The sequence below is a fragment of the Faecalibacterium sp. DFI.5.82 genome (assembly GCF_029076575.1).
GTDB lineage: Bacteria > Bacillota > Clostridia > Oscillospirales > Ruminococcaceae > Faecalibacterium > Faecalibacterium duncaniae.
This window is the reverse complement of sequence record NZ_JARFIS010000001.1, coordinates 337,744-394,143: the sequence shown is the minus strand read 5'-3', so window position 1 is coordinate 394,143 and position 56,400 is coordinate 337,744. Positions and strand designations below refer to the sequence as shown.

General features: G+C 57.5%; 55 protein-coding genes, 1 tRNA gene and 5 pseudogenes (2 of these 61 cut by a window edge). 20 read left to right on the top strand and 41 right to left on the bottom strand.

All coding sequences use genetic code 11. The annotated features are described in order from the left end of the window. The 9 genes from pyrH to P0G09_RS02075 all read right to left on the bottom strand — a co-directional run. Positions 1-395, bottom strand: the 5' portion of a protein-coding gene (pyrH, locus tag P0G09_RS02115; protein ID WP_005933880.1) for a UMP kinase. Its footprint begins 316 nt before the window's first position; 395 of the gene's 711 nt are visible here — the first part of the coding sequence; the start codon lies at positions 393-395; the stop codon falls past the left edge of the window. A 164-nt stretch (positions 396-559) separates the two neighbouring features. Beyond that, positions 560-841: a helix-turn-helix transcriptional regulator gene (locus tag P0G09_RS02110; protein WP_156064842.1), complete on the bottom strand. Its 282-nt coding sequence runs from the start codon at positions 839-841 to the stop codon at positions 560-562. Then, positions 838-1,197, bottom strand: coding sequence for a type II toxin-antitoxin system RelE/ParE family toxin (locus P0G09_RS02105; protein WP_275251794.1), 360 nt, complete (start codon positions 1,195-1,197; stop codon positions 838-840). The genes P0G09_RS02110 and P0G09_RS02105 overlap by 4 nt, the downstream gene beginning before the upstream one ends. 126 nt (positions 1,198-1,323) lie before the next feature. Further along, positions 1,324-1,398 (bottom strand) — tRNA-Gly (locus tag P0G09_RS02100). Positions 1,399-1,450: 52 nt separating this feature from the next. Further along, positions 1,451-1,792 (bottom strand): hypothetical protein, encoded by a 342-nt coding sequence (locus P0G09_RS02095; RefSeq protein ID WP_005933882.1) that lies wholly within the window; start codon positions 1,790-1,792, stop codon positions 1,451-1,453. Positions 1,793-1,938: 146 nt separating this feature from the next. After that, entirely contained in the window at positions 1,939-2,337 is a 399-nt protein-coding gene (locus tag P0G09_RS02090; protein ID WP_117503866.1) for a hypothetical protein, read from the bottom strand. Between the two features lie 29 nt (positions 2,338-2,366). Next, positions 2,367-3,662: a diaminopimelate decarboxylase gene (locus P0G09_RS02085; RefSeq protein WP_035394396.1), complete on the bottom strand. Its 1,296-nt coding sequence runs from the start codon at positions 3,660-3,662 to the stop codon at positions 2,367-2,369. A 174-nt stretch (positions 3,663-3,836) separates the two neighbouring features. After that, positions 3,837-5,735, bottom strand: a complete 1,899-nt coding sequence (locus P0G09_RS02080; protein WP_005933885.1) for a nucleoside-diphosphate sugar epimerase/dehydratase — start codon at positions 5,733-5,735, stop codon at positions 3,837-3,839. Positions 5,736-5,852: 117 nt separating this feature from the next. Beyond that, positions 5,853-7,463 (bottom strand): polysaccharide biosynthesis C-terminal domain-containing protein, encoded by a 1,611-nt coding sequence (locus P0G09_RS02075; protein ID WP_275251793.1) that lies wholly within the window; start codon positions 7,461-7,463, stop codon positions 5,853-5,855. 177 nt (positions 7,464-7,640) lie between these two features. Between P0G09_RS02075 and P0G09_RS02070 the strand changes: the two genes are divergently transcribed. The 8 genes from P0G09_RS02070 to P0G09_RS02035 all read left to right on the top strand — a co-directional run bounded on the left by P0G09_RS02070 (position 7,641) and on the right by P0G09_RS02035 (position 19,062). Further along, complete coding sequence (locus tag P0G09_RS02070) at positions 7,641-8,474, top strand: Mrp/NBP35 family ATP-binding protein (protein WP_154276326.1); 834 nt, start codon at positions 7,641-7,643, stop codon at positions 8,472-8,474. Positions 8,475-8,585: 111 nt separating this feature from the next. Next, on the top strand, positions 8,586-8,882 hold the full coding sequence (locus tag P0G09_RS02065; protein ID WP_275251792.1) for a nucleotidyltransferase domain-containing protein: 297 nt from the start codon (positions 8,586-8,588) through the stop codon (positions 8,880-8,882). Next, on the top strand, positions 8,879-9,223 hold the full coding sequence (locus P0G09_RS02060; RefSeq protein ID WP_098922632.1) for a HepT-like ribonuclease domain-containing protein: 345 nt from the start codon (positions 8,879-8,881) through the stop codon (positions 9,221-9,223). Before P0G09_RS02065 ends, P0G09_RS02060 begins: the two co-directional genes overlap by 4 nt. A gap of 12 nt (positions 9,224-9,235) precedes the next feature. After that, a complete protein-coding gene (locus P0G09_RS02055; RefSeq protein WP_275251791.1) occupies positions 9,236-9,487 on the top strand; it encodes a DUF1653 domain-containing protein in 252 nt (83 codons plus the stop codon). Positions 9,488-9,639: 152 nt separating this feature from the next. Then, positions 9,640-10,992 (top strand): NADP-specific glutamate dehydrogenase, encoded by a 1,353-nt coding sequence (gene gdhA / locus P0G09_RS02050; RefSeq protein WP_005933898.1) that lies wholly within the window; start codon positions 9,640-9,642, stop codon positions 10,990-10,992. 233 nt (positions 10,993-11,225) lie between these two features. Further along, complete coding sequence (hcp, locus tag P0G09_RS02045; protein ID WP_275251790.1) at positions 11,226-12,797, top strand: hydroxylamine reductase; 1,572 nt, start codon at positions 11,226-11,228, stop codon at positions 12,795-12,797. A gap of 237 nt (positions 12,798-13,034) precedes the next feature. Then, the gene (gene gltB / locus P0G09_RS02040) at positions 13,035-17,570 is read left to right on the top strand and encodes a glutamate synthase large subunit (protein ID WP_275251789.1); all 4,536 of its coding nucleotides are present in this window, start codon (positions 13,035-13,037) and stop codon (positions 17,568-17,570) included. Positions 17,571-17,583: 13 nt separating this feature from the next. Beyond that, complete coding sequence (locus tag P0G09_RS02035; protein ID WP_275251788.1) at positions 17,584-19,062, top strand: glutamate synthase subunit beta; 1,479 nt, start codon at positions 17,584-17,586, stop codon at positions 19,060-19,062. Positions 19,063-19,216: 154 nt separating this feature from the next. Here P0G09_RS02035 and P0G09_RS02030 read toward each other — a convergent pair whose 3' ends face one another. The 3 genes from P0G09_RS02030 to P0G09_RS02020 all read right to left on the bottom strand — a co-directional run bounded on the left by P0G09_RS02030 (position 19,217) and on the right by P0G09_RS02020 (position 23,560). Beyond that, a complete protein-coding gene (locus tag P0G09_RS02030) occupies positions 19,217-20,941 on the bottom strand; it encodes a PASTA domain-containing protein (protein WP_275251787.1) in 1,725 nt (574 codons plus the stop codon). Between the two features lie 158 nt (positions 20,942-21,099). Then, positions 21,100-21,837, bottom strand: a complete 738-nt coding sequence (locus tag P0G09_RS02025; RefSeq protein WP_005933929.1) for a YebC/PmpR family DNA-binding transcriptional regulator — start codon at positions 21,835-21,837, stop codon at positions 21,100-21,102. A 178-nt stretch (positions 21,838-22,015) separates the two neighbouring features. After that, on the bottom strand, positions 22,016-23,560 hold the full coding sequence (locus P0G09_RS02020; protein WP_275251786.1) for an RsmB/NOP family class I SAM-dependent RNA methyltransferase: 1,545 nt from the start codon (positions 23,558-23,560) through the stop codon (positions 22,016-22,018). A gap of 89 nt (positions 23,561-23,649) precedes the next feature. Here P0G09_RS02020 and P0G09_RS02015 point away from each other — a divergent pair, with 89 nt between their 5' ends. Beyond that, complete coding sequence (locus P0G09_RS02015) at positions 23,650-23,805, top strand: hypothetical protein (RefSeq protein WP_005933941.1); 156 nt, start codon at positions 23,650-23,652, stop codon at positions 23,803-23,805. 70 nt (positions 23,806-23,875) lie between these two features. Here the strand turns inward: P0G09_RS02015 and P0G09_RS02010 are convergent, their stop codons facing one another. From P0G09_RS02010 to P0G09_RS01960, 11 genes are all read right to left on the bottom strand, one after another. After that, positions 23,876-24,277, bottom strand: a complete 402-nt coding sequence (locus tag P0G09_RS02010) for a ribonuclease III domain-containing protein (protein ID WP_156057710.1) — start codon at positions 24,275-24,277, stop codon at positions 23,876-23,878. A 180-nt stretch (positions 24,278-24,457) separates the two neighbouring features. Next, positions 24,458-25,741 carry a GTPase ObgE gene (gene obgE, locus P0G09_RS02005; RefSeq protein WP_156074946.1) on the bottom strand — a complete coding sequence of 428 codons (1,284 nt, stop codon included), beginning with the start codon at positions 25,739-25,741 and terminating at the stop codon, positions 24,458-24,460. Positions 25,742-25,922: 181 nt separating this feature from the next. Then, positions 25,923-26,174 carry a 50S ribosomal protein L27 gene (gene rpmA, locus P0G09_RS02000; protein WP_005923362.1) on the bottom strand — a complete coding sequence of 84 codons (252 nt, stop codon included), beginning with the start codon at positions 26,172-26,174 and terminating at the stop codon, positions 25,923-25,925. A 14-nt stretch (positions 26,175-26,188) separates the two neighbouring features. Further along, positions 26,189-26,500, bottom strand: coding sequence for a 50S ribosomal protein L21 (gene rplU / locus P0G09_RS01995; RefSeq protein WP_035394408.1), 312 nt, complete (start codon positions 26,498-26,500; stop codon positions 26,189-26,191). A 131-nt stretch (positions 26,501-26,631) separates the two neighbouring features. Beyond that, complete coding sequence (gene lgt / locus P0G09_RS01990) at positions 26,632-27,690, bottom strand: prolipoprotein diacylglyceryl transferase (protein WP_275251785.1); 1,059 nt, start codon at positions 27,688-27,690, stop codon at positions 26,632-26,634. Then, positions 27,687-29,006, bottom strand: a complete 1,320-nt coding sequence (locus P0G09_RS01985; RefSeq protein ID WP_005933954.1) for a pitrilysin family protein — start codon at positions 29,004-29,006, stop codon at positions 27,687-27,689. The genes lgt and P0G09_RS01985 overlap by 4 nt, the downstream gene beginning before the upstream one ends. Further along, entirely contained in the window at positions 28,999-30,282 is a 1,284-nt protein-coding gene (locus P0G09_RS01980; RefSeq protein ID WP_005933958.1) for an insulinase family protein, read from the bottom strand. Before P0G09_RS01980 ends, P0G09_RS01985 begins: the two co-directional genes overlap by 8 nt. A gap of 19 nt (positions 30,283-30,301) precedes the next feature. Continuing rightward, positions 30,302-31,114, bottom strand: a complete 813-nt coding sequence (locus P0G09_RS01975) for a M15 family metallopeptidase (RefSeq protein WP_275251784.1) — start codon at positions 31,112-31,114, stop codon at positions 30,302-30,304. Positions 31,115-31,376: 262 nt separating this feature from the next. Then, complete coding sequence (locus P0G09_RS01970) at positions 31,377-31,586, bottom strand: pentapeptide repeat-containing protein (protein WP_238077813.1); 210 nt, start codon at positions 31,584-31,586, stop codon at positions 31,377-31,379. Positions 31,587-31,627: 41 nt separating this feature from the next. Next, on the bottom strand, positions 31,628-31,822 hold the full coding sequence (locus tag P0G09_RS01965; protein WP_342760511.1) for a DUF6019 family protein: 195 nt from the start codon (positions 31,820-31,822) through the stop codon (positions 31,628-31,630). A 167-nt stretch (positions 31,823-31,989) separates the two neighbouring features. Further along, the gene (locus P0G09_RS01960; protein WP_117476875.1) at positions 31,990-32,454 is read right to left on the bottom strand and encodes an Hsp20/alpha crystallin family protein; all 465 of its coding nucleotides are present in this window, start codon (positions 32,452-32,454) and stop codon (positions 31,990-31,992) included. Positions 32,455-32,773: 319 nt separating this feature from the next. Here P0G09_RS01960 and P0G09_RS01955 point away from each other — a divergent pair, with 319 nt between their 5' ends. After that, on the top strand, positions 32,774-33,739 hold the full coding sequence (locus P0G09_RS01955) for a pyruvate kinase (protein ID WP_342760510.1): 966 nt from the start codon (positions 32,774-32,776) through the stop codon (positions 33,737-33,739). A gap of 40 nt (positions 33,740-33,779) precedes the next feature. Here the strand turns inward: P0G09_RS01955 and P0G09_RS01950 are convergent, their stop codons facing one another. Further along, on the bottom strand, positions 33,780-34,499 hold the full coding sequence (locus P0G09_RS01950) for a 4Fe-4S binding protein (RefSeq protein ID WP_275251783.1): 720 nt from the start codon (positions 34,497-34,499) through the stop codon (positions 33,780-33,782). A gap of 99 nt (positions 34,500-34,598) precedes the next feature. Between P0G09_RS01950 and P0G09_RS01945 the strand changes: the two genes are divergently transcribed. Continuing rightward, positions 34,599-35,264 carry a Crp/Fnr family transcriptional regulator gene (locus P0G09_RS01945; RefSeq protein ID WP_156066187.1) on the top strand — a complete coding sequence of 222 codons (666 nt, stop codon included), beginning with the start codon at positions 34,599-34,601 and terminating at the stop codon, positions 35,262-35,264. Between the two features lie 140 nt (positions 35,265-35,404). Here P0G09_RS01945 and P0G09_RS01940 read toward each other — a convergent pair whose 3' ends face one another. Both P0G09_RS01940 and P0G09_RS01935 read right to left on the bottom strand, forming a co-directional pair. Beyond that, the gene (locus P0G09_RS01940) at positions 35,405-35,917 is read right to left on the bottom strand and encodes a GrpB family protein (protein WP_156061408.1); all 513 of its coding nucleotides are present in this window, start codon (positions 35,915-35,917) and stop codon (positions 35,405-35,407) included. Positions 35,918-36,016: 99 nt separating this feature from the next. Further along, a complete protein-coding gene (locus P0G09_RS01935) occupies positions 36,017-36,127 on the bottom strand; it encodes a hypothetical protein (RefSeq protein WP_275251952.1) in 111 nt (36 codons plus the stop codon). A gap of 103 nt (positions 36,128-36,230) precedes the next feature. On the opposite strand from P0G09_RS01935, the pseudogene P0G09_RS20880 reads away from it, so the two are divergent. Beyond that, a pseudogene (locus P0G09_RS20880) lies at positions 36,231-36,389 on the top strand (transcriptional regulator); the annotation flags it as partial. Positions 36,390-36,488: 99 nt separating this feature from the next. Here P0G09_RS20880 and P0G09_RS01930 read toward each other — a convergent pair. The 4 genes and pseudogenes from P0G09_RS01930 to P0G09_RS01915 all read right to left on the bottom strand — a co-directional run bounded on the left by P0G09_RS01930 (position 36,489) and on the right by P0G09_RS01915 (position 37,776). Further along, positions 36,489-37,055, bottom strand: coding sequence for a CPBP family intramembrane glutamic endopeptidase (locus P0G09_RS01930; protein WP_117535174.1), 567 nt, complete (start codon positions 37,053-37,055; stop codon positions 36,489-36,491). A gap of 47 nt (positions 37,056-37,102) precedes the next feature. Further along, a pseudogene (locus P0G09_RS01925) lies at positions 37,103-37,372 on the bottom strand (TnpV protein); the annotation flags it as partial. Continuing rightward, positions 37,363-37,500: pseudogene (locus tag P0G09_RS01920) on the bottom strand (XRE family transcriptional regulator); the annotation flags it as partial. The pseudogenes P0G09_RS01920 and P0G09_RS01925, both read right to left, overlap by 10 nt. 153 nt (positions 37,501-37,653) lie before the next feature. Continuing rightward, entirely contained in the window at positions 37,654-37,776 is a 123-nt protein-coding gene (locus P0G09_RS01915) for a LysR family transcriptional regulator (protein ID WP_342760509.1), read from the bottom strand. A gap of 116 nt (positions 37,777-37,892) precedes the next feature. Between P0G09_RS01915 and P0G09_RS01910 the strand changes: the two genes are divergently transcribed. Further along, positions 37,893-39,284 (top strand): sodium-dependent transporter, encoded by a 1,392-nt coding sequence (locus P0G09_RS01910; protein ID WP_275251782.1) that lies wholly within the window; start codon positions 37,893-37,895, stop codon positions 39,282-39,284. Positions 39,285-39,853: 569 nt separating this feature from the next. Here P0G09_RS01910 and P0G09_RS01905 read toward each other — a convergent pair. Further along, the gene (locus tag P0G09_RS01905; RefSeq protein ID WP_275251781.1) at positions 39,854-40,186 is read right to left on the bottom strand and encodes a hypothetical protein; all 333 of its coding nucleotides are present in this window, start codon (positions 40,184-40,186) and stop codon (positions 39,854-39,856) included. Between the two features lie 21 nt (positions 40,187-40,207). On the opposite strand from P0G09_RS01905, the gene P0G09_RS01900 reads away from it, so the two are divergent. From P0G09_RS01900 to P0G09_RS01890, 3 genes are all read left to right on the top strand, one after another. After that, positions 40,208-41,818 carry a diguanylate cyclase gene (locus P0G09_RS01900; RefSeq protein ID WP_342760508.1) on the top strand — a complete coding sequence of 537 codons (1,611 nt, stop codon included), beginning with the start codon at positions 40,208-40,210 and terminating at the stop codon, positions 41,816-41,818. Positions 41,819-41,858: 40 nt separating this feature from the next. Further along, complete coding sequence (locus P0G09_RS01895) at positions 41,859-42,686, top strand: transporter substrate-binding domain-containing protein (protein WP_275251780.1); 828 nt, start codon at positions 41,859-41,861, stop codon at positions 42,684-42,686. A 61-nt stretch (positions 42,687-42,747) separates the two neighbouring features. After that, complete coding sequence (locus P0G09_RS01890; protein ID WP_275251779.1) at positions 42,748-45,252, top strand: response regulator; 2,505 nt, start codon at positions 42,748-42,750, stop codon at positions 45,250-45,252. Positions 45,253-45,394: 142 nt separating this feature from the next. Here P0G09_RS01890 and P0G09_RS01885 read toward each other — a convergent pair whose 3' ends face one another. Continuing rightward, positions 45,395-45,742: an Hpt domain-containing protein gene (locus P0G09_RS01885; protein ID WP_275251778.1), complete on the bottom strand. Its 348-nt coding sequence runs from the start codon at positions 45,740-45,742 to the stop codon at positions 45,395-45,397. 243 nt (positions 45,743-45,985) lie between these two features. Then, positions 45,986-46,087 (bottom strand): annotated as a pseudogene (locus P0G09_RS01880) (transposase); the annotation flags it as partial. A 226-nt stretch (positions 46,088-46,313) separates the two neighbouring features. Between P0G09_RS01880 and P0G09_RS01875 the strand changes: the two are divergent. Next, positions 46,314-46,841: a UTRA domain-containing protein gene (locus P0G09_RS01875; protein WP_275251777.1), complete on the top strand. Its 528-nt coding sequence runs from the start codon at positions 46,314-46,316 to the stop codon at positions 46,839-46,841. 295 nt (positions 46,842-47,136) lie between these two features. Then, complete coding sequence (locus P0G09_RS01870; RefSeq protein WP_275251776.1) at positions 47,137-48,471, top strand: threonine/serine exporter family protein; 1,335 nt, start codon at positions 47,137-47,139, stop codon at positions 48,469-48,471. Positions 48,472-48,584: 113 nt separating this feature from the next. On the opposite strand, the gene P0G09_RS01865 is transcribed toward P0G09_RS01870, so the two are convergent. Beyond that, positions 48,585-49,337, bottom strand: a complete 753-nt coding sequence (locus P0G09_RS01865; RefSeq protein ID WP_154259461.1) for a DUF4866 domain-containing protein — start codon at positions 49,335-49,337, stop codon at positions 48,585-48,587. Positions 49,338-49,732: 395 nt separating this feature from the next. Here P0G09_RS01865 and P0G09_RS01860 point away from each other — a divergent pair, with 395 nt between their 5' ends. Next, on the top strand, positions 49,733-50,665 hold the full coding sequence (locus tag P0G09_RS01860) for an AEC family transporter (RefSeq protein WP_275251775.1): 933 nt from the start codon (positions 49,733-49,735) through the stop codon (positions 50,663-50,665). A 65-nt stretch (positions 50,666-50,730) separates the two neighbouring features. Continuing rightward, a complete protein-coding gene (locus tag P0G09_RS01855; protein WP_275251774.1) occupies positions 50,731-51,864 on the top strand; it encodes an SLC13 family permease in 1,134 nt (377 codons plus the stop codon). Positions 51,865-51,878: 14 nt separating this feature from the next. Here the strand turns inward: P0G09_RS01855 and P0G09_RS01850 are convergent. From P0G09_RS01850 to P0G09_RS01815, 7 genes and pseudogenes are all read right to left on the bottom strand, one after another. Then, positions 51,879-52,519: pseudogene (locus P0G09_RS01850) on the bottom strand (L-2-amino-thiazoline-4-carboxylic acid hydrolase). After that, positions 52,516-53,358 (bottom strand): class I SAM-dependent methyltransferase, encoded by an 843-nt coding sequence (locus tag P0G09_RS01840; RefSeq protein WP_275251771.1) that lies wholly within the window; start codon positions 53,356-53,358, stop codon positions 52,516-52,518. Before P0G09_RS01840 ends, P0G09_RS01850 begins: the two are co-directional and overlap by 4 nt. An 11-nt stretch (positions 53,359-53,369) precedes the next feature. Then, the gene (locus P0G09_RS01835; protein WP_275251770.1) at positions 53,370-54,143 is read right to left on the bottom strand and encodes a hypothetical protein; all 774 of its coding nucleotides are present in this window, start codon (positions 54,141-54,143) and stop codon (positions 53,370-53,372) included. Positions 54,144-54,157: 14 nt separating this feature from the next. After that, positions 54,158-54,649 carry a hypothetical protein gene (locus P0G09_RS01830; protein ID WP_275251769.1) on the bottom strand — a complete coding sequence of 164 codons (492 nt, stop codon included), beginning with the start codon at positions 54,647-54,649 and terminating at the stop codon, positions 54,158-54,160. Then, on the bottom strand, positions 54,649-55,350 hold the full coding sequence (locus tag P0G09_RS01825) for an L-2-amino-thiazoline-4-carboxylic acid hydrolase (RefSeq protein ID WP_275251768.1): 702 nt from the start codon (positions 55,348-55,350) through the stop codon (positions 54,649-54,651). Before P0G09_RS01825 ends, P0G09_RS01830 begins: the two co-directional genes overlap by 1 nt. Next, the gene (locus P0G09_RS01820) at positions 55,347-56,210 is read right to left on the bottom strand and encodes an MBL fold metallo-hydrolase (protein ID WP_275251767.1); all 864 of its coding nucleotides are present in this window, start codon (positions 56,208-56,210) and stop codon (positions 55,347-55,349) included. The genes P0G09_RS01825 and P0G09_RS01820 overlap by 4 nt, the downstream gene beginning before the upstream one ends. Positions 56,211-56,219: 9 nt before the next feature. Beyond that, positions 56,220-56,400, bottom strand: partial view of a class I SAM-dependent methyltransferase gene (locus P0G09_RS01815; protein ID WP_275251766.1) — the end only. The gene runs 428 nt beyond the window's last position; 181 of the gene's 609 nt are visible here — the last part of the coding sequence; the start codon falls outside the window, past its right edge; the stop codon is at positions 56,220-56,222.

The following is a 56,400-nucleotide window of genomic DNA, read 5'->3' as shown; positions in this document are numbered from 1 at the left end:
GTGCCGCCGCCGAAGATAGCGATCTTGCCGTCTGCCATGGCCTTCAGGGCATCCTTGCGGGTAAAGGCGGGAGCCACCTGCGGCATGGTGATGGAGGTGAACACCTCGGTCTCCACCCCCAGCTGCTCCAGCTTGTCGGAGACGGCCAGCGCGTTCATCACGGTCGCCAGCATTCCGATCTTGTCGGCCAGGGTGCGCTCCATTTTTCCGCTGGAACGGCCGCGCCAGAAGTTGCCGCCGCCCACCACGATGCCGATCTGCACGCCCAGATCGTGGGCCTTTTTCACGCCGCCGCAGATCGCGTCCATGGTCGGCTCGTCAAAGCCGGTGCCCTTTTCGCCGCCCAGGGCCTCGCCGCTGATCTTCAGAAGGATCCGCTGATATTTCAATGCCATATCAATACACCACCTAAATCATTTCTCTCATCAGGCCGGAGTTTCCCCTGCCCCTGATTTATTCATCTTATTTTACTATAAAATCGCTTCAAAGTAAACAGGTAAAGTGAACAAGCTCTCCCCATCAAAAAAGCAGACAGCCCGCAGGCCATCTGCTTTGAGATTCACTTTGCCGGAACAAATTCGATCTTGATCCGCATTCCCATACCGGCAGCCAGCCGCTGCAGGGTGCGAAGCGAAGGATTTCCGTTGCCGCGCTCCAGCTTGCTGATGTCTGTCTGGGCAATGCCGGTGCGCTCGGAAAGTTGCTGCTGGGTCAGTCCGCTTTCCTTCCGGGCGGCAAGGATCGCCTCGATCACAGCAAATTCTGGGTCAAGGGCATCCCACTCTGCCTTAAACTCAGGGTCTTTCATCTGTTCATTGAGAAAATCATTGAAATTGGTCATTTGGAGCACTCCCTTCGGCTGAGATAATCGGCACGGTACTGCTTTGCAAGTGCGATCTCGGAAGCAGGTGTCTTCTGCGCCTTTTTGACAAAACCGTTCGTAAGGATGATCCTTCTGCCGATCACAAAAAAGTACAGCACACGGGTAATGTCGGAGCCGAACTTGGTGCGGATCTCAAAAATGCCATCCTCCAGATGCTTGGAGTACGGCTCCCGCAGTGAAGGCCCTTCCTCCCGGAGAAGCCCGACCGTGCGCACGACCTTAGCCCGCATTTTCGCATCCAGAGCCAGAATAAACTCTTTCGCCGGTTCGGAGCCATCGGCTTTGTCATAAAATTCGATCTCGTATTCCTGCACGCCGCCGCCTCCATTAAATAGTGGTTTTATCCTATATTCAGTATAGCGGATCAGGCTGCCATTGTCAAGTGGGTTACAGGCAAAACAAAAAGCGCCGATTCTGAACGAATCAGCGCCTTTTCTGCATGGAGCGGGCAATGGGAATCGAACCCACCTCCTCAGCTTGGAAGGCTGATATACTAGCCGATGTACGATGCCCGCGAATGCAGGATGAATTATACCACGTTTTGGCTCAAATGTCCAGTGCTAATTTTTAAGAACCGGACTTCATGCCCAGGTAGACGGTGCCCACGCCCGCAGCGATGTTCAGCAGGCCCATGCCGATGCCGGCCACGCTGGAGAAATAGGTCAGGGTGGAATCGATGATGAGGTTGCCGTTGATGGTGCCTTCCGGCTCAGGGTACTTCTCGGGGTCCTTCTTCTGCAGCTGGACCGCCACACCGGCAATGTTGGAGACATTCAGGTAGGCCAGCATACTGGTGGCCAGGCCCATAACGGTGGAGCCCAGTGCCATCCAGTTGATGGACAGGCCGCCGCTGGTGTACTCCATTTCCTCTTCAGCCAGAGGAGCATAATTCTTGGGATAGTTGATCATGGTTTTGTACCTCCAAATGTGTTTCAAGAGGGGTCATCGTGGTTTCATTATAGGTTCTGCAGCTCCGGCTGTCAAGGGTCGAAACTTCAGCAGACAAAAGCAGCGCCCTCCCTTCTTCAGGGAGAGCGCCGCGTTCCGGTTTTCTCTTATTTTTTCTCAGAGCCGCCCTGCTGCTCCTGTTCCTGCTCCCTGCGCAGCTTTTTGATCCGCTTCTTCTCGCTTTCCACATGGGGCCAGGGCCAGGAGAAGCCCTCGTTCTCGCGGCACCATCTGACCAGCGGATAGAACGAGAACGCCAGCCCGAACAGATACAGCAGGACGTAGAGCGCGCCGGAAAGGCTCACCAGCGCGTCCAGCGCGCCGATGAGCGCCATGATCAGGCCCGCCTTCAGGAAGAACAGGCCGTTCTGGCGGCAGTATTCCGGGAAATTCTCCGCCTTGACTGCCTGACGGCCCTGGTCTCCCCACACACGGGGATTCTTCATCACCGAGTAGCCGTAAAAGACCATCATCAGGCCGCAGGTAAGCTGGAATCCAAAAAACATATCACACCTCGCAGGTTTTCAGGGGGGACTCAGTCGTCGTAGCCCTCGAACAGGGGCTTCATGGCGGGCAGGAAGTCCAGCGTTGCAAAGTAGTCGCGGGGGGTCTCGGCGCGGCGGATGAGGCGGTGAGAGCCGTCCTCGCAGAGCAGGACCTCGGCGCTGCGGAGCTTGCCGTTGTAGTTGTAGCCCATGGCGGAGCCGTGGGCACCGGTGTCGTGGATGTAGATCAGGTCGCCGATGTCGATCTTGGGCAGCATCCGGTCAATGGCGAACTTGTCGTTGTTCTCGCACAGGCCGCCGACCACATCGTACTTGTGGTCGCAGGGGGCGTTCTCCTTGCCCAGCACGGTGATGTGGTGGTAAGCGCCGTACATAGCGGGGCGCATCAGGTTGGCAGCGCAGGCATCCAGACCGATGTACTCCTTGTAGATGTGCTTTTCGTGGATGGCAGTTGCCACCAGCGCACCGTAGGGGCCGGTGGTAAAGCGGCCCATCTCGGTGAAGATGGCCACATCGCCCATCCCTGCGGGCACAAGGATCTCCTCAAACTTCCGGCGCACGCCCTCGCCGATGGCCATGATGTCGTTCTCGGTCTGGTCGGGGCGGTAGGGGATGCCCACGCCGCCGGACAGGTTGATGTAGCCGATGTGGGCACCGGTGGCCTTCTGCACACGGACTGCCAGCTGGAACAGGATGCCTGCCAGCTCAGGGTAGTAGGCATCGGAGATGGTGTTGGAGGCCAGGAAGGCATGGATGCCAAAGTTCTTTGCACCCTTTGCCATCAGCTTCTTGTAGCTGTCGATCATCTGCTCCTCGGTCATGCCGTACTTGGCATCGCCGGGCTTGTCCATAACCTGGAAGCCCTCCTCGCTCTCGCCCAGCTGGAAGGTCCCGCCCGGGTTGTAGCGGCAGAAGATGTTCTCGGGGATCCCGGCCACACGGTCCAGGAAGTCCACCATGGTGGCATCGTCCAGGTTGATGTATGCGCCCAGCTCGTAGGCCTTCTTCATGTCCTCCACGGGGGTCTGGTTGGAGGAAAACATGATATCGCTGCCGGTAAAGCCGCAGGCCTCGCTCAGCATCAGCTCGGTCAGGGAGGAGCAGTCCACGCCGCAGCCCTCTTCCTTCAGGATCTGCAGGATGATGGGGTTGGGCAGCGCCTTGACGGCAAAATACTCCCGGAAGCCCTTGTTCCAGCTGAAGGCCTTGTTGATGCGGCGGGCGTTCTCACGGATGCCCTTTTCGTCGTAGACATGGAACGGGGTGGGCACGTCCTGGATGATCTCCTGGGCCTGCTCTTCGGTCAGAAACGGTCTCTTTTCCATAATATACTTCCCTCTCGTTTTTATAGCGCATACGGCTTTGGAGCCGCAGTTGCGAACGTAGTTTACTCCCTCAGTCTGCTTCGCAGACAGCTCCCTCGGAGAGGGAGCCTGACCGCACGGCAAAGCCTCCCTCCCTGAGGGAGGTGGCATCGCGCCAGCGATGACGGAAGGAGTTTACACCTTTAGATTTTTCCGGGTGGGGGTAAAGGTGGGGATCATCTTTTCCAGCTGATCCACCACGCCCTCGTCGTTGTGCTGGGCGGCAGCGGCAAGATCCTGCAGCTGCTGGTAGAACACGGCCAGGTCGATGTCCCGGGGCGATGCCACAAAAATCTTGTTGTGCTCGGTGCGGCGCATCTTGCCCTGCTCCTCGTCCATCATCAGCTCCTCGTAGAGCTTCTCGCCCGGGCGCAGGCCCACGATCTTGATCTCCATATTCACGCCCGGCTCGTAGCCGTAAAAGCGGATGAGCTGCTTGGCCAGATCCATGATCTTGACCGGCTCGCCCATGTCCAGCACATAGATGCTGCCGCCCTCGGCCAGCGCGCCCGCCTGCAGCACCAGCTGGGCCGCCTCGGGAATGGTCATAAAGTAGCGCTCGATGTTGGGGTCGGTCAGGGTGACGGGGCCACCCTTCTTGATCTGAGCCTCGAACAGCGGGATCACGCTGCCGTGGCTGCCCAGCACGTTGCCAAAGCGGACCGCCACGCACTTCATGTCGGTGTTGCCCGCAAAGGTCTGGATGAGCATCTCACAGATCCGCTTGGTGCAGCCCATCACGCTGGTGGGATTGACCGCCTTGTCGGTGGAAAGCTGGACGAACCGCTCCACGTCGTGCTCGCTGGCGCTGGTGAGCAGGTTCTTGGTGCCCAGCACATTGTTCTTCACAGCCTCGGCGGGGCTGATCTCCATCAGCGGCACATGCTTGTGGGCCGCTGCATGGAACACCACGGTGGGGTGGTAGGTCTCAAACACCTCGTCCAGCCGCTTTTTATCCCGGATGGAGCCGATCAGCACGGTCACGGGGATATCGCGGCCGTACTTCTGCTGCAGCTCCATCAGCAGCTCATAGGCGCAGTTCTCGTAGATATCAAAGATCAGCAGCTTGCCGGGCCGGAAGCGCATCACCTGGCGGCAGAGCTCACTGCCAATGGAGCCGCCGCCGCCCGTCACCAGCACGGTCTTGCCGGTCAGGTAGCCGGAGATCTTCTCGTTGTCCAGCGTGACCTCGTCACGGGAGAGGAAATCGGCGGTGTTCAGCTCACGGAACGCACCCTGCTGGGGGCCGTTGCTGCCCACCAGCTGGGGGTCGCTCAGGATCTGCACCGGGCAGTGGGTGGAAACGCAGAGGTCGATGACATGGTTCAGCCTGCTGCCCCGCAGGGTGGGGATGGCAATGATGATGTTGTGGATGTTGTACTGGGTGCAGAGCTGGGGGATCTGCTCCAGCGTGCCCTTGACCGGCACGCCGTGGATGGTCTGCCCCTGCTTGACCAGGTCATCGTCCACCGCCACGACGGGGTGGCCGTAGCTGCTGTTGGATTTGCAGACATTGATGGCCCAGGCACCGGCCTCGCCCGCGCCCACGATCATCACGGGGCGGTTGGGGTCCTTGTTGGGCACGCCCCGCAGCCGCTCGCCGATGGGATGGTTCAGGAAGAGCCGCCATGCCAGACGGCTGCCTCCCACCAGCAGGAAGATGAGGACAGCGGCCATGGCGTTGGCAGAATCGAACAGCACGCCGTGGACACAGAAATGGTTCACGAAATAGACCACCCCCGTGGGCACGGCGATCATGCCGCCCAGACGGATGAGGTCACGCTCCCCGGCATACTTCCAGAGCACATGGTACAGCCCGCCCGCCAGAAAGCTGAGCAGGTAGAGCGCCACGATCCAGGGCAGATTCTGGTAGAGCAGGGCACGGTTGTGGGGCCACCAGCTGGCCTCCACCGCGCCGTCGGCCCGGAGCAGCAGGGCAAAGTAAAAGCTGAATATCACGATGGCCGCGTCCAGCAGCACCAGGATCATCCGGCGCAGCAGCACCTGCGGCACAAGCTTCTTTGTTTTCTTCACAAAAATCCTCTTTTGCATCGGGGCGGGATCTGTCCGCACCCGTTTTTCCTGGCGTTGCCGGCCACAGGGTCCAAAGCCCCATGCGCCTGTTCCGCCATAATATCCATTGTATTATACTCAATTCTCCCCCCTGTGTCCAGAACAATTCCGATTCTCCGGGCTTTTCTGCTGCTCCCTGCGGGATTTTTCTGTCCGCAGGATGGCCCGTACCTCTTCGCCCAGCCCCAGCGGCCACTGCACGGCAAGGCAGACTGCCGCCATGCCAAAGCCGCCCGCACAGAGCGCCGCCAGCCGGGTGGGCGTGCTCCCGCTGCCCAGCCACCCCGCCAGCAGAGCGCGCAGGCCCTCGCCCGCCCCCGCTGAGACCAATGCCGCCAGCGCCGGAGCCCCCAGCCACCGCCAGAGCCTGGGCTTCAGCCCGCTGACGTGCAGCAGACGGGCTGTATTCATCTGGCAGGTATAGGCACTGGACAGCAGGATCACCCACAAAAAGCCCTTCATCCCCCATCTGGGCAGGAGGAGCAGCACCCCCGCAATGCGGAGCACCGCGTCCCACAGGCTGTACCGGAACACGGCCTTCTGCTCCCCCATCCCCTTCATGGCACCGTCCACCATGCTCTCCAGATACATCAGCGGCATGGCCGGGCCCAGCACCCGCAGATAGAACCCGGCCTCCTGGCTGTGGTAGAGCAGCAGGGCCAGCGGCTCTCCCCACACCCAGAACAGCGCCCCCGCCAGCGCCGAGAAGCAGCCCGTCAGCCGGAGCATCCGGTCCAGCAGGCAGTCCAGCCGGGCGCGTTCGCCCCGGATGTGGGCCTGGGTGATCTCAGGCATCAGCAGCACCGAAAGGCTCCCCAGCAGCCCAAAAGGAAAGGTGAGCAGAGGCAGGGCCATCCCCTTCAGGCTGCCGTACTGGGCCACCGCGGCACTGCGGCCCCCGGCATCCAGCAGGCAGACCGTCAGGCAGGCGGGCACCAGCATGTTCTCCGCCGTGTGCAGGGCGCTGGCAAGGCACCGCCCGCCCTCCACCGGCCACAGGATCTCCCAGAGCCGCCGGGCAGGGTCGGCAGGCCGTCGGGCCTTTTCTGCGCCGAACGCGCGCACCGCCTCCCCACGGTAAAAAAGCAGCAGGATGCAGGCCGACACCGCTTCGCTCACCGCCGTGGCGGCCAGCACCGCCGTGCAGCGGGCGCTCACGTCCGGCGCGTTCCCCCATTCCAGCGCGTACCAGATGATCCCGATGCGCACGCTCTGCTCCACCAGCTGGCTCAGCACATTGGGCTCCACCCGCCGCCGGGCGATAAAGAACCCCCGCAGCACAGCCGAGAGGGCCATCCAGGGCATCCCGAAGGCCGACACCCGCAGCGCGCCAGCCGCCCGCACATCTCCCAGCCACCACCGGGCAGCGGCCCCGGCCAGCCCGTACTGCGCCGCCATGGCCGCCGCGCCCAGCAGTAGCCCCGTGCCCGCCAGCCGCACCAGCATCCCCCGCGCCTGTGCCCGGCCCCGGGCCAGCTCCTCAGCCATCAGCCGGGTGGCCGCCACCGAGACCCCCGCCGTTGCCAGCGTGACAAAGAGCGCGTAGACCGCCAGCACCAGCTGGTACAGCCCCATCCCCTCGCCGCCCAGGGCGTTGGCCAGATAGATGCGCAGGCCCATCCCGGCCAGCCGCAGCAGGACATCCGCCCCGGTCAGGAGGGCGGCGTTTTTCAGGTAGCTCTGCCCCATGGTCATCCTCCTTCCCCCGCACAGGCGTTCGGTTCAGTGTATGCGGCCTTTCCCGGGCAATATGCACTCTTGTGAAGATGAGCGCCCCTGTGGGTTGTTTCCCACCCGGTTTTATGGTATGATATGGGTTGGTCAAGACGATCTGTCTAATTAAGATAAAGGAGAAAAGGTTAGAGTATGAGCGAAGAATGTACCCATGACTGTTCCACCTGCGGGGCAGCATGTTCTTCCCGCACCGCCGCACCTGAGCACGATGCCCCCAACCCCAACAGCAGCGTGAAAAAGGTCATCGGCGTTGTTTCGGGAAAAGGCGGTGTCGGCAAGAGCATGACCAGTGCCCTGCTGGCCTGCGCCATGGCCCGCCGTGGCTACCACTGCGGCATCCTGGATGCCGACATCACCGGCCCGTCCATCCCCAAGCTGTTCGGCATCCATGGCCGTGCCATGGCCGATGAAAAGGGCTGCTGGCCTATCCAGAGCCGGATGGGCATTGATGTGATGAGCATCAACCTGCTGGTCGAGAACGAGGAGGACCCCGTTGTGTGGCGCGGCCCCGTGATCGCCGGTGCGGTCAAGCAGTTCTGGACCGATGTGGTCTGGAAGGACGTAGACTTCCTGTTTGTGGACATGCCTCCGGGAACCGGCGACGTGCCCCTGACCGTGTTCCAGAGCCTGCCCGTGGACGGCATCGTGGTCGTTGCCAGCCCCCAGGAGCTGGTCAGCATGATCGTGGCCAAGGCCGTGAACATGGCTGAGATGATGAAGGTGCCCATGCTGGGCATCGTGGAGAACATGAGCTACATCGTCTGTCCCGACTGCGGCAAGAAGATCAGCGTGTTCGGCGAGAGCCATGTGGATGAGGTGGCCGCAAAGCACGGCCTGCCCGTGCTGGCCAAGTGCCCCATCGATCCCCAGCTGGCTGCCTGCTCCGATGCCGGCATGATCGAGGCCTACCCCGGCCAGTACCTTGAGGGTGCCGCCGATGCCTGCGAGAAGCTGCTGAAGAAGTAAATCATGCGCCTGTCCCCCGCCAGCGCCAGCCGCCTGCGGGGGATTTTTGTTTGCATTTCCGGCATTCTATGGTACAATATTGGTAGAGAATTTCCGATTGGAGGTGTCCGCATGAACACGCTTTCCCGCACTGAGATCGAGCAGGTCATCCGGGAGTTGCTGCACAAATATCACGCCGAGTACGCCCTGCTGTTCGGCTCCTATGCCCGGGGAGAAGCCACTGCCGCTTCGGATATCGATGTGATCGTGGTGGGCGGTACCAACTTCCGGCCAAGGGACATCTTTGCTTTTGGGGAGGAGCTGCGCCAGCGCACCCAGAAGGACGTGGATGCCTTTGAGATCCGGGAGGTCAACACCGGCACTCCCTTCTATGAAAGCATCATGCGGGAGGGGGTCAAGATCGCATGAAGAGATCGGACAAGGAGCGCCTGAAAAAGATCGTTGCCACATGGGAAAGCCTGAAAGCCGAGATGCACAAGCGCGGCATTACGCCGGAGCTTCTGCTCGAGGACGAGTTTTCCCAGTGGGCCGTCACGACCCCGCTCTATAACATCGGAGAACAGGTCTACCAGCTCAGTCCGGAGTTCAAGGCCTCCTATCCGGAGCAGCCCTGGAATATGGTCGCCGGGCTGCGCCACCGGCTGGTGCATGATTACGACGGTATCAACTGGAGCATCATCGTCGAAGTCCTGTTTGAGGATATGGAGCCCTTTGTGACTGCCGTGAATGCCATTTTGGCTGGAATGTAAAGGAGAACGCAAATGCCGAACGAACTCAAGATCGGCCGGGTGTACCGGCACTTCAAGGGCGACTTTTATCTGGTGGAGGCCGTTGCCAACGATTCCGAAACGGGGGAGCCCTTTGTGGTCTACCGCAAGCTCTACGGGGACGGCGGGCTCTGGCTGCGGCCCCTTGCCATGTTCCTCAGCCCCGTGGACAGGGAAAAATATCCCGATGCCGCGCAGGAATATCGCTTTGAATTGCAGGAGATCCCCAGCGCCGCCGGGCACTGACGCTGTGAAGCGGATTCATTTTTATTTTGGCTTCACTGAAACATTTTCCGATTTCCTCTATTGTAAATCGCTGCACAAAGCTTTATAATGATAAAGCGCTCTGTGATAGTGGGCAGAGCGAGTGTAAATCATGGGAAAAGGAGTATTCTATTATGCTGACGAATGAATACCTGAAGCGCGTTTACGATGGCCTTGCACAGCGCAATGCCAATGAGCCTGAGTTCCTGCAGGCTGTCCGCGAGGTGCTGGAGAGCATCCAGCCCGTGGTGGAGAAGCATCCCGAGTACGAGAAGGCTGGCCTGATCGAGCGTCTGGTCGAGCCCGAGCGCATCATCACCTTCCGTGTGCCCTGGGTCGATGATCAGGGCAAGGTCCAGGTGAACCGCGGCTACCGCGTCCAGTTCAACAGCGCCATTGGCCCCTACAAGGGCGGTCTGCGCTTCCATCCTTCTGTCAACCAGGGCATCCTGAAGTTCCTGGGCTTTGAGCAGACCTTCAAGAACAGCCTGACCACCCTGCCCATGGGCGGCGGCAAGGGCGGCTCTGACTTTGACCCCCATGGCAAGAGCGACATGGAAGTCATGCGTTTCTGCCAGAGCTTTATGACCGAGCTGTACCGCCACATCGGCCAGTTCGTGGACTGCCCCGCCGGTGATATCGGTGTCGGCGGCCGCGAGGTTGGCTACATGTTCGGCCAGTACAAGCGCCTGACCAACAGCTTCCAGGGCGGTATGCTCACCGGCAAGGGCCTGACCTTCGGCGGCTCTCTGGCCCGTACCGAGGCCACCGGCTACGGCCTGTGCTACTTCACCGCCGAGGCTCTGAAGTGTATGCGCAACGACAGCTTTGAGGGCAAGACCGTGGTCATCTCCGGCTCCGGCAATGTTGCCATCTATGCCTGCCAGAAGGCTCAGTCTCTGGGCGCAAAGGTCGTTACCATGTCCGATTCCAACGGCTACGTCTACGACCCCAACGGCATTGATCTGGCTTACGTCAAAGAGCTGAAGGAAGTCCGCCGCGGCCGCATCAAGGAGTATGCCGAGACCCACGCCGGTGTAACCTACGTTGCCGACTGCTCCAAGGTCTGGACTGTCCCCTGCGACATCGCCCTGCCCTGCGCAACCCAGAACGAGATCAACAAGGAGTCCGCTGAGGCTCTGGTCAAGAACGGCTGCACCGTTGTCTGCGAGGGCGCAAACATGCCCAGCACGCCCGAGGCCATCGAGGTCTACCTGTCCAACGGTGTCCTGTACGGACCCGCAAAGGCTGCCAACGCCGGCGGCGTGGCCACCTCCGGCCTGGAGATGAGCCAGAACTCCGAGCGTCTGAGCTGGAGCTTTGAGGAAGTGGATGCAAAGCTGAAGGGCATCATGGAGGGCATCTTCCACGCTTCCTATGACGCTTCCGTTGCCGCTGGTTCCGAGGGCAACCTGATGGTCGGTGCAAACTGCGCCGGTTTCCTGAAGGTGGCCACCGCCATGATGGCACAGGGCATCACCTACTGATTGTTCCAAAGCATTTTCAAGAGCTGCGTTCGCAAGAGCGCGGCTCTTTTTGTATCTATTCGCTGGCCGCATCTCCGGGAGCTTTTCCCGGCAGGTCAACGGACATTCCATGCCCGCCCCGCAAGCGGGGCACCACCTCGGATACTCGCCGAGAAAACGCCCCTCGTGCGGCCTGTATAAAGCCCCGCCAACCCGTCCATACTGACCACATCAAGCGAAGAGAGGGTTCTGAAATGGACGAACAGATGTTTTGTTTTCAATGCGAGCAGGCGGCGCACTGCACTGCCTGTACCGGTAAGGCCGGTGTCTGCGGCAAAAGCGCGGACACGGCAGCGGCGCAGGACCGCCTGACCGGCGCACTCATCTCCTACGCCAGCCAGCTCATCGGCGAGGGGCGGGCCCCCGCCCCGGAACAGGCACTTCTGCTGATGGAAGGGCTGTTCACCACCATCACCAACGTGAACTTCGACCCGCAGACCGTGGACCAGCTGACCGAGAGCATCCATGCGGCCTGCCCCGGCATCGGGTTCGACTACGACATGGCAAACCTCTGGCACGAGCCGAACGAGGACATCCGCAGTCTGAAATCGTTCGTCCTGTTCAGCCTGCGCGGCATGGCAGCGTACAATTACCATGCGCGGGTGCTGGGCCGCATCGACCCGGAGCTGGACCGCTTCTTCTGCGAAGTATTGCAGGCCGTTGGCAGCGAATGCTCCATCGATGCCCTCTGGGCACTGGTGCAGAAGACCGGCAAGGCCAGCTACCGCTGCATGGAGCTGCTGGACGCCGCTAACACCGGGGCCTTCGGCCAGCCGGAGCCGGTGGAGGTGCCGCTCGTCATCGAGAAAGGGCCGTTCATCGTCATTTCCGGCCACGACCTCTACGACATGAAGTGCCTGCTGGAGCAGACGGCGGGCAAAGGCATCCACGTCTACACCCACTCGGAAATGCTCCCCGCCCACGGCTACCCGGAGCTGAAGCAGAAGTACCCGCATCTGAAAGGCAACTTCGGCACAGCCTGGCAGAACCAGCAGCGGGAGTTTGAGGACATCCCGGCCCCGATCCTCTTCACCACCAACTGCATCATGCCCCTGCGGGAGAGCTACGCCGACCGGGTGTTCACCACCTCGGTGGTGTCCTATCCCGGCGTCCCGCACATCGGGCCAGAGCGGGATTTCTCCCCCGTCATTGCCAAAGCACTGGAACTAGGGGGCTACCCGGAAGACACCGCCATACCCGGCATCAACGGCGGGCGCAGCGTCGTGACCGGCTTTGCGCGGAGCGCTGTGCTCTCCCACGCCAATGAGATCGTTGCGGCCGTGAAAAGCGAGCAGATCCGCCATTTCTTCCTGGTGGGCGGCTGTGACGGCACCCGGCCTTCCCGCCGCTACTACACCGAGTTCGCCAAGCTCACCCCGCCCGACACCGTGATCCTGACGCTGGCCTGCGGCAAATTCCGCCTGAACGACCTGGATCTCGGCACCGTGGCGGGCCTGCCCCGCATCCTCGATGTGGGCCAGTGCAACGACGCATACAGCGCCATTCAGATTGCGCTGGCGCTGGCCGATGCGTTCCAGTGCAGCGTCAACGACCTGCCGCTCTCGCTGGTGCTCTGCTGGTTCGAGCAGAAGGCCGTCTGCATCCTCATCGCACTGCTGGCGCTGGGCATCCAGAACATCCGGCTCGGCCCTACCCTGCCCGCCTTCCTCTCGCCGGGCGTGGTGCGCGTTTTGCAGGAAAAGTACAATCTGATGGCCGTCACGACACCGGAGCAGGACCTGAAAGCGATTTTGGGCGAAGGATGAATCCGTTTCATCTCATCATCAAACCGCACAAGATGCGCTGCGATTGTGTTTTCACGTTTGGTGCAACTGTCGCTTGAAAAATTTTCAGCGTTCAGTATAATTATAGGTACCGGAACAAAGGCGTTCCAGAAGGGTGAAGTTTACCCTTCTGGGGCGCTTTTTTTGTTTTCTGTGCAAGAGGCTGCGGATCGTGCCGCGGCCCAGAGGATATTTTGAGAGATAAGGATGGGAAAGGCAATGGATCAATTTACGGAAAACGCCACGCCTCTTGGCCTGTATGACCCTCAGTTCGAGCACGATGCCTGCGGCATCGGCGCTGTGGTGGACATCAAGGGCCGCAAGAGCCATCAGACGGTCAGCGATGCCCTGAGCATCGTGGAGCGTCTGGAGCACCGCGCCGGTAAGGATGCCGAGGGCAAGACCGGCGACGGCGTGGGCATCATGCTGCAGATCAGCCACAAGTTCTTCTCCAAGGTGGCCGATGAGCTGAACATCAGCCTGGGCAACGAGCGGGAATACGGTGTCGGCATGTTCTTCTTCCCCCAGAACGAGCACCTGCGGGCACAGGCCATGAAGCTGTTTGAGCTGGTCACCCGCAAGGAGGGGCTTGAGTTTCTGGCATGGCGCAGGGTGCCGGTAGACCCCGATGCCGTGGGCCAGAAGGCCCGGGACTGCATGCCCTCCATCTGGCAGTGCTTCATCAAAAAGCCTGCCCGTGTGAGCAAGGGCATTGATTTTGACCGCAGGCTCTACATCATCCGCCGGGTGTTCGAGCAGGCCAGCAACGGCACCTATGTGCCCAGCCTGTCCAGCCGCACCATCGTCTACAAGGGCATGTTCCTGGTGCACGATCTGCGCCTGTTCTACCTTGACCTGCAGGACGAGGATTATGAGTCCGCCATCGGCATGGTGCACAGCCGCTTCTCCACCAACACCAACCCCAGCTGGATGCGTGCCCACCCCAACCGGTTCATCCTGCACAACGGCGAGATCAACACCATCAAGGGCAACACCGATGCCATGCTGGCCCGTGAGGAGAGCATCGAGAGCCCCATCCTGCAGGACGACATGAACAAGATCCTGCCCATCATCAACACCTCCGGCTCGGACTCCGCCATGCTGGACAACGCGCTGGAGTTCATGGTGATGAACGGCATGGACCTGCCCCTGGCGGTGATGATCACCATCCCCGAGCCCTGGGAGAACAACAAGAACATCAGCCAGAAAAAGCGCGATTTCTACCAGTATTACGCCACCATGCTGGAGCCCTGGGACGGCCCCGCCGCCATCCTCTTCTCCGACGGCGACGTGGTGGGCGCGGTGCTGGACCGCAACGGTCTGCGCCCCAGCCGCTACTATATCACCAAGGACGGCCGGATGATCCTGTCCTCTGAGGTGGGCGTGCTGCCCTGCGCCCCCGACAACATCCTGATGAAAGACCGCCTGCGCCCCGGCAAAATGCTGCTGGTGGATACCGTCAAGGGCGAGGTCGTGGATGACGAGAAGCTGAAGGAATACTACGCCAGCCGCGAGCCCTACGGCGAGTGGATCGACCGGAATCTGGTCCGGCTGAAGGACCTGAAGATCCCCAACATCAAGGTCCCCAGCTACACCGGCGAGGAGCTGACCCGCCTGCAGAAGGTCTTTGGCTACAAATACGAGGAGATCAAGGAGCTGATCCTGCCCATGGCCCGGGCCGGTGCCGAGCCTTCCGGAGCCATGGGCACCGACACCCCGCTGGCTGTCCTGAGCGACCAGCATCCCCCGCTGTTCAACTACTTCAAGCAGCGGTTCGCACAGGTCACCAACCCGCCCATCGATGCCATCCGTGAGAAGGTGGTCACCTCCACCAGCGTCTATGTGGGTGCCCACGGCAACCTGCTGGAGGACAAGCCCGAGAACTGCAAGGTGCTCAAGGTGCAGAACCCCATCCTGACCAGCACCGATCTGCTCAAGATCAAGCACATGAACGTGCCCGGCTTCAAGACCGCCACGGTGTCCATCAATTACTATAAGAACACCAGCCTGGAAAAGGCCATCGACCGCGTGTTCCTGGAGGTGGACCGCGCCTACAAGGACGGTGCCAACATCATCATCCTCTCTGACCGCGACATTGACGAGTACCACGTCTCCATCCCCAGCCTGCTGGCTGTTTCTGCCGTGTCCCAGTACCTCATCCGCACCAAGAAGAGCACGGCCATGGCCCTCATCCTTGAGAGTGCCGAGCCCCACGAGGTGCACCACTTTGCCACCCTGCTGGGCTACGGTGCCTGCGCCGTCAACCCCTATCTGGCCCACGACACCATTGCCCAGCTCATCGACGAGGGTCTGCTGGACAAGGATTACTACGCCGCCGTGGATGACTACAACAAGGCTGTGCTGAACGGCATCGTGAAGATCGCCTCCAAAATGGGCATTTCCACCATCCAGAGCTACCAGAGCAGCCAGATCTTTGAGGCGGTCGGCATCTCCAAGGATGTCATCAACAAGTACTTCACCGGCACGGTCAGCCGTGTGGGCGGCATCGGTCTGGAGGACATTCAGGCGGATGTGGAAGCTGCCCACAACGCCGCCTTTGACCCGCTGGGTCTGGATATCAACATGGAGCTGGCCGACGGCGGTGCCCACAAGTTCCGCAGCGGCAAGGAAGAGCACCTCTTCACCCCGCAGACCATCCATCTGTTCCAGAAAGCCTGCTTCACGGGCGACTACAAGGCCTTCAAAGACTTCACCCGCACCGTGGACAACATGGGAGCCGAGGGCATGCACCTGCGCAGCCTGCTGGACTTCAGCTATGATTCCAACGGCGGCATCCCCCTTGAGGAGGTGGAGCCCGTCAGCTCCATCGTCAAGCGGTTCAAAGCCGCTGCCATGAGCTACGGTGCCCTGAGCAGCGAGGCCCACGAGACCATCGCCATCGCCCTGAATCGTCTGGGCGGCCGGAGCAACACCGGCGAGGGCGGTGAGCCCGAGGAGCGCTACCAGAGCGAGAGCAACTCCAAGATCAAGCAGGTAGCCTCGGCCCGCTTTGGTGTGACCAGCAAGTATCTGGTCTCCGCCGAGGAGATCCAGATCAAGCTGGCACAGGGTGCAAAGCCCGGCGAGGGCGGCAATCTGCCCGGTGCCAAGGTCTACCCCTGGATCGCCAAGACCCGCCACAGCACCACCGGCGTGGGCCTGATCTCTCCCCCGCCCCACCACGACATCTACTCCATCGAGGATCTGGCCGAGCTGATCTATGACCTGAAGAACGCCAACCGCCACGCCAACATCAACGTGAAGCTGGTCAGCGAGGCCGGTGTCGGCACCATTGCCGCCGGCGTTGCCAAGGGCGGCGCACAGGTCATCCTCGTCTCCGGTTACGACGGCGGTACCGGTGCAGCCCCCCGCACCTCCATCAAGAACGCGGGCCTGCCCTGGGAGCTGGGCATCGCCGAGACCCACCAGACCCTGATCCTGAACGGCCTGCGCAGCCGCGTCCGCATTGAGAGCGATTCCAAGCTGCTCTCCGGCCGCGATGTTGCCATCAGCTGTATGCTGGGCGCTGAGGAGTTCGGCTTCGGCACCTCCCTGCTGATGTGCGAGGGCTGCGTGATGATGCGTGTCTGCAACCTGGACACCTGCCCCATGGGCATCTGCACCCAGAACCCCGAGCTGCGCAAGCGGTTCAAGGGCAAGCCCGAGTATATCATCAACTACCTGACCTTTGTGGCGCAGGAGCTGCGGGAGTACATGGCCAAGCTGGGCGTGCGCACCATCGACGAGCTGGTGGGCCGCACCGACCTGCTCCATGTCAAGCCCAGCGCTGCCGGCAGCCGTGCCGCCAAGATGAATCTGGACTGCATCCTGCACAACCCGGCCATTGCAAACAGCAACGTCCACTTTGTGCCTGCCGATACCTATGACTTCCACCTTGAGAACACCCTCGACATGAAGGTGCTGATGAAGAAGTTCAAGCTGGGCAGCAAGGCACCCCAGAGTGTCCGGCTGGAGGTCTCCAACACCGACCGCGCCCTGGGTGCCATCTTTGGCAGCGAGATCACCCGCAAGTACGGCAGCTCCCTGCCCGACGATGTCTACACCGCCGAGTGCATCGGCGCAGGCGGCCAGAGCTTTGGCGCGTTCATCCCCAAGGGCCTGACCCTCAGCCTGACCGGCGACTGCAACGACTACATGGGCAAGGGCCTGTCCGGCGGCAAGATCATCGTCCGCCCGCCCGAGGGCATCGGCTACAAGCCCGAGGAAAACATCATCACCGGCAACGTGGCCCTTTACGGTGCCACCAGCGGCAAGGCCTTCGTCTCCGGCGTGGCCGGTGAGCGCTTCTGCGTCCGCAACAGCGGCGCGACCGCCGTTGTCGAGGGCGTGGGTGACCACGGCTGTGAGTACATGACCGGCGGCACTGTCGTGGTTCTGGGCCAGACCGGCAAGAACTTCGCAGCCGGCATGACCGGCGGCGTGGCCTACGTTCTGGACGAGAACTGGGATTTCTACCAGCGGGTCAACAAGGAGACCGTGAGCCTGGAGCCTGTGGAGCACAAGTACGACGTTGCTGCCCTGAAGGAGCTCGTCCGTGAGCATGTGGAAGCCACCGGCTCCCCCCGCGGCAAGGAGATCCTGGACAACTTCAGCGAGTACCTGCCCAAGTTCAAGAAAGTCCTCCCCTACGATTACGACCGGATGCTCCGGGTCATCGCTTCCATGGAGGAGCGCGGCCTGGACGGCGAACAGGCACAGATCGAAGCATTCTACGCTGTGCAGAAGAAGAAGTAAGGAGGGCTGGATCATGGGCAAGATCACTGGATTTATGGATTACACGCGCAAGACCAGCACGGATGTCCCGCCGCTGGAGCGCATTGAGAATTTCAACGAGTTTCACGTCTGGCTCTCCCGCGAGGAGCAGCAGACCCAGGCCGCCCGCTGCATGGACTGCGGCGTGCCCTTCTGCCAGGCCGGCATGATGATCGGCGGCATGGCATCGGGCTGCCCGCTGAACAACCTGATTCCCGAGTGGAATGACCTGGTCTATCAGGGCAAGTGGGAGCTGGCACTCCACCGCCTGCGCGCCACCAACCGCTTCCCGGAGTTCACCAGCCGGGTCTGCCCCGCCTTGTGCGAGGCCGCCTGCACCTGCGGTGATGTGACCGGCAGCAGCGTGACCGTGCGCGAGAACGAGCACGCCATCGTGGAAACGGGCTACGCCAAGGGCTGGCTCCACGCCGCCCCTCCCCCGGCCCGCACCGGCAAGAGCGTGGCCGTCATCGGCAGCGGCCCGGCCGGTCTTTCGGTGGCCGAGTACCTGAACATCCGGGGCCACGCCGTCACCGTGTTTGAGCGCGCCGACCGCGTGGGCGGCCTGCTGATGTACGGCATCCCCAACATGAAGCTGGACAAATCCGTCATCGAGCGCCGCATCAGGATCATGCAGGCCGAGGGCGTGGAGTTCCGCACCAACATGGATGTGGGCGGTGCCGTGGATGCCGAGAGCATCCTGAACAGCTACGATGCCGTGGTGCTCTGCTGTGGTGCCAAAAAGGCCCGTGACCTGAACGTTCCGGGCCGGGATGCCAACGGCGTGCATTTTGCCGTGGATTACCTCACCAGCGTGACAAAGAGCCTGCTGGACAGCAAATTTGCCGACGGCAGGGCCATTGATGCCAAGGGCAAGAACGTTCTGGTCATCGGCGGCGGCGACACCGGCAACGACTGCCAGGGCACGGCCCTGCGACAGGGCTGCACTGATCTGGTGGCTCTGGAAATGATGACGCAGCCTCCCAAGGAGCGTGCCGCCAGCAATCCCTGGCCCGAGTGGCCCCGGGTGCTCAAGGTGGACTACGGCCAGACCGAGTGCATGGCAAAGTTCGGCAAGGACCCCCGTGTCTACCAGACCACGGTCAAAGAATTCCTCAAGGACGATGCAGGCAACCTGACCGCTGCCGTCATCTCCTACCTCAAGCCCGAGCGTGACCCCGAGACCGGCCGCACCAACATGGTGCCCACCGGCGAGGAGTTCACATACAACTGCGAGCTGGCCTTCATTGCCGCCGGTTTCGTGGGCTGTGAGAGCTATGTGGCCGATGCCTTCGGTGTCAGCCTGACTGGCCGCGGCTGTGTGGACACCGACCACTTCCGCACCAACGTGGACAAGGTGTTCGCCTGCGGCGATATGCGCCGGGGCCAGAGCCTTGTCGTCTGGGGCCTGCGCGAGGGCCGCGACTGCGCCGCCGAGGTAGACCGCTACCTCATGGGCTACACCAACCTGTAAGCCCGCATCCCGGCCATTACTGAACCATTCTCTTTCCTATCCTAAACAAGCCAGAGCGGAAGCTTCCTCCATGGGGCTTCCGCTCTGGCTTTTCCTGTGGATATCGACCTGCATCAAAAAAGCGGCCCGCCCTCTCCGGCAGGCCGCTTTGCGTTCAATCCGTATCGTTTTCGGTACCGGCCCCACCGGTCGGCGGCTCCGTCTGCGCGGCAGACGGTGTGGTACCGGCGGAAGGAGTCGTGGTCTCGGGCGGGGTGGCGGGCACCTCGGCCTCGACCTCTGCCGCCATATAGACGATGATGGTCGAGCCGACCTCCACCATGGCACCGGGCTCCTCGCTGCAATAGGCCACACAGCCCGAAACATAGGAGCCATCGTTATAAATGGGATAGAAGCTCGCATTCAGCCCCACCTGCGCCAGTTGCTGCTCCGCGCCGTCCCGGGTAAAGCCTGCCACGTTGGGCATCTCCACCATCTGCGGGCCACGGCTGACCACCAGATCGATGGTGCTGCCCTTTTCGATGACCTCTCCGGCTTCGGGGGTCTGACGGATGATCTTGCCCTTTTCCACAGTATCACTGTATTCCATGGTCACATAGAACAGGTAATCCCCGGCATAGCTGTTGTTGTTGCGCACCTGCGAATCGTAGTCCATCCCCACAAAGTCAGGGGCCAGATTCACCGGCTCTGTCACCAGCGAGCTGGCCGGTTCGGAGGCCGGGGTGGATTCCGCAGGCTTTGCGGTGTGCAGCCCCTGATTCACCAGCCCCCACACGATGAGCAATGTCAGGATGGCCAGCAGGATTAGGATGGCCGCCAGCAGGTTGCGCAGGCTGAGGATATGCTTTTTCCGTTCCTCTTCCTCGGTGGACTGAGGGCGCGGCGCGGCCTGCTGCAGGGTCTGGGTGAGCTCCGTGGTATACTCCTGACTGCTCAGTGCCCGGAACAGCTGGGGCACGGTCTGGATGCGCTCGTCAGGCCTGAGCTGCAAGCCCATCCAGAGCACATCCGAAACATACTCCGGCACCGCCCGTTCCAGCGTGCGGGCGCGGGGGTTGGAGTCCGACACCAGCCGCTGTGCCGCAGGAACAGGGCTCTGCCCGCAGACCATCCGGTAGACCACGGCGGCAAGGCTGTATTCGTCGGTGTAACGGCCCTCGAATTCGGTGGTGGAATACTGTTCCGGTGCCGAGTAGCCCTCGTACAGCTGCTCGTGCAGGCCGCTGCCCGCCGTGCGCAGCCCCACGGTAGCGTAGCCCGTCAGGCGTGCCCGGCCGTTTTCCAGCACCCGGATATTTTCCGGGCAGATGCCCCGGTGCACCAACCCTACCTGATGCATGGCCGCCACGCCGTCAAACACAGGCTGCAGCATATTGCGGGCCGTCTCAGCCGAAACAGGGCTGGGGCGCTCATCCAGCCACTGCTGCAGCGGGATGCCGCCGGGGTTTTCCATCACGGCGTAGACGGTGTTGTTCTCCTCGAACACGTCCAGCACAGCCTCCAGACCGTTTGCGGGGGTGATGCGCTGGATGGAGCGGTAGAGATCAGCAAAGTCCATCCGGGTGGTCTTGAACAGCACCTCGCTGCCCAGCTTGGGCCGGAGCAGCGCATCCGTGCCCCGCTCCGCCGACAGCGTCAGGGGCATATACTCCTTGATGGTCACCCGGAACCTCCCGACGTTCTCCACGCCCCGGTACAGGATGCCCTCGCCGTCGATGCTCTGCATCTCGCCCACGGTATACCGCCCGGCCAGCAGCGTGCCCACCGGCAGGCTGCCCGCCGGGTTGCGCCCGGCCAGTACCCCGCCGCAGTGCGGGCACACCGACACCCGGTTCTCCAGCTCACCCATGCAGTACGGGCAGATGCGTTTTGCTTCCATGTGCGCCACCTCGTTTCTTCGTGGTCTGTTTCAAATTATTGTACCATATTTGCCCCCGCCGCGCAATCCGCAAAGCAAAAAAGCGCCGCCCTCTGAGTTTTTTCACAGGGGGCAGCGCTTTGATTTTCTATTACAGAGTCAGCAGGCGCAGATACACCTTATTCCGGCAGATCCTCTTCGTTCTCCAGGCTGTGCCAGACGTTCTGGACATCGTCGTTGTCCTCCAGGGCATCCAGCAGCTTGCCCATTGCCTTGAGCTGATCGGGGTCGGTCAAGCGGGTGGTGGTCATGGGGACCATGGCCAGGTCGTCGCTCAGGATCTCGTAGCCCTTCTCTTCCATGGCCTTGACCACAGCGGAGTAGTTCTCGGGATCGGTGGTGATCTCAGCAGCCTCTTCGCCTGCATCAAAGTCCTCGGCACCGGCATCCAGAGCATCCATCATGGCCTCGTCGGCATCCTTATCCTCCAGAGAGATGTCAATGACACCCTTCTGGCTGAACAGGAAGGCCACACAGCCCATAGCGCCCAGGTTGCCGCCGTTCTTGTCGAAGTAGTGGCGCAGGTCGGCAGCGGTACGGTTGCGGTTGTCGGTCAGGGTCTCGACCATGACAGCAACGCCGCCGGGGCCGTAGCCCTCGTAGGTGATGGCCTCGAATTCGGTCTTGTCACCGCCCTCAGCCTTCTTGATGATGCGCTGGATGTTATCGTTGGGCACGCTCATGCGCTTTGCCTTGGCGATCAGGTCTGCCAGCTTGCTGTTGGAAGCCGGGTTGGGGCCGCCGTCACGGACGGCAACGCTGATCTCGCGGCCGATCTTGGTAAAGACCTTTGCTCTTGCGCCATCGGTCTTTTCCTTCTTGCGCTTAATGTTGTTCCATTTGCTATGTCCAGACATGGGAACCTCCTAAAGTTTTATCGAAATCTCCGCCTGCGGGCAGACGGGCTGTGGTCGCCCGCTTGTGGCAGCACACAAAATCTAACTCTATTATTGTAGCACAATCACGAATCCCATTCAAGGGCTCCGGGCGTGTTTTTCGCTTGTTCGTGTTGGAAAACCGGCTTTTCAGGCCGGTTTACAGCAGCCGCAGGGCCTTGGGGTAATGGTTTTTGACCCGTCCGCCCGACACCTTGCCGCCGCCCATGGGCCAGCCATCCACGGTCACGCAGCACCAGCCATCGGCGGCAGTGTCCTCGGCGATCTCACGGCCGGAAAGGTACTCCGTTACCCGCGGGTCGGCAAGGGTCAGTGCTTCGCGGTTGGTGCAGAGCGCACCGAATGCCGTGAAGAGATGGTGCTCCGGCACGAAACGGCCCTTCTGCACGCTGCCCACGAACACCCCCGCCCGCAGGACATGCAGTCCCGTCTGCGGAAAGGGTACGGGCAGCAGAACGCTGCCGCCATGCACCACGGCAGGGCGGTCCGCCAGCGCCGGGAAATACTGCCGGGCAAACTCCTGCCATGCAGCAAGGCTCTGGGCCGGGGTGGCCTCCCCTGCCCCGGCATCCCGGCTGCGGGTGCTGCGGCCCTGCACCGCCTCCCGCAGAGCACGGCTGCTCTCCCGGCGGGCGCTGCGGGCATCCGGGGCCTTGGCAGGCTTGCCGCCCTTGCTTCCCTTCTGCTTTTTGCTCTGCTCTGCGGCAGCAGCCAGCCAGAGCTCTTCCTCTGCCGTATAGGTTCCGGGGGCAGGCAGCGGCCGCGGCGTGCCAGCCTTGACCAGCCGGGCAATAAAATGCCCCTCGCCGCCCTGACAGGGCCAGATCCGGCGCACCTTGCTCACATCCAGCGGCAGGCCGCCGGTGCGGTTTGCCTCACCCGGGCTGCCAAAGCTGTAATCCACATTGCCGAACACATCGGCCAGCGTGAACTCCGGGTGGCGCTGCAAAAACGCCGCCACCTGTCCCTCGTCCTCTTCCGGGGCAAAGGTGCAGGTGGAGTAGATCATCTCGCCGCCGGGGGCCAGGCAGGCCGCCGCGTTGTCCAGGATCTGTGCCCCCAGTGCGGCACACTGCTTCACCAGCGCTTCACAATGCTGGGTCACAGCCACGGCTTCCTTGCGGAACATTCCCTCGCCGGAGCAGGGCGCATCCACGAGAACACGGTCAAAAAATTCCGGCAGAGCGGCGGCAATGCGGCCAGTGTCCTCGTTCAGCACCACGGCGTTGGGCACGCCCATCCGCTCCAGATTGCTCCGGAGCACCTCGGCGCGGGCGGCAACGAACTCGTTGCTCACCAGCAGTCCCTGCCCGCCCAGCGCTGCCGCCAGCTGGCTGCTCTTGCCGCCGGGGGCCGCGCAGGTATCCAGCACCCGCATCCCGGGCCGGACCCCCAGCAGGGGCGCGGCGCTGGAAGCGGAAGGCTCCTGCGAGTAGAACACCCCCGCATGGTGGTAGGGGTGCCGCCCGGGCTTGAAGGCGGGGTCCTGCACCACAAAGCCCGCCTTGCAGAAGGGCGAGGGCTCCACCGGAAAATCTGCCTGCGCGGCAAACTGCTCCGGCGTAGCACGCAGGGCCGAGACCGTCACGCCCCGGGCAGCAGTCTCCTGCGGGGCGGCATAGAGAGCATCGAACCGGTCGCCCAGCAGAGCGCGCTCCCGGCGCTCAAAATATTCCGTAGGCATGAAAGCTTATCCTCCCATGAATAAAGCCGCCGTTCGCGGCAAAACTAAGGCTGTGAGGGAAAGCCCCCTCACGAAAGGAGTAACGAACCATGAAGGACCACAGCGAGAATCGCACCGAAAACCGCACGAACAACTGCAAGAACCAGAGCCAGAACCGCACCACCAATCAGACCACCAACGAGCACAAGCACCCCAACCAGTATACCAAGGGTGCTGACGACGAGGGTGCCAAGAACAAGAAGTAACACCGCATAAGAAAGCCCGCTGCCTTCCCTGCACTGTTTTCCAGTGCGGAAAGCAGCGGGCTTTCGCGTTTTATTTCTGGTTCGGGTCAAACTGCTGCCACAGGGCATCGAACAGCTCTTCCACACGGGCCATCTGCCCGGTGAGGTAAAGCCAGCCCAGCAGGCACTCAAAGCCGGTGGAAGCGCGGTATTCCTCGGGGGAAGCGTGCTTGGCCACACTGGCCTTGCTGGCGTTGCGGCCCCGTTTGAACACGGCCAGCTCCTCCTCTGTGAAGAGCGGCTCCAGCAGCTGCTCCTCCCGGAACTGTGCCCGGGCCGAGACATACTTGACCTTTTCCACATTGAGCTTGCCTGCGGACATCCGGTGGTGCCGTGCCAGACGGGTGCGCACCAGCAGTTCCAGCACGCTGTCTCCCACAAAGGCCAGCGCCAGCGGGTTCAGCTCACGGGGGTCGATGGTTTCTTCCTGCATTGTTGTAATCCTCTCCCTCTCCGTCATTGCTTACGCAATGCCACCTCTCCCAAAGGGGAGAGGCACTTGCAGCTTTCAGACATGCTTCAGCAAAACAGAAGCTGCAAACCTGTCAGATGCGTTGGCTCCCCCTTCGGGGGAGCTGGCGAGCGCAGCGAGACTGAGAGGGTCGTCTCCTTTTTAGAAGATATAATCGAACTGATACTCACCAATGAGGATGGTGTCGTTCTCCTGCACGCCCTTTTCCACCAGTTCGGTCAGGATGCCGCTCTCATCCAGCTGACGCTGGAAATACTGCAGGCTCTCGTAGTCATCCACATTGCTGCCGGCCAGGATATACTCCAGCCAGGGCGCGTCGATGCTCCACACATGGGCCTCCATCCGCTGGATGGTATAAGCACGGTCGTTGGCCTTGGGCTCGGGCTTCTTGTACTCGGGGGTGAACACAGGCACCGGCGGGATATCCTTCAGGCGGTTGTAGACCAGGCCCGGCAGCTCCCGCACGCCCTGCATGGTGGCGGCAGAGATGGGCACAAAGGTCAGGCCCTTGCCCTCCACATAACTGCGGAAGCTCTCGATCTGCTCCTCAGTGGCCAGATCGCACTTGTTGCCCACCACGATCTGGGGGCGCTGTGCCAGCTCGGGGCTGAACTTTGCCAGCTCCTCGTTGATCTTTTCAAAGTCCTCCACCGGCTCACGGCACTCGCTGCCGGAGACATCCACCACATGCAGCAGCAGGCGGCAGCGCTCCACATGGCGCAGGAAGTCGTGGCCCAGACCAATACCCTCGCTGGCACCCTCGATCAGGCCGGGGATGTCGGCGCAGACAAAGCTGGCACCCTCACCCACCGACACGACACCCAGGGTGGGCACCAGCGTGGTGAAGTGATAGTTCGCGATCTTGGGCTTGGCCGCGCTGATGGTAGAGATGAGGGTGGACTTGCCCACATTGGGGAAGCCGATCAGGCCCACATCAGCAATCAGCTTCAGCTCCAGCGTCACCTGGATGTCCTCACCGGGCATACCGGGCTTGGCAAACTTGGGGATCTGGCGGGTAGGCGTTGCAAAATGTGCGTTGCCATAGCCGCCGCGGCCGCCCTTTGCGATGGTGACGGGGGTGTGGTCGGACAGGTCCGCGATGACCAGCCCGCTCTCCGCGTCCTTGATCACGGTGCCCAGCGGCACCTTGATGATGAGGTTCTCGGCATTCTTGCCGTGGCAGAGGCTTGCGCCGCCCTTGCCGCCCTCGGGGGCAGTGTACTTGCGCTTGTAGCGGAAGTCCATCAGGGTGGAAAGATGATCGTCCACCACAAAGATGATGTCACCGCCGCGGCCGCCATCACCGCCGTCCGGGCCGCCAGCGGCCACGAACTTCTCACGATGGAAGCTCACTGCGCCATCGCCGCCCTTGCCCGCATGGAGCCAGATGGTGGCGATATCGATAAAATTGGTTTGTGCTGCCATACAGCCCCTCCTATTCTTAAAAAGCCTTTTACCTATATTCAGCTCCCCTACTAGGGGAGCTGGCCGCGCCAAAGCGCGGACTGAGAGGTTTGATTTCCAAACAGAAAAGGCTTTTTCGTTACCTAAAAAGAGCCGGGCCACGAGGGTCCGGCTCTTCGGGTTGCAGTTTTTCAGGCAGAAGTTACTGCTTCACGCTGCACTTCTTGCCGCTCTTGCCCACGCGCTCAAAACGGACAGTGCCGTCAACCAGAGCAAACAGGGTGTCATCGCTGCCCTTGCCAACGTTCTCACCCGGCATGATGTGGGTGCCACGCTGACGAACCAGGATGTTGCCGGCCAGAACGAACTGACCGTCTGCACGCTTGGTGCCCAGACGCTGTGCTGCGGAATCGCGGCCGTTCTTGGTGCTGCCTACGCCCTTTTTATGTGCCATTGTAATTTACCTCCTTAGCCGTTGATCGCAGTGATCTCAACCTTGGTGTAGGGCTGACGATGGCCCATGCGGCGAGCACTGTGCTTCTTTGCGCGATAGGTGATGATGTTCAGCTTCTTGCCCTTGCCATTCTTGATGACCTTGGCAGAAACGGAAGCGCCCTCAACAACGGGAGCGCCAACCTTGACAGAACCCTCCTCGCCAATAGCGAGAACCTGATCAAACTTCACTTCGGAGTCGGCCTCAACGTCCAGCTTTTCGATGTAGACGATGTCGCCCTGCTCCACGCGGTACTGCTTACCGCCGGTAACAATGATTGCGTACATTTGTTTCATTCCTTTTCGTTGTACTCGCTGGTCGTAAAGGCAGGCCCTCACGGGGCCGTTTCCGGTGCCCACACCATGCGGCTAGAATATTATAGCAGAAAAAAGTCCGCTTTGCAAGGGCTTTTTGCACTTTACTCCGGATTTTTTTCGTTCTTTTCCGGGTGTTCGCGCCGGTCCAGCGCTTCCTTTACGGTTTCATTCCACGCGGCCGTTTTCTCAACGAACTCTGCGCGGGATGCAGAGGCCGGCAGAGCAGCGTCCGTCCCCGCAAAAGTGGTGGGGCCGTCCAGCTTTTTCATCCGTGCCCGGTTCTCGCTGTTCAGGGGCAGCTCTACCATCAGGGGCTTGTCCCTGAACTTCCTTGTCAGGAGGATCTCGGCGATCACGCCGCCCACAACGGCAATGCCTGCCACCAGCTGGGACACCCGCAGGCCGATGCTGGGCACCAGCAGCAGGCTGTCGGTACGGAGGGCTTCGATCCAGAAGCGGCCCGCACCGTACCAGACGAGGTACCGCAGGGCGATATCCCCTGCAAACCTGCGTTTTTTGAGGTAGCGCATCAGCAAAAACAGACCCACAAAGCACCAGATGCTCTCATATAAGAAGGTAGGATGCACCGGCAGGTTCGGGTCGATGGTCACGCCTTTGGGCACCGTGACCACGCTGCTCGTCAGGTAATCGTGGGTCGCCTGGCTGTACATGCCCCAGGGCAGGGTGGTGTTGCAGCCAAAGGCCTCCTGATTGAAAAAGTTGCCCCAGCGGCCGCAGCCCTGCCCGATGAGAAAGCCCATGGCCGCCAGATCAAACATGGGCAGCACGGGAACTTTCCGCCACTTACAGGCCAGCCCGCCGAACAGAAAGGCCCCGATGATGCCGCCATAAATGGCAAGACCGCCATCCCGGATGGCCAGCACATCTTTCAGGCTGTGGTACTGATAGGGCGAAAGGGCCACATAGTAGAGCCGGGCACACAGGATACCCATGACCACACCGATGAGGATGACATCCACCATGGCATCGGCATCCACGCCGAACTCCACACTGTGCCGGAAGGCGAACACCAGCGCCAGGCACATGCCCACAGCAATGCAGACACCGTACCAGTAAATGTTCATGCCTCCGATGGAAAAGGCCACGCGGTCAAGCTCAAAGCTCAGCCCCAACCCCGGAAACTGCACCAGATTCGTCATTCTTCCATCTCCTCCTCATCGTCCGGCTCTTCCCCGGCCGTGCCGTCGGGCTGGATGTACATCACAGCCATCCGCTCCTCGCTCAGGATCTTCTGCAGCGCCGCGTCGGCATCCTCTGCCGTCAGCGCTGCCAGCGTGGCGATCTGCTGGGCCACGGTCTGGCCGCTGAGGGCAAAGTCTGCCATCTGGCTGGCCGAGTCCTCCACGTTCTCCAGATTCTCGATCAGCTGGCCGTATTTTTCATTCTTGCACAGGGTAAAGATCTCCCGGTCCACGCCCTCAGCGCGGATGCGCCGGATCTCCTCCAGCAGCAGCTGCTTCACAGTGTCGGGCACATCGCTCTCGCCGGTGAACAGGATGCAGCAGCAACCGTCCACCCGGAGCACCTCCCCACCAAAGCCGGGGTTGGTCAGGCCCTCATCATAGAGCTTCCGGTAGAGCCTCGACATGCCGCCAGAGATGCAGCAGAGGATGAGGTCATACAGGATCTCGCTGCGCAGGTCGTCATGCTGCAGCGGCTGCTCCTTGAAGCCGATGCCGAAACAGGGCTTGGACACCGGCATTGTAATGGTCTTTTCGGCAGCGGCCAGCGTCATGGGTTCCTCTGTCCAGAGCCGCTGCACCCGCTCCACCGGGCGCGCTTCCATCAGGCCGTGGCGCGCACAGGCCGCCAGGATCTGTTCCATGCTGGTGCTGCCTGCGGCGGCCAGCACCATGTTGTTGGGGGCATAGAACGCCTTGCAGCAGTCGTACAGCATCTCCGGCGTAATCTCTGCAATGCTTTCCACCGTGCCCGCAATGTCGCTGCGGATGGGGTGGCTGTGATACAGGCACTCGCACAGGCCGGTGATGAGCCGCCAGTCGGCGCTGTCATCATACATTTTGATCTCCTGCCCGATGATGCCCTGCTCCTTGGCGATGGTCTGCTCAGTAAAGTAGGGGCGACCCACCATGCCCAGCAGCACATCCAGGCTTTCGTCCAGCTGCTCGGTGGCGGTAAACAGGTAGCAGGTGCGGTCAAAGCTGGTAAAGGCATTGGCGTTGGCACCGGTCTTGGCGAACTTTGCAAAGGCATCGCCGTCCTCATCCTCAAACATCTTGTGTTCCAGAAAATGTGCCACACCGGCAGGCAGGTGCACTTCCCTGCCGTCCACCCGGAAATCCCGGTCGATGGAGCCAAAGCGGGTGGCATAGATGACATGAGTGCCAGAATAGCCCGGCATGGGCCGCACCAGCACCGTCAGGCCCGAGGGCAGCACCTTCCACTCATCGGCGGCGGCCTCGGTCAGGGCACGGTTCGTGTTCTGTTCAGGCATGGGCGCTCTCCTCCTCTCGGGTCAGAAGATAGCTGACCGAAAGGGTCAGCTGCCGCAGGACGGTGCGGACATCCTCCTCGGTCACAGCCTGCAGGGCCGCGCGGGCATCGTCCGGGGTCTGCACCGGGCCGCCCCGCAGCACCTCCATGTAATACCAGGTCTCAATGCCGCCCAGCGTATCCTCAATGCCCGCCATCCCGCTCAGCAGGGAGCGGCGGCAGTCCTCAAGCTCCTCAGCCGTGATGGGGCCGCTGCGCAGGTCATCCAGCTCCTTCAGGATTGCTTTTTCGGCCCGGGCCGCGTCGGCGTGCTCCACGCCGCTGTTCACAGCCATGCTTCCGGTAAAACTCTGGAAGCTGGACGAGCAGTAATAGCACAAATGATCCCGCTCCCGCACGTTCAGGAACAGGCGGCTGGTCACACTGCCGCCATACAGCGCCATGGCAAGCCGCACCGCCGCCATCTGGTCGGGGCGCATGGGCACGCCCAGCGTGAACAGCATGCAGAGCTTGGCCTGCACTGTGTCAAAGCATTCCACCCTGCGCACGGCATCCTGCCGGGGCATGGCAAGGTTCTCGCACAATGGCAGCGGGGCCCGCCCGATGTGGGAAAGCTCTTCCAGCAGGGCCTGCTTCACCTGTTCGGTCTCCGCTTCCCCGCAGCCCAGCACCAGCAGCTCGATGCTGGCGGTGCGGAGCATCTCACGATAAGCCTCTGTCAGCGTTTCCGGGGTCAGGCCGTCCACCTCGTCCAGATAGCCCTCCTGCCGGATGCCGGCGGGGCTGCTCCCAAAGAACTCCCGGTTGGCCTGCCGCTGGCAGTAGATGCGCTTTTCGTTGATCTCATCCTCCAGCGCCTTTTTCAGCATCTGCTTTTCGATGGCGACCGCCTCCGGGTCAAACACACCGCCTACAAAATAGGGATGGAACGCCGTGCCCAGCGCCAGCGCGGCATACTCCCGGGTCAGGGCCTCGCCCTCCAGTGCAAAGCGGTCCTTGATGCCGGTCACACTGACGCAGAGGTTGTGGTTTGCACCCAGCGGGCGGGCATCCACGGTCAGGTCCGCGCCGTACAGCCGGGCAAGCTTTTTGGTCATCTGGGTCATATCCGGGCAATCCGCATAGCCCCGCTCCATCAACAGGGGCAGCAGGGCGTGAGCGGTTGCCGTCTCCCGCCGTGCCGGAAACGCAAAGTGGATGCTGATCCGGCAGCGGTTGAATTTCTGCGCCGGGTCCCAGGAAAGATGGACCCCGGGCGCGATCTCGGTTCGTCTCAACAGTCGTTCTCCTTTTTTGTTACAGCTTTGTGCGCTCCAGCGCAAGGAACTCCTCCAGCGAGAGTCCGGACGCGCGGATGGCGAGGGCATTTTCCACCCCCACATAGCGCCAGTGCCAGGGCTCGTATACCATGCCGGTGGCGGCCTGCCGCTCCTCCGGCCAGCGGAGGACAAAGCCATACTCCGCAGCGTAGGCGGTCAGCCACTCGTAGGCGCGGGTATCGGCAAAGCAGGTGGTCTTTTCGGTGCAGTCCGGGCTGAGGATATCCGCCGCATAGCCGGTGGCCTGCTCGCTGGCATTGGCCGGAGGGCAGACGCTGGCGGCATAGGCCGCTGCTTCCTCTTCGGAAAGCCCCTTTTCCAGATACACCTGCTTCCGGGCATCAAAGGCCGCTTCCCGTGCGGAAACATCCTGATAGCCCGTCACCAGTTCCAGCGTGATGCCGTCTGCCGCCGCAGCTGCCGCCATGGCGCGGTACTGCTCTGCGGCTTCCGCTTCCAGCTGCTGGCCCGTGGCATCATCCGCCACCGCAAGGGCCGGGGCAGGCTCTGCGTCCAGCGGCAGATTCCCGTTCACCAGCACCAGCCGGGCATCGGCAAGGTTCAGCTGGTATTCGGTGCCATCGTAATTTCTGGCCACAAAGTCCTCCGGCCCCGCGATCAGGGCGTGGGCCTTGGGCAGCAGCCATAAAATGCCGCTGGTCATCAGGGCAACAGCCGCGCCGCAGGCCGCCAGAAACACGGCCCAGTTCCGTGCCAGACGCAGGCAGCGCCGGATCCTCCACTCCCGCCGGGTCATCCGCCGCCGGGGCGCTTGCTTGTTTTGGTTCATCGATATCGGTTCCCTTCTCACATCATTTCGCAATGCACAGCCGCAATTACATTATTTTATTATACACTTCTTTCGCCGGGGTGTAAACGGAAAGGGATGTTAAAAAATTGTGTCTTTCAAAAAAGGGAGTTCCGTTACGGACGAACGTCCGAGCAGAACTCCCTTTGGGGGTTATAAAAAATCCCGCGTTAAAGCGCTTTCCTCAATTCAGAATTTTCCCGTCGATGGAGAGAGTGATCGGCTGCCGTGGCAGAGGACTCGTTCAGGACAGCTTGATCTTCAGATCTGCCAGCAGATTCACGGCCTCCGGCAGCGAAAATTTTGCATCTTTCAGGCGGCTGCCCAAAATATCCACCTTATAGCCTGTGGCATCCCGGAAGTCGGCTTTCCGCAGATCACACTGGTAAAATTCCGTTTCGTGCAGCTCTGTGCCCATGAAATTCACCATCTGCATCTCGCACTTGGCAAACATGGAACCCACGATCTCAGTTTTCTTCTTTGATAAACCAGAAGTTATTGATTTTCTGAATCCAATCCAAGCTCTTTCAGTTCTTTTTCGTTTTTGATGTCTTCATCAGTTTTCTTTCCGGTGATAGCACTATATGCTTCTTTCATACCATTTTTCACTGCCCACTTGATAACAAAATACAGCGCAATTAAAATAACGATTGCGGTTCCACCGCTGATTCCTAGTTCATTCCACATCATAATATCAATGCCTCCGATTTCATAAATTCCAAGTTGTCGTTCTCAGTATCCCATGATCTCTCTCTGCGGAAAAGATACCAGGAAACAAAAATGGCCCCGGAGGGCTTGTTACAGCTCTCCGGGGCCACTTTATGTGCGTGTGTGACTTGGCGCACACGACCGGCGTTTTACTCGATCTCGATCAGATTCGGGTTCTCAGGCAAAGCCTTCGTCTGCTGAGGAGCAGGCAGCTCAACGTACAGGACACCATCCTCGAACTTTGCGTGGATGTCTTCCTTCTTCACATCGCCCACGTAGAAACTGCGTGCGCAGGTGCCGGAGAAGGATTCGCGCCGCAGATAGCGGCCATTCTTATCCTTTTCGTCATTGCTGTGGCTGCGCACTGCCTGAATGGTCAGGTAGCCGTCGTTCAGATCCATCTGAACGTCTTCCTTCTTGCAGCCCGGCAGGTCAACCGCTACTTCATAGCCGTTGTCCGTCTGTTTGACATCGGTCTTCATCATGTTTGCACCGCGCTTACCAAAGGTATCACGAGCCTCACGGTTCATCATACGTTCCAGTGCAGCGTCATTCCAGAACGGATCGAAGAAATCATCGAACAGGTTTTCATGGAAAACAGTCGGCATAAGCATAAATCATTCCTCCAATCCCGGCGTTCGGGTCGGGGCAAAAAATCTGAAGCGTCCACTCGGAAAGGCTTTCCGGAGAACCTTGCGGCTCTCCTTTTGCCCTTCCTCCTGAGCACGCCACTGTTATAGCACAATGCGTTAGCAGTGTCAATAGTAGAGTGCTAATATTCACGAAAAAATAATACTTTTGCAACAATTTCTTGGTTCTGGCTCTCCCAGTTTTCCCCTTTGGGGCGGGCTGCCACGCCTTTTTCCGTTGCCGCCTGGTTTGGCACTTTTCAACGGTCCCGTTTCGTGTTACAATAAGAAAAAACGAAACCGGGTGATTTTTTTGGAATTTTATGGTACCATTGGCCCCGCTTGTGCCCAGCTGGAGACCTTGCAGCGCATGGTGGAAGCTGGCATGACGGGCATCCGCATGAACCTTTCCCACGGGCCCCTTTCGGCCCACAAAGACTGGCTGGATATCATCCACGCCGTGGGCATCCCCCAGCTGCTCATCGACCTGCAGGGGCCGGAGCTGCGCATTGGCACGCTGCCCCAGCCCCTTGTGCTGGAACCGGGCCAGAGCCTCCGGCTGGGGCAAGGGGGTGTCCCCTGCCCGGCGGCGCTGGTGCATGCAGCCCGGCCGGGCCAGAACCTCCTGCTGGACGACGGCAGGCTCCTTGTGCAGGTGGCCGAAGCCGATGGCGCTGCCCTGCAGTGTACTGTGGTACGGGGCGGCACCCTGCAAAGCCGCAAAAGCCTTGCGGCACCGGGGCTGACGGTGGCCTCCCCCACATTGACGGAGGAGGACCTGCAAAACCTGCAGTTGGCAGGAGCCTGCGGCGTTACCGGGGTGATGCTGCCCTTCGTGCGGGGGGCTGAGGACATCCGCACCCTGCGCCGGGCGCTGGAACAGGCCGGGGCCGGGCAGATCCGCATTTTTGCCAAGATCGAGAGCCTTGCGGGGGTACAGGCCCTGCCGGAGTTCCTACCCCTTGTGGATGAAGTGGTCATTGCCCGCGGGGACCTTGGCAACGCCATGCCCCTGTGGGAGCTGCCCCGGTGCCAGAAACAGCTTTCGGCGGTCTGCCGGTCTGCCGGGGTGCCCTTTATGGTGGTGACCCAGATGCTGGACAGTATGTGCAGCCGGGCGGTCCCCACCCGCGCCGAGGTCAGCGACATCTACAACGCCGTAGCAGACGGCGCTTCCAGCGTGATGCTCACCGGGGAGACCGCCGCCGGGCAGTACCCGGTGGAGGCCATGGAGTATCTTGTGCGCACTGCCCGCACCGCCTTGGAATAACCCAAAGTCAAAGACACTCGGTCGATCTGTGTTGCCGCATTTAGTCCAGAATTTTTCCGTCAATGGAAATGGTGACCACCTGCCAGGGAATGAACTTACCGCTGGTCTGCAGTGCCTTTTTCGCTGCCATCTCCAAGCCGCCGCAGCAGGGCACCTCCATGCGGAGGATGGTCACGCTCTGGATGTCGTTGCTGCGCAGGATCTCGGTGAGCTTTTCGCTGTAATCCACAGCATCCAGTTTCGGGCAGCCGATGAGAGTCACTTTGCCGCGCATAAACTCCTGATGGAAATTGGCGTAGGCGTATGCCGTGCAGTCCGCTGCAATCAGGAGCTTTGCGCCCTCAAAGTAGGGCGCATGGACAGGTGCCAGCTTGATCTGCACCGGCCAGTTGCGCAGGCGGGAGACCAGCTGCACGGGGGCAGAAGCTGCGCTTTCTGCGGCCTCCGTCTGTTCCAGCATCCGCATCCGGGAGCCGGGGCAGCCGCCCTCGTGGAGGTGCTTCATCTTCTCCTGCAGCTCCTTTTTCTTTTTGTTTTCCTGCACCGCTGCCTCGTCGTAAGCGGGAGCTTCCCGCTCCTCAAAGGTGATAGCACCGGTGGGGCAGCCCGGCAGGCAGTCGCCAAAGCCATCGCAGAAATTTTCCCGCACCAGCTTTGCCTTGCCGTTGATGATATCAATGGCACCTTCATGGCAGGCGGTTGCGCACAAGCCGCAGCCGTTGCATTTTTCTTCGTCAATATGGATGATCTTCCGAATCATATCTATACTCTCCTGTTGTGGGTGTTTTTTGCATTTGCATCCTTATTATAGTATACTAAAGGCAACTTGTATGTTTGAATTCCAACAAGGAGAGCTTTTATGCAAAAATATCTGCCTGTTCTACGGAACTGCCCCTTTTTTACCGGGCTTACCGATGATGAGATCCTGTCTATCCTGCACTGCGTCAGTGCAGCGAAAATCACCCGGCCCAGGGGCTCCTATATTTTCCGAGCCGGAGATTCCACGGAGGTCATGGGGCTTATGCTGTCCGGCTCCACCCTTGTGATCCAGGAGGATCTTTGGGGACACCGCAACATCCTGTCCAAGTGCAATACCGGAGACTTTTTCGGCGAACCTTACGCCGCCACTCCCGGTGCCATCCTGAACATCAGCGTAGTGGCAGAGGAGGATTGCGAAATTCTGCTGCTGAACGTCAAGCGGCTGCTCACCTCCTGCCCCACCGCCTGCGACCATCACCAGAAACTCATCCGCAATCTGGTCAGCGTTCTGGCAAACAAAATACTGCTTTTTAACGATAAGATCACCCATGTCAGCAAGCGCACCACCCGGGAAAAACTGCTGTCCTACCTGTCTGCCGAATCCATCCGGCAGTCCTCCCTTTCCTTTGACATTCCCTTTGACCGTCAGCAGCTGGCGGATTTTCTCTGCGTGGAGCGTGCCGCCATGTCGGTGGAGCTTTCCAAGCTGCAAAGGGAAGGGCTGCTGGTCACCAAACGGAACCATTTTGAGCTGTTGACCCGCTGACCGCTCCATGTGCCGCCCGCAGGCGGTTTTATCGAGTAGATTTCCCTTGCCGGGAGGTGCAAAAAAACAGCGGACAACCGTTTTAGGGTTATCTGCCGAAAGGTGCAGAATGATCTATTCACCTGACAGATCGGGAGATTTCAGATTCCGATTTCCGAATAAATTCCTTCGATGAAGGGAGATTTATATTCAATATAACGTTCAATATCGTCAGGGTATTTTTTCGCTCCCTCTTCTTTTATAAGAGAATATTTTCGCACAGCATCGGGATGTGTCCGAAGGTAATTTCTAAATGCGATGTGTCTTTTCAGCTCCGGTGAATCAGCCGGACACACATATAAATGATGTTTTTTCAGGTGATCTTTACCATCGTAGCGAAATGCCTCTCGTCCCGGAATACCGAGGTCTCCTTCATATTGATAACCAATTTTCTCCAAGGCAGAAATAGTATCTTTCAAAGCGTTGTAATCCTTAATAACTACATCTATATCAATAATCGGTTTTGCAGACAGCCCCTGCACGGAAGTACTCCCCACGTGTTCGATGCTAATTGCCAGCTGCCCAAGAGCATCCGTAAGTTCATTCTGTATTTTAAGAAAATCCAGTCTCCAATGTTCATCGAATGGTTCGACAACAATATGTTTCGTAATCATTTTACGCTCCCTCGTTGGCCTTCCAGTTGTTGCGTCCAGTATACCACACCAAATCCAATTGTAAAAGAGCTTATGTACGCCGCCCGCAGGCGGCACCCTTTATTCTCCCGGTGCTTCTTGAAGCCAGCCTTTGCGCAACTGATCCAGTGCGTGGGTCTCGAGCCTTGAGGCATAACTTCTGCTGATCCGGAGCAGCTGTGCCGTTTCCAGCTGGGTCAGGGGCGGCTGACCCGCCAGCCCGTCTTCTTTATGACCGGGCCGCGAATTACGGAAGTATCATTGTCTGGAAGTACCTGAAGCTGCATATTCAATTTTCAAGGGTAGCCGGGATGAAAAGCTCGTTGTACTTTACTGCAAGCAGCTTGGTATCAACTATAAAAATCTGTCAGACGAAGAATTTCGCTGGCTCATTCGGATTCTCAAAAAGTCAAAGAAAATGGGAACGCCTATCAGCCAGAGGAAAAAACGGTAAAGAAAAACCGCTGTTGCATGGTTTGTTGGCTTCCATGTAGCAGCGGTTCGTGCTGTGGTTATTCAGTTGATATTGTATAAAGCGATAAACTGTAAGCTATCAATCGCCACTTAGGCGTGTTTTCCCAATAACAATGTAAAACAACGGTATCATTATAACCATTGCTGCTATGATATGTACATATATGAAACTTTGTGTTCCTGTAACAAGAAACAAACTTGTTATTGTATAATTCCATAACCAATGAAATCCTGTGGGCATCCAAATACTCTTTGTAGTGTAAAACATTTCATTGGCAAATATTCCATATAGAAAAGGAAAAATAAACATTACCAGAACAGAAATATTATCGGTATTAAAAATATGTGGTAGTGTAAAAATAAGTGCAGCTATTACGCAACTCAAATACTTATTTTTACATTTTTGCAGCAACAGCCCAAAAATAATTCCTCTAAAAATAACTTCTTCAATAAAGGACACGAAAAAGTAAAATATGAATTTCCCTTTATGATTCATCAACAGTGATAAAAAATCAGTGTCTTGAAGAATTATATTTGATTTGACTGATGAATAAACTATAAACAATACAATGATTGGCATTATAGCTCCAACTGCAAAATTCAGAAAATCTATTTTTCTAAAATATAACCCTATGCTTTTTAACATAACGCACCTTTTAACCTCTGATTTGTCATAATCATTCTACCATACCGTTATGTATAAATCATCTCATGCAAAATAATTTTTTCTGCCCGATTGTGGATATTATTGCACCGCCGCACCCATTCCATTTGACGGGTACACTTTAATTTCTCGGTTACGCCCTCGGCAATTTTCATCTGCTCCATGATGATATCTAACCGTTCCTGTGCCTGTTCGTTCAGGTCTGCAAGATATGTCCACAATTCTCCGGTTAGTATCAATGTGTTCAATCTGGCTGGGTGGACTTTTCTCAAATATTCCTGGTGCATCCGTCCGTGCTGATGTGCTTTCCCTCTTTGCTCATGTTGACAATCATATTCGTTGTCATACCGGCGGCAAGCCTTAAACCTTCTTTTCTCATATCACGCTCTATCAGTGTGTGTCAGAGTGGTTTATAGCTGATGTGCATATTGTTTTCCTGCCTTTCTATCCATACCACCGGCGGTTGCCCCGGCAGGAACTTTTCTCTTATTATAACACCAATCTTGTGAAATCACAATTTATTCTTGTGGTCTGCCGCTGATACCGTCTGGATTGTGCTTTTCCTTTCTTTTTGTTCCCTTTAATTAGCCATGAACTGGCTGATGCCGGATTGGGTATAGTTCAGTGCCTCCGCTGCTTTGGAAAAACTGCCCGTTTCGCACACTTTCAAGAATATCTCGTATCGGTCTTTCTGTTCCCGCATCTCAAATACTCCATAAGCAAAATTTATAGGTCGCAGTAATTTTATTCGGTTTACTGATATGATACTTCATGTTATACTATATTACAATAGGAAATATGGATAGGAGTTTCAGAATCATGGAAAAGAAAGCAAGCAGTTTCTCCGGACAAATCGGATTTGTCCTTGCTGCCGCCGGAAGTGCGGTTGGTGTCGGCAACCTGTGGCGGTTCCCGTACCTTGCCGCAAAAGATGGCGGCGGTTTGTTTTTGCTGGTGTATCTGGTGCTGGTGCTGACCTTCGGTTTCACACTGCTCACCTCGGATATCGCCATTGGCCGCCGCACCAAGCAGAGTGCCATCCGCGCCTACGAGAGCATGCGCCCCAAGTGGAAATTCCTCGGCATCCTGACCTTTCTGGTGCCAGTTCTGATTATGACCTACTATGCCGTCATCGGCGGGTGGATCACGAAATATGCGGCAGTCTACCTGACCGGACAGTCTGCTGCCGCTGCTGAGGACGGTTATTTTACCAGCTTCATCACCTCACCGGTCTCCCCTGTGGTGTTCGCTCTGCTGTTCATGGGCGTGACTGCTTTCATCGTGTACAATGGCGTGGAGGGAGGCATTGAGCGGGTGTCCCGCTACATGATGCCCATTCTGCTGGTTCTGGTGGTGGTGATTGCGGGTTACGCCCTCACCCTGCGCCACGAGGATGCCTCCGGCCAGATGCGCACCGGTCTGGAGGGTCTGCGCTACTACCTGACCCCGCACATGGAAGGGCTGACTGTCAGCCGCTTTTTGCAGATTTTGCTGGATGCCATGAGCCAGCTGTTCTTCTCCCTCAGCGTGTCCATGGGCATTATGATCACCTACGGTTCCTACGTCAAACCGGAAGTAGACCTGAACAAAGCGGTGAATCAGATTGAGATCTTCGATACCGGCGTAGCCCTGCTGGCCGGTGCCATGATCATCCCCGCCGTGTATGTTTTCTCTGGCACCGAGGGCATGAGCGCAGGCCCCAGTCTGATGTTCGTCTCGCTGCCCAAGGTATTCAACGCCATGGGCAAGGCGGGTGTGTTCGTGGGCATCCTGTTCTTTGTCACCGCCATTTTTGCCACCCTGACCTCCTGCATCTCGGTGCTGGAATCCATCACCGCCAACTGCATGGAGATCTTCCACTCGGGCCGCAAAAAGACGGTGCTTGTGCTGGCGGTCATTTATCTGGCCGCTTCCGCCATCATTGCGCTGGGTTACAGCATCTTCTATTTTGAAGTACAGCTCCCCAACGGATCGGTGGGTCAGCTGTTGGATATCATGGACTATGTCAGCAACAGTGTTATGATGCCTTTCATTGCCCTGCTGTCCACCATCCTGATTGGCTGGGTCATGACACCGGATTACGTCATTGACGAGATGCAGCGCAACGGCGAGACCTTCCGCCGCAAGAAACTCTACCGGGTGATGATCCGATACGTTGCTCCGGTGATGATGCTGGTGCTGTTTTTGCAGTCCACCGGGATCCTTGCTTAAGCCGAAAAGCCCCCGCTGGCTTTTGGGAAACCGGACGAGCAGAAAGGGATTTACCCCGACACGCCCGGTTTCGTTATCATCTGATCCACGCCATTGAGGGTGCATATAAGTATCGGAAAGACTGATGATACCAGTTTTATCGGATGGTTCTGCGGAGCCATCCGTTTTTTTTTTTTGCTCAAATCGCATTTTTTAGAGGTTTAAACGCATCTGAATTATCGCAAGAAATTCAAAATAAACTTGAAACGGTTTTAACAGAATGCTAGAATATAATGTCACTACTTTTATAGGAGAATCCACACAAGATCCAGTGCGGACAGGCCGCAAGCGTTGACCGCAAACGCCTTCCCTGAGGATGTGAAAAAGAGCAAGGAGGCCGGCATGGACGAGCATCTGTCCAAGCCTGTGGATATCGCTGCGCTGGAACAGACGGTGAAGCGCTTCCGCGTTATCCCCCCGAAAATAAATAGTGGAATCGCACGGTTTCGCAGATGACCGACACCCACGACCTAGCAGGGCCGCCCATTTGCGGCCCAGCTCTTTTTTTGTGAGAGAGCAATCATGATGAATCAAAGTATTGGATGGTATTGCGTATGGAACAACAGCCAAATAAAATCCGGCCTATGTTGCTTTCGGCACTTGCCCAATTGAGCGCCTGCCTGATCGTCTGGAATTTTCATATTCCAAATCCAAATATCCTGCTTTTTGTTGTTCTTTCTGCTGTGCTCGTGAAATGCGGCTATGCAGCAGGAATCGTAAGCGGCCTCATTGCATTCCTGTACTCCGCGTTTTTCTTTTCTACCGACCACAGCTTTTTTCTTTACACCTCTTTGAACTTTCAAAAGCTCATTGTGATCGGCCTTGGTATCGCTGCGAACATTCTGCTGATCGGTCGCCTGCAAAGGCAGTTCGATCGCTCCAACATGGAAAAGATGCAGGCCGAAGCCGAGGAAAAGCTTCAAGAAACAACAGAGAGCTACCGTGCAAAACTTTACCACGATGTCTTGACTGGCACGTACAACCGCCGCTACTATGAGGATATCGCATCCCGTATCGTCGGCCCCGCAGGCATCGCGCTGATAGATGTGGACGATTTCAAAATCTGCAACGACACCTATGGACATTACGCCGGAGATATGGCATTGGAAACAGCGGCAAATGCCATCCGCTCCTGCATCCGGGAGTCGGACCTGCTCATCCGCTATGGCGGAGACGAATTTCTGCTGGTCTTACCCGGCATTCCGGGAGATATTTTGCAGACCAAACTGGAACAGATCCGCACGGCTGCACAGATGGCATCCGTACCCGGCTATTCGCATTTCCGCCTCTCACTGAGCATCGGCGGAACGATGCAGGCCATCACCGACCCGATGGAGAATGCGGTTCGCCGGGCAGACCGGCTGATGTATCAGGCAAAGTGCCGCAAGAATGCCGTCACGGTGGAGGTTCCGGGGTGCAGCCTGGCCGCACCGGAAAAGCTTTTGCAGGAAAAATCCCAGATCCTGCTTGTGGACGACTCCAAAATGAACCGCATGATCCTGGCAGAGATCTTAGGAGACGGCTACCATATTCTGGAGGCAGAAAATGGGCAGGAATGCCTGGAAAAATTGCGGGCAGAAGCCGGAAACATCGCACTGGTGCTGCTGGACATCAACATGCCCGTTATGGACGGCTTTGAAGTGCTGAAAGCCATGAATGCCAACCACACCATCGAGGACATCCCGGTCATCATGATCTCCAGCGAGGACTCTGATGCGGCGATCCGGCGTTCCTATGAGCTGGGGGCGAGTGATTATGTCAACCGTCCCTTTGATGCACGCATCGTATACCGCCGCGTGACCAACACCATCAAGCTGTACGCCAAGCAGCGGCGGCTGGTGCAGATGGTCTCTGACCAGATCCGTGCCCGTGAAAACAATACGGATATGTTGGTAGGTGTGCTGAGCCATATCGTAGAATTCCGCAACGGCGAAAGCGGTCTCCATGTGCGACATATCCGCATGATCACGGAACTGCTGCTCCACCGTCTGCTGGAAATCAGCAGCAGATACTCTATTACTGCGGAACAGCAGGATATGATCCCGCTGGCCTCTGCCCTGCACGACATCGGCAAGATCGGCATTGATGAAAAAATTCTCAACAAACCTGGCAAACTGACCCCGGAGGAATTTGAGGTCATGAAGACCCATAGTATGCTGGGAGCCCAGATACTGTACGATCTGGATAATTTTTCCGAGCAGCCGCTGCTGCAAACGGCCTACGAGATTGCCCGCTGGCATCACGAACGCTGGGATGGGCGCGGCTACCCGGATGGTCTGAAGGGCGACGAGATCCCCATCAGCGCACAACTGGTCTCGCTGGCCGACGTATACGATGCACTGACCAGCGAACGCTGCTATAAAAAAGCCTTTTCCCACGAAAAAGCTATGCAAATGATCCTGAACGGCGAGTGTGGATCGTTCAACCCGCTGCTGCTGCAATGTCTGACGAATATCCAGTCCGACCTGAAAGAAGAATTACAGCAGCACAACTGAACAGCAGATGCAATAAAAACAGGAGAATAAAAAAGCCCGAATGAAACACAGAATCTCACGCCGTGCATTTCTGCACGGCTGCACGCTGCTGGCGGCATCGGCTGCCGTTGGCAGTCTGACTTCCTGCGGCGGAACGGACGCGAAGGAGAGCGGTCTTCCGCAGATCATAGTAGGGAGCGACACCTATCCGCCCTATATTTATCTGAACAATGACGGTGTTCCCGCCGGGATCGACGTGGAGATCGCCACCGAAGCATTCCGCCGCATGGGATATGCTGCCCGGTTTGAATCGATCGATTGGGAGCAAAAAACAAATCTGGTGGAAAGTGGCACCATAGACTGCATCTGGGGCTGCTTTTCCATGGATGGACGCGAGGAGATCTACCGCTGGGCGGGGCCTTACATGGTGAGCCGTCAGGTGGTTGCGGTGGATGCCGACAGCAGCATCCGGACACTCAGCGACCTTGCCGGAAAGACCATTGCCGTGCAGAGCACCGGCAAGCCGGAGGAGCTTTTTCTCAGCGGCTCCGATCCGCGGATCCCGCAGACGGTGGAGGTGTTCAGCATCGAAGACCGCAACGTGCAGTACGCGATGATAGCCTGCGGCTATGTGGATGCGATCGCTGCCCATGAGACAGGCATCCTGCAATACATGAAGGACAATTCCGTGGAGTTCCGCATCCTTGAAGAACCGCTGCTGGTCACCGGGCTGGGCATCGCCTTTGCCAAAAACGACAGCCGCGGGCTGGACACCCAGCTGAACGCGGTTCCTGCGCAGATGCGCACAGACGGCACGCTGGAGCGGATCATTGGCCGATACCTTGAAAATGCTTCGCAGTATCTGGAGGTGGACACCATTGGCGCATAAAAACAGAACCCTTTCAGATGCAGGGAGATGGGGGATCTATCTGATCGTCGGTGTGCTTTTTATGGCCGGCATCGTTTTTCTCTCGGATTGGCGGGCACTGCGCACAGCGGAGGGACGTTTCTGCCAGACCCTTGATTTTGTCAAATCGCAGTCCACCAGCTTTGAAAAGTACAACGATATCGTTGCTGCCAAAGCGCTCCGCCGCACGGCGGTATCGGTGCATCAGCTGGCACAGGACCCTGCGCTGGACCTCTCCGATCCGCAGTGCCTGAAAGAGCAAACGGAGAAGCTTTGGCTCACAGGGATCTCGGTTCTGGCCCCGGACGGTACGCTCCTGTGCGAATCCACAACAAACGGCATCGGCTATGCTCGGTTTGGAGAGCAGCTCAAAAATGATACCGTTCTGGACGTTTCTTCTCACCCGCAAAAGACCTACCTGAAGCGGGTCCTGCTGGAAGATGGGGCGGCTGTGGATATTGCGGCACACCAGGCAGAAGGCAAAGATGTGATCCTGCTTGCCTACCGCTATACCCCGGCAGAATTTATAGAAGGAACGGCCTTGTCCATCCAGAGCGTACTGGACGGCTACTCGGTAGAAACCAGCGGCACATTGTTCATCGTGCAGAACAATCAGGTCATTGCCTCCAACCGCCCGGAGTTGATCGGGCAGGATGTTACGGACAGCCCGCTGGTACAGGAGATCCGCAAAGTCGGAACCGCCGAAACGCTGACCCATACCCATGATTGGAACGGCTCCGGCTGCTATTTTGGAATGTACTGTCATGGAAGATCCTTTGATCTCTATGCGTATACAGATGAAAGATCGGTCTTTCGTGAATCACTTCCGTTGATCCTGATGGCGCTGGTCGGTTACATCCTGCTTGTAATGATCCTTCAGGTACTGCGCCGCCGTTCTGTGCAGGAGATGGAACAGCAGAAAGAAGAACAGAAGAAAAAGTATCAGGCCCAGCTGGAGGAACAGAACCGCAAGCTGGAGATCGCGCTCCAGCACGAGGGGGCGGCAAACCGTGCCAAGCGGGAGTTCCTGTTCAATATGAGCCACGATATCCGCACCCCCATGAATGCCATCATTGGCTTCACCTCGCTGGCTGCGACCCATATTGATCATAAGGAACAAGTGCTGGACTACCTGAAAAAGATCTCTACCTCCAGCCAACACCTGCTTTCCCTCATCAATGATGTGCTGGATATGAGCCGCATCGAGAGCGGAAAAGTAAAAATTGAAGAAAAAGCGGTGCATCTGCCGGATCTCATTCACGATGTGCGCTCCATCATCCAGCCCAATGTTTCGGCAAAGCGGCTGTCTCTTTTCATTGATACCATGGACGTGGAGAACGAGGACATCATCACTGACCCGCTGCGGCTGAACCAGATCCTGCTGAACATTCTGTCCAACGCCATCAAGTTCACTCCCACAGGCGGCATGATCAGCATCCGCATTTCCGAGAAAAACGGTGCGCCCAAGGGCCGGGCCTGCTATGAGTTCCGCATCAAGGACAATGGCATCGGCATGAGCGAGGAATTCCAGAAGCACATCTTTGAGGAGTTCACCCGTGAGGAAAACTCCACCGTCAGCGGCATTCAGGGCACCGGCCTGGGAATGTCCATCACCAAGAACATTGTGGACCTGATGGGCGGCACCATCGCCATTGAAAGCGAGCCGGGCAAGGGCAGCGAATTTATCGTGGATCTCTGCTTCGCACTCAGCGGACAAAAGATAGAGCCCAGGCAGCTCCCGCAGCTGGAAGGGCTGCGCGCATTGGTAGCGGACGACGATACCGACACCTGCCTGAGCGTCAGCACCATGCTGTCCAAGATCGGGATGCGGCCGGAGTGGACGATCTCCGGCAGGGAGGCGGTGATCCGCACCCGGTACGCCATGGAACAGGGCGACGAATTCAGCGTCTACATCATCGACTGGCTGATCCCCGATATGAACGGCATCGAGGTCGTGCGGCAGATCCGCAAGGTGATCGGGAAAAACTGCCCCATCATCATTCTGACAGCCTACGACTGGGCAGATATCGAAGAGGAAGCCCGCGCTGCCGGCGTGACCGCTTTCTGCGAAAAGCCGCTGTTCCTTTCCGAGCTGCGCAGAGTGTTGGCAGAACCGTTCTGCGCAGAGCCTGCCCACAAGCCATCGCAGTTTAATGCCGCCAAGCTCAAGGGAAAGAAACTTTTGCTGGTGGAGGACAATGCGCTGAACCGTGAGCTTGCGCAGGAGATCTTGAAGGAAGCGGGTTTTGTGGTGGACACTGCCGAGGATGGTGAGATTGCCGTCCAAAAGATGAAGCAGGCGGCCCCCGGGCAGTACGACCTGATCTTAATGGACATCCAGATGCCCAGGATGGACGGCTACGAGGCAACGCGGCAGATCCGTGCCCTGCCGGATGCTGCAAAGGCAGGCATTCCCATTTTTGCAATGACGGCAAATGCCTTTGAGGAAGACCGTCAGAATGCACTGAAAGCCGGGATGGACGGCCACATTGCAAAGCCGCTGGATATCCCGCACCTGCTGCAGGTCCTTGCAGACGTACTGAAATAAACAGCGAAAAGCACCCACAGCAAGCGCCGCAGAGGTTTTGGACCTCCGGTGAGCAGCTTGCTGTGGGTGCTTTATTTTTGATGCCTGACAGGCCGCCGTTTTCCTGCAAAAAGTGGGCAGAAAACTGTGGGGGCAGCCTGCGTTACTGCACCGCACGGATAGCATCTATCGTGATGTTGTACTGTTCTGTCACACGGTCAAACCATTTCTTTGAGCCTTCCAGGGTACCCGCACGCAGCACCTCGGTCAGCTCATAGGTGGGCTGATAGAGATTTGTAAAGCCAAGGTTCTGGCATACCCCCTTGAGCGTGTGTGCCGCACGGAATGCTTCCTCTACATTTTCTTCCTTTAATGACCGCTCCAGCTTTGGATAACTGTCATCGTCCAAAAACATTCTGGCAAATTTACGGATCATCCCCTCACTGTACAACCGCTTGAGCACATCCTCATAGTCTGCACCCATTTTCTTATAGCATTCCTGGATCGTCATAGTCCCCTGCGCATCCTTTCTTATATATAGCGTGATTGTAACATTATCGCGGATGCGTTTCAAGAGATTTTGCTTGTAAAGGCTACTAGTTTTCTATTATTAGTGCTTGACAAAAAGCCGCCGAAGATACCTCCCAACATGGGAAGAATCCTCGGCGATATTCATTTAGCAGGTCAGGATTTTCTCGGATGATACCGGCGGAGTAGACCTTGCTAATGCCGGGGATGTCTGAATCGTATTTGGAAGAGCATCCAGCGTCCTTGCTTTGAATTTGCGCAAAAGGACCTTTACCTTCGACCAGAGCTTTTCAATGGGATTCAGATCGGGACTATACGGTGGAAGATATCTGCAAATGATGGAAAGCGGCGCATTCGTGCTGGCCGTCGATCTGCCCAGCGGCATCAACACAAAAAAGCACCTTCCCTTATATTTGCATTGCAAATAAGGGAAAGTGCTTTTGTCTTGCTCACTATGAGGTTACTGTCGCAAAGGATACGGTCAACTCCCAATAGCGAAAAGATAATATGGTAGCCTTCACTTTTTCAGCACTACGCACTCATAGGGGCGCGGCGTGCGGGTCATCTACCAGCCGGTGGGAAAGACGACCTTTACCATCGGTGGAATAGAGACCTTTCAGGAGACCGCTAACCGCAATCGTCTGCATGCCGTTACCCGCGTCATTCGGTTTGAGACCATTATCGCAACGGAACAGTTTGCCGCGGAAAGCGGATTTTCTGAGGGCGATGAATTGTGGGCGGTACAGCGTGTGCGTTATCTGGACGGAAAAGCACTGATTCTGGACATCAACTACTTTTTAAAGGAATTTGTACCCGGACTGACAGAGGAAATCGCATCCCATTCCATCTATGATTTTATTGAAAACGTGCTTGGAATGCAGATCATCACCAGCAAACGGCGCATCACGGTGGAACACGCAACTGCCCGTGATGAAAAGCTGCTGGATATGGACGGCTATGATTGCGTGGCAGTGGTGGTAAACCAGACCTTCAACTCGGACGGGATGCTGTTCGAGTACACCCAGTCCCGCCACCAACCGGACTATTTCTGCTTTCAGGACATTGCCACGCGGAAAAAGTGAGCGGCAGACACCCGGCGCAGGGGTATCCACCTGGGATTTTGCGCTGGGCCGGGGTGCCGGCAACAGCCGTGACATAGCGAAGTTGTTGAAGGGTCACGGTAGTTTCCTTTCGGCGTGTTTTTTTATCCTACCGCAGAGCCGCCAAAAACGCAACATATTTTCTTCTTTGAAATACCAAACAAACATTGCCGGCATATCCAAGATACGTTTTACCCGCCCTGCAATTTCCCTTATAATAGCACCGCAGTCTTGAAACGGCTGCAACATTCCCATATCACAAAGGAGGCTTTCCGGTATGGGACAACGGCAAAGTGAGATCATCAAAAATCACATGGAAGTCTACTGGCACGACTATGCGTCGGCCAGCAAAGGCGTTTCCATTACCGAGGCGGGGCTTGTGGAAAAAGCCTCCGTCATTGGACGCACCGGGCTGATGCTGCTGGAATGCGGCACCGGCGCATGGCGTGTCCGAAGCTCCATGAACACCCTTTCGCGGGAGCTGGGAGTCACAACAACAGCGGACATCGGCCTGTTGTCCATTGAGTTCACCTGCTTTGACGGTGACCAGTGTTATACCCAGTCACTCTGTCTGACAAATACGGGCGTGAATACCTCCCGACTGAACCGGCTGGAGCATTTCGTCAACGACTTCGACCGGGAAGGGAAATTTATGACCGGTGAAGAGCTGCACAGCCACCTCGATGAGATCGAGCGCATCCACGGCTTGTATTCGCCCATCGCACTGGGCTTTGCAGCCGCACTGGCCTGCGGCTGCTTCACCTTTCTGCTTGGCGGCGGCATTGTGGAAATGCTGTGTGCCTTCTGCGGTGCAGGCATCGGCAACTTTGTACGGTGCAAGCTGACAAAACACCATTTCACCCTGTTTCTGGGCATTACGGCATCGGTCTGTTCAGCAAGCCTCGTGTATGCCATCCTGCTGAAGCTGGCAGAGGTGCTGTTTGCCGTATCGGCGCAGCACGAGGCGGGGTATATCTGCTCCATGCTCTTCATCATTCCGGGCTTTCCGTTCATTACCAGCGGCATCGACCTTGCCAAGCTGGATATGCGCTCCGGGCTGGAACGTCTGGCCTACGCCGTCCTCATCATTCTGGTGGCAACCATGACGGCTTGGATCATGGCACTGCTACTGCATTTGCAGCCGGTGCAGTTCCCTGCCCTGAGCCTGACACTCCCGGAAGAGATCGTGTTCCGGCTGCTGGCAAGTTTTGGCGGTGTGTTCGGCTTTTCGCTCATGTTCAACAGTCCCCGGAACCTGGCAGTCTGCGCCGCCCTTATCGGTGCGGTAACGAACACGTTCCGGCTGGAGCTGGTGAGCCTTGCGGGCTTTCCGCCCGCTATTGCAGCGTTTCTGGGCGCACTGCTGTCCGGATTGCTGGCCTCCTGCCTGAAGAGCGCCGTCGGTTATCCCCGCATCTCCGTCACCGTGCCATCCATCGTTATCATGGTACCGGGACTGTATTTCTACCGTGCCATCTATAATCTGGGCATCCTGTCTCTGATGGACTCCGCCACATGGTTTGCAGATGCCATTCTCATCATCGTGGCACTGCCGTTAGGGCTGATCTTCGCCCGTATTGTCACTGACAAGACTTTCCGTTATTGCACCTGATGTGCAGCATTTCCATTCTCCCTTATAAAACAAAACGCAGCGAATCTTTTAACGGTTCGCTGCGTTTTGTTTTGCTGTAATGCACTTATAAAGGGAGTTCGTTTACAGGGCGTTTACTCGCCGTAAACGATCTTGGTAGCAGTTTCCACATGGCGTTCCAGCCGGTCGGCAAAGTGTTCCAGCGGCAGAAAAACGCCAAGTTCATCGTAGCGGGTTCCGCCGTCCTTGAGCGTATCCTGTCCATAGTAGACCACGGAACGGGGCAGTGCGTGCTGCAGCTTCATCTGGATATCCCAGACGGTGGAGTAGGCCTCCGCTTCCGTCACCTTCTGCTTCACGGTGTCCGGCAGTTCGTAGATCAGCAGCAGCCCCAAATGCTGGTTGTAGTGGTACTCCACCACATCCATCGAGCCTTCGTCGTAGCCGTGATACTTGCAGTAGCCGCTGGCAAGGTACATTTTTACCTTTTCCTGCTTCTGGAACACCCGGATGAACCGGTCGTATACTTTGCTGCTCACGGCAAATTCGTTGTTCGGCAAAAGAACGCCGGCATCATCCGTCAGGATCACCGGGTTCGGCTGACCATCGGCGTTGAATTTGAACGGGATCAGGGCAGCGTTCCGTAGCAGGTCAAACATACTGTGCTGGCAGATCGCCATCAGAAAGGCAGACAGATCCTTGTTCTCGTAGGCATTGAACAGCGCTGCGGCAAACTGCTGTGCACTCACGGCCGGCGCATCCAGTACGTCTGCCATGTCCAGCGAGTCGTTGAAGGTATCCATCAGGCGGTGGCAGGCTTCTGGATTTTTCAGGATCTCCCCGAACAGTGCCTCTGCCTTTTCTTCTCTTGGAAATATCGTTGCCATCAAAAGACCCTCTTTCTGTTTATTTCCAACTACCTATTATAGATTCATAATGCCCCGCTGTGAAATACTGCTTTCATATTGCTGCTATATGCAGAACACTTTTTACACATTTTCCAAGTGCCTGTATAAACAAAAATAAACCTTCCGGCCGCAGATAGTCAGACAGTTCGCTTTCAGGCACACCATACACGGGCAGAACCCCGTCGATAATTGGTGAATGTTTTATCCATAAAATATGCCCACTTACATATTATGTCAATAGGTTTTTGCTTTGAGCATAAAAATGCTCTATGCCATCCTTCTGAAACATGTTTTTTCTCTGTTTTCTCTTGACGATGTCCCGCCAATGGAGTAGGATGGTGCTGCAAAAACGAATTGCAAAAGAGGAGATTCAAATGCAAATCAGCCTTTTATTGATGCAGCAGATCGCGCAGCTATTTCTGATTCTGCTGATGGGATATGCCGTTGTAAAAACTGGCTTGTTGAAGGCATCGGACAGTAAGGTGCTGTCTGTGGTCTTTGTCTATCTGGTCATGCCCTGTGTCGTTCTGAACGCCTTTCAGATCAAGGATACACCGGAGATCCGCACCGGGCTGCTTTATTCCATGGGCATCGCCGTTGGAATGCACGTTGTATTTCTGCTTCTGAATGCGCTGTTCCGCAAAGCTCTCAAGCTGGACGCCGTGGAGCAGGTCAATATCATTTACAGCAATGCCGCCGCGCTGGTCATTCCCATCGTGCAGGCCCTGCTGGGGGAGGAATATGTTGTCTACTCCTGCGCCTTTGTCATTGTACAGCTGGTGCTGCTCTGGACCCATGCAAGCGCCTGCCTGCAGGGGTCTGCCCGGCTGGAATGGCGCAAGCTCCTTACCAATGTCAATCTGATCGCCATTGCAGCCGGTGCTCTGCTGTACCTGCTGCACATCTCGCTGCCCGCCCTGATCACCAGCACACTGAGCAGTGTCGGCAATATGATCGGCCCCATGGGAATGCTGCTGGCAGGCATGGCCATTGCGGAAGTCCCCCTCAAAAAGGTTTTCTGCACCCCGCGTAACTATCTGCCGGTATTTCTGCGTCTGCTGGGTGTTCCGCTGGTCATCGTCCTGCTGCTTTGGGCAGTTCAAGCATCCCTTTGGATCCCGGACGGCAAGTCCATCCTGATGACGGTCTACCTTTCTGCCATTACCCCCGCCTGTGCAACAGTCACCTCCATGGCACAGCTCTATGACCGGGATGCTTCTCATTCCAGCGCGATCTATGTCCTGAGCACGCTGCTTTCCATCCTGACCATGCCGCTGATGATCGGGTTGTTTGAGCTGTTGCTCTGAAATACGAAAAAAGGCCGTCCGGCACCGTAGCAGGGCAGCCTTTACAACTACAAGGATGTGTCTCTATGAAACTACTCAAACAATTCATTCAGCAGGAAACGGTCCTCACCGCAGCCGCTGTGCTGGCCGTTGTCTCCGCCTTCTTTGTTCCACCGGATGTGCAGTATCTCGGCTACATCGACCTGCGCACGCTGGCAATCCTGTTTTCCCTGATGACGGTCATGGCCGGGCTGCGGCGGCAGGGCTTTTTTGATGGCCTGGGACGGGCATTGCTGTCCCGCACCCACAGCACCTTTCAGCTGACACTGGTACTGGTCGGGCTGTGCTTTTTCGGAAGCATGTTCATCACCAACGATGTTTCCCTGCTGACCTTCGTTCCCTTTACGTTCGTGGTCCTGAGCCGTTTGGGAGCGGATGTCCGCCGCTCCCTTCTGGTCCCGGTGGTCTGTATGCAGACCATTGCGGCAAACCTTGGCAGTATGCTGACCCCCATCGGCAACCCGCAGAACCTCTATCTTTACGGAAAAAGCGGCATGAGCATCGGGGGATTTGTGCTTCTTATGCTGCCCTACACACTGGTCTCTCTGCTCCTGCTGCTGGCTTGGGCAGCAATGGTCTGCCGGAAAACCTCTGCCGCCCTCTCCGTGGATGAGCTTGTTTCTTCCTCTGCGTCTCAGGGGGATCAGAAGATCATCCTGCTGTATCTGGTTCTGTTTGCCGTTTGCCTGCTGTCCGTGATCCGGGTGTTGCCCTATGGCATTGCCTTTGCCGCTGTACTCGTCTGCGTTCTTTTTGCAGACCCGCACACCTTACGGGCAGTGGACTATTCCCTGCTTTTGACCTTTGTGGCTTTTTTCATCTTCATTGGCAATCTGGGGCGCATTCCGGCCTTTTCCGGCTGGCTGCAGGAGTTTCTGACCGGCCGGGAAGTGCTGGTGGCGGTTCTTGCTTCGCAGGTCACCAGTAATGTTCCCGCCGCCTTGCTGCTGTCCGGGTTCACAGCAGAGACACAAGCCCTCATCATCGGCACCAATCTGGGAGGTCTTGGCACTTTGATCGCATCCATGGCCAGTCTTATCTCCTACCGGCAGATTGCACGGGAACTGCCACAGGGGAAGAAGCAGTATTTTGGGCTGTTCACCCTGTCCAACCTGATCTTCCTTGCGATCCTGCTGGGTGTGTGGTTCTTACTCCGTTGACCGTGGCAGATGACTTATGGTTTTTCTATACCCTTTTTGTACCCGCAGTCGCAGTAGGGCCCGCCGGAGGCAAGGGTATACTGCCGCACAAAATTTGTCACACCGCCCGCTTCGCTCATGGTGTAGTCCAGACGGCACAGGGCTGGGGTCAGGTCGTACAGACCCAGCTCCTTCATCAGCACACAGATGCCGCACTTGGTAAAGCGTCCCTCGTAGCCGCTGCCGTCAGGGTATTCGTAAAACTCCATGTTCCACGAGTAGGGGTTGCGGTCGGCGGCTTTCAGAGCAGCGGTGGCCTTCATGGCGGCAATGTCCTTGGGGGTAAACTTGCTTTTTCCGCTCTTGCGGCAGAACCACTGCATGGGCTTTGTCATCATGGATCTTGCATAGTAATCCGTCATCCTGTCCACCTCCGGGCGCTGCGGCATGGAGAGGATGAACGCGCCGAGCATTGCGCAGTTGACGATGTTCATCTTGAAGCGGTCAGCTTTTTCGAACTCCGGCAGCCTGCGGATGATCTGCCGGTATTGCGGCTTTGCTTTTTCGTGATGGCTCTTGCGGTGGCCGCATCATAGCCCAGCACAACGGTCAGCTGCTTTTGAAAGGAGCCAGCAAACAGCGCCCACATTCCAAAGGGCATTCCGGCATATTTCATTGTCTGTCTCCAAATCCGATCTTCACGATCTGCATTTTCATCCCGTTGTCCCCGACCCTTGCAAGAAACCGGAAAAAGCCGCTGACGGAAGGATCTTTCAAATCGTTGTACCCAAGCATATAGCCCCGGCTGAACACTTGCAAACGGCTGTCCCATAGGGAAAGCTCGCTTTTCGCATCCGAAACCGCGAAATATGCCCCTACATCCTTGATTTTCGCCGTCCTGAGCCACGTTTTGGCGATCATCTTTACCGCCGTTCGGTTGGCGGCATCAAAGACCAGTACCCCGCCGGGGAAAGCATCCGCCATCCCCCGCACCAGATTCCGGACCTGCTGGGTCAGGAAGTAATAGAACACTCCGGAGGCAAAGAACACCGCCCCGCCGGAGGCATCGATCTTGTCAAACCATGCGGAGTCTTTCAGGTCGCAGGGGATGTTTTGCTCCCGCTCCCCGGCGGGCAGCAGCTGCTGCCGCAAGGCGATAACATCCGGGAAGTCCAGATTGTAAATTTTGCATCTGCCGTTGTCGCAGGCTCTGCCGGTGTTATCCAGCCCACAGCCCAAATTGACCACTGCCGCACAGGGGTGGTTTTTCAGGTACGCCCGCACCTCAAAGGCAAGGTCATTCTGCCGCATGGCGACCTCCAGCGCACCGAACCGCTGCATCAGGCTGCGGGAGTTTTTCTCTGCCTCTGAAAAGTCGTAGTCGATCTGGTCGATCAGACGCACCGCCGTTTCGTCCCGGTAAAGGTTCGGATACAACTCCGTACACAGCTTCCGGGAATACAGCGGGAGGATCAGCGTCTCCTGCACGGTGTTTTTCTCAATTTTGTATTTCATATCGGGTCCTCTCACTTTCTGATAAACGGCAGCTTCGGCATACCGTCCTGCTCAGCGATAAATGCCAGCATTTCAGCAAAGCCCTTCGGATCACGAATCTGGTATTGCATGTGATCGTATCCTTCAAATATGGGGTAATTGCCGCAGGGATAGGCTTCTATCACCGCTTGACGGTATTTGAAATGATCTTCTATGCTGCCAAATTCGAAATAGAGATGCTTTTGCAGTTCTTCGGAAAGTGCTGGAAAGGGTTTATCCTCCAGGCTGTCCAGAATCTGTCGCCGCAAATTTGTGTAGGTCAGATTTTTCCCTGCGGCTATAAAATACGGCTTTATGGAATCATCGTCACACCACAGGATCTTTTTCAATGTGCCGCCCTTTGACCAGTACATGCTCTTGATGGCCAGATACAGAAACGGTGTCATCATGCGGCGCGTACCTTTTCCGATTTGTGCAAACTGCCCGCCGTCAAAGAAAACATGCCCGATGGGCAGCTTCGTGCCTGTCAAAAACGCCATGGCAAGATCAGCACCGATCGAAGAAGCCACAACCAGTTCAAGGCGTTCCACCCCCTGCGATTTCAGGTATTCTTCCACCTGACGAACCTCGTCCGCCTTGCTGACATATTTCTGCCCTTTGCAGTACACGGTGGAGGTAGGTAAAATGCAGAAATACCGATCCTGTAAATAGTTTGCAACCGGTTCGCTGCTCTCCCCCGTCACGCCCATTGCGTGAAAAAACAAAACAGCGGGAGCATTCCGATTTCCCAATGTCTTAAACTTCATTGTCTCTCCTTTCCTCAGTGAATAAAAGCCGTCATAAGGACCGCCAGCGCCGCCGCTATGACTGCCATACCTACCGTACCGAAAAGCCATTTTTTCTGTTTGTCTTTTGCAGTAATGTAGGGCTTCAGGTCCTCTGTTCCTGAAATCGTCCATGCGTTCGTGTGCCCCACCCAATAGCCGTCAACCAACAGGCGGTCCATGAGATTCATAACGGACAAGATGACCAGCAGCTGCCAGAAACCCTGAACAAAGCCCTTTGCACTGTTTATCCCATAGACACAGACCAGCACATAGCTGATATAGCCGGGGACGCAGACGGCTTTGAAAAGTAGAGAATTGCGCTTGATTTTCTCGTGTGTTGTAAGTCCCAGCTTCACGCACCGCTGCTGCACCGCCGGGCTGTAAAGATGCACCATCCCAACAGCCCCTTTGCGGATGCCCACGGCACAGACAAGAAACAGCAAAGCCCCCAACCCAAGACCTTCCAGAATCACCTGTAAAAGCATTACTTATTCCTCCTGTATCCGTTTTCGTCCCGGTATTCTGGATGTTCCTTTACGTATGGATCCTTATCGCCGCAGATGGTATAGTCGCATCGGCAGCCGTCCACGCAGGTGGTCGTCCGCACGAGCTTGGCATGGAGCAGTTCCATGGACGCATAGTCCACATTGCACAGGGCGGGCATAATGTCCGCAAATCCGAACCGCTTGGCAAATTCCGCCGCCGGACACGCCGTAAATTCATAATAGATGGGCTTGTTGTTTTCGTAAGGCGTAACATCCATCTCGTAATCATGCCATGTGTCACAGTGCTTTTGGGCGGTGCTGAATGCCCGATACATCAGCTTTTTCCAGAATGGCTTGTTGATGTCAACGAATCGCAGCTTCCGGAAGGACGGCAGGATCAGATTTTCTTCTATCTCTTCCACTTCGCGGAATGTGACCACATCCCGGCACACATCGTAAAAGCACATGATGGCGATGCAGTCGTAGGTGCCGCCTACGCCGTTATGAAAATTCTTTTTACCGCCGAGGTCAGTGCGCCATTTGGAAAGAAGCTCTGCGTATCTCAGCTGCACCTGCTCCCAGACCGCCTCGCGCTCCACCTCCGGATAGTGCAGAGTGATTTTCGCCAGAATTTCCTTTTTGCAGGGTTTGGAATATAGCACATGGCAGCTACGGTCAATTTGTAATTCGCTGTCCTTCATCTTCCCACGCCTTTCAGAAAACCGCTCTTTGCATTTTCTTCGGTGTCGTCCGATTCGTCGTAGGCATCATAGGGTGCCGATGAGTCGTGTACTCGTTTTTTGAATGGTGAACAGTGCTTGTCTTTGTGGGCAAACGCAAAGGCAAAATTGTCCGTCCATCCCGTGTGAGCGGTGATGAAATATGGATGCAGCCCACGTGCGCGCAGTTTCCGCTCCAGCTCCGCCAGTGACTGCACAGCCAGCTTATTGTCCTCCGCCAGCGAGGAAATGAAGCTGTAGCCGCCGTCCGCGCCAAACCACAGCGTGTCGCCGGTAAAAAGGTACTTATCGTCAATGAGGTAGACCATATGTCCCCATGTATGACCGGGAACCAGAAAACACTCGATCCTGACGCCGTCAATGTCAAGTACCTGCCCATCGTGCAGCAGTACCTTTTCGTTGTTGATCGTGACCTGCGGCAATTTATAGAGATGATAGATGACTTTTCGCCGCTCCTCGCCGGTGAGATACCGGTTCTCGATCTCGCCGATGTACAGCTTCGCATTCCGGAACAGCCCCGGACTGTCTGCTTCCACCGCGCCCACATGGTCGGTGTCCTGATGGGTGATGAGGATGTGCCGGATGGAATGTGGGTCGATACTGAGCCAGCTCATTTTCTCCGCCAGACGGTCATAGTTGTATCCGGCATCAATCATAATGGTGGTATCGCCCTTGCGGTAGAAGAAGATATTTGCCACCCACTCTCGCACACAAGCGACATTTTCATCGATCCAGCCGGTGTTCAAAGGCTTAAAGATCTCCTTGCCCCGGTACATCCAGCTCATTGCTTTTCTTTGAAATTCCGTTGCTTTTTTCGACATGATCACACCTCATTTCTGTGCTGTGATGCAAAGCCAGCCCTTTTTATTTTTGTGGCTCTGAATCTGACAAAATCCCGCTTTTTCCAGATACTCTTTCAATGCAGTATCCGTATAGATGGTCATGCCGCCGATGATCTCCGTCCACTTCTTGTCCTTGTCCGTATCGCCGTTTGCTTCGTTACAGATGAAA

Coding starts and splice junctions, on each gene's coding strand:
- P0G09_RS02110 (WP_156064842.1), bottom strand. CDS start 841: ATGACCAATTTCAATGATTTTCTCAATGAACAGATGAAAGACCCTGAG.
- P0G09_RS02095 (WP_005933882.1), bottom strand. CDS start 1,792: ATGATCAACTATCCCAAGAATTATGCTCCTCTGGCTGAAGAGGAAATG.
- P0G09_RS02090 (WP_117503866.1), bottom strand. CDS start 2,337: ATGTTTTTTGGATTCCAGCTTACCTGCGGCCTGATGATGGTCTTTTAC.
- P0G09_RS02085 (WP_035394396.1), bottom strand. CDS start 3,662: ATGGAAAAGAGACCGTTTCTGACCGAAGAGCAGGCCCAGGAGATCATC.
- P0G09_RS02075 (WP_275251793.1), bottom strand. CDS start 7,463: ATGGGGCAGAGCTACCTGAAAAACGCCGCCCTCCTGACCGGGGCGGAT.
- P0G09_RS02070 (WP_154276326.1), top strand. CDS start 7,641: ATGAGCGAAGAATGTACCCATGACTGTTCCACCTGCGGGGCAGCATGT.
- P0G09_RS02065 (WP_275251792.1), top strand. CDS start 8,586: ATGAACACGCTTTCCCGCACTGAGATCGAGCAGGTCATCCGGGAGTTG.
- P0G09_RS02060 (WP_098922632.1), top strand. CDS start 8,879: ATGAAGAGATCGGACAAGGAGCGCCTGAAAAAGATCGTTGCCACATGG.
- P0G09_RS02055 (WP_275251791.1), top strand. CDS start 9,236: ATGCCGAACGAACTCAAGATCGGCCGGGTGTACCGGCACTTCAAGGGC.
- gdhA (WP_005933898.1), top strand. CDS start 9,640: ATGCTGACGAATGAATACCTGAAGCGCGTTTACGATGGCCTTGCACAG.
- hcp (WP_275251790.1), top strand. CDS start 11,226: ATGGACGAACAGATGTTTTGTTTTCAATGCGAGCAGGCGGCGCACTGC.
- gltB (WP_275251789.1), top strand. CDS start 13,035: ATGGATCAATTTACGGAAAACGCCACGCCTCTTGGCCTGTATGACCCT.
- P0G09_RS02035 (WP_275251788.1), top strand. CDS start 17,584: ATGGGCAAGATCACTGGATTTATGGATTACACGCGCAAGACCAGCACG.
- P0G09_RS02030 (WP_275251787.1), bottom strand. CDS start 20,941: ATGGAAGCAAAACGCATCTGCCCGTACTGCATGGGTGAGCTGGAGAAC.
- P0G09_RS02025 (WP_005933929.1), bottom strand. CDS start 21,837: ATGTCTGGACATAGCAAATGGAACAACATTAAGCGCAAGAAGGAAAAG.
- P0G09_RS02020 (WP_275251786.1), bottom strand. CDS start 23,560: ATGCCTACGGAATATTTTGAGCGCCGGGAGCGCGCTCTGCTGGGCGAC.
- P0G09_RS02015 (WP_005933941.1), top strand. CDS start 23,650: ATGAAGGACCACAGCGAGAATCGCACCGAAAACCGCACGAACAACTGC.
- P0G09_RS02010 (WP_156057710.1), bottom strand. CDS start 24,277: ATGCAGGAAGAAACCATCGACCCCCGTGAGCTGAACCCGCTGGCGCTG.
- obgE (WP_156074946.1), bottom strand. CDS start 25,741: ATGGCAGCACAAACCAATTTTATCGATATCGCCACCATCTGGCTCCAT.
- rpmA (WP_005923362.1), bottom strand. CDS start 26,174: ATGGCACATAAAAAGGGCGTAGGCAGCACCAAGAACGGCCGCGATTCC.
- rplU (WP_035394408.1), bottom strand. CDS start 26,500: ATGTACGCAATCATTGTTACCGGCGGTAAGCAGTACCGCGTGGAGCAG.
- lgt (WP_275251785.1), bottom strand. CDS start 27,690: ATGACGAATCTGGTGCAGTTTCCGGGGTTGGGGCTGAGCTTTGAGCTT.
- P0G09_RS01985 (WP_005933954.1), bottom strand. CDS start 29,006: ATGCCTGAACAGAACACGAACCGTGCCCTGACCGAGGCCGCCGCCGAT.
- P0G09_RS01975 (WP_275251784.1), bottom strand. CDS start 31,114: ATGAACCAAAACAAGCAAGCGCCCCGGCGGCGGATGACCCGGCGGGAG.
- P0G09_RS01970 (WP_238077813.1), bottom strand. CDS start 31,586: ATGTTTGCCAAGTGCGAGATGCAGATGGTGAATTTCATGGGCACAGAG.
- P0G09_RS01965 (WP_342760511.1), bottom strand. CDS start 31,822: ATGATGTGGAATGAACTAGGAATCAGCGGTGGAACCGCAATCGTTATT.
- P0G09_RS01960 (WP_117476875.1), bottom strand. CDS start 32,454: ATGCTTATGCCGACTGTTTTCCATGAAAACCTGTTCGATGATTTCTTC.
- P0G09_RS01950 (WP_275251783.1), bottom strand. CDS start 34,499: ATGATTCGGAAGATCATCCATATTGACGAAGAAAAATGCAACGGCTGC.
- P0G09_RS01945 (WP_156066187.1), top strand. CDS start 34,599: ATGCAAAAATATCTGCCTGTTCTACGGAACTGCCCCTTTTTTACCGGG.
- P0G09_RS01940 (WP_156061408.1), bottom strand. CDS start 35,917: ATGATTACGAAACATATTGTTGTCGAACCATTCGATGAACATTGGAGA.
- P0G09_RS01930 (WP_117535174.1), bottom strand. CDS start 37,055: ATGTTAAAAAGCATAGGGTTATATTTTAGAAAAATAGATTTTCTGAAT.
- P0G09_RS01915 (WP_342760509.1), bottom strand. CDS start 37,776: ATGCGGGAACAGAAAGACCGATACGAGATATTCTTGAAAGTGTGCGAA.
- P0G09_RS01910 (WP_275251782.1), top strand. CDS start 37,893: ATGGAAAAGAAAGCAAGCAGTTTCTCCGGACAAATCGGATTTGTCCTT.
- P0G09_RS01900 (WP_342760508.1), top strand. CDS start 40,208: ATGGAAAAGATGCAGGCCGAAGCCGAGGAAAAGCTTCAAGAAACAACA.
- P0G09_RS01895 (WP_275251780.1), top strand. CDS start 41,859: ATGAAACACAGAATCTCACGCCGTGCATTTCTGCACGGCTGCACGCTG.
- P0G09_RS01890 (WP_275251779.1), top strand. CDS start 42,748: ATGGCCGGCATCGTTTTTCTCTCGGATTGGCGGGCACTGCGCACAGCG.
- P0G09_RS01885 (WP_275251778.1), bottom strand. CDS start 45,742: ATGACGATCCAGGAATGCTATAAGAAAATGGGTGCAGACTATGAGGAT.
- P0G09_RS01870 (WP_275251776.1), top strand. CDS start 47,137: ATGGGACAACGGCAAAGTGAGATCATCAAAAATCACATGGAAGTCTAC.
- P0G09_RS01865 (WP_154259461.1), bottom strand. CDS start 49,337: ATGGCAACGATATTTCCAAGAGAAGAAAAGGCAGAGGCACTGTTCGGG.
- P0G09_RS01860 (WP_275251775.1), top strand. CDS start 49,733: ATGCAAATCAGCCTTTTATTGATGCAGCAGATCGCGCAGCTATTTCTG.
- P0G09_RS01855 (WP_275251774.1), top strand. CDS start 50,731: ATGAAACTACTCAAACAATTCATTCAGCAGGAAACGGTCCTCACCGCA.
- P0G09_RS01840 (WP_275251771.1), bottom strand. CDS start 53,358: ATGAAATACAAAATTGAGAAAAACACCGTGCAGGAGACGCTGATCCTC.
- P0G09_RS01835 (WP_275251770.1), bottom strand. CDS start 54,143: ATGAAGTTTAAGACATTGGGAAATCGGAATGCTCCCGCTGTTTTGTTT.
- P0G09_RS01830 (WP_275251769.1), bottom strand. CDS start 54,649: ATGCTTTTACAGGTGATTCTGGAAGGTCTTGGGTTGGGGGCTTTGCTG.
- P0G09_RS01825 (WP_275251768.1), bottom strand. CDS start 55,350: ATGAAGGACAGCGAATTACAAATTGACCGTAGCTGCCATGTGCTATAT.
- P0G09_RS01820 (WP_275251767.1), bottom strand. CDS start 56,210: ATGTCGAAAAAAGCAACGGAATTTCAAAGAAAAGCAATGAGCTGGATG.